Source organism: Actinoplanes subglobosus (genome assembly GCF_042650585.1).
Lineage (GTDB): Bacteria > Actinomycetota > Actinomycetes > Mycobacteriales > Micromonosporaceae > Actinoplanes > Actinoplanes subglobosus.
The window spans coordinates 115,166-171,486 of the sequence record NZ_JBHSBL010000028.1 but is presented as its reverse complement, the minus strand read 5'-3'; the positions used below and the strand labels follow the sequence as shown (position 1 = coordinate 171,486).

At 71.8% G+C, this 56,321-nt stretch carries 53 protein-coding genes (2 of these 53 running past the window's edge); 23 read left to right on the top strand and 30 right to left on the bottom strand.

All coding sequences use genetic code 11. The features are described 5' to 3' along the window. Positions 1-780, bottom strand: partial view of an ROK family transcriptional regulator gene (locus ACFO0C_RS41280; protein ID WP_378072284.1) — the 5' portion only. It extends 396 nt beyond the left edge of the window; the window shows 780 of its 1,176 coding nt (coding positions 1-780); the start codon lies at positions 778-780; its stop codon lies beyond the left edge, outside the window. A 164-nt stretch (positions 781-944) separates the two neighbouring features. Between ACFO0C_RS41280 and ACFO0C_RS41275 the strand changes: the two genes are divergently transcribed. The 3 genes from ACFO0C_RS41275 to ACFO0C_RS41265 all read left to right on the top strand — a co-directional run bounded on the left by ACFO0C_RS41275 (position 945) and on the right by ACFO0C_RS41265 (position 3,217). Beyond that, entirely contained in the window at positions 945-2,135 is a 1,191-nt protein-coding gene (locus ACFO0C_RS41275) for a chitosanase (RefSeq protein ID WP_378072283.1), read from the top strand. 108 nt (positions 2,136-2,243) lie between these two features. Then, the gene (locus tag ACFO0C_RS41270; protein WP_378072282.1) at positions 2,244-3,011 is read left to right on the top strand and encodes an NPP1 family protein; all 768 of its coding nucleotides are present in this window, start codon (positions 2,244-2,246) and stop codon (positions 3,009-3,011) included. A gap of 80 nt (positions 3,012-3,091) precedes the next feature. After that, on the top strand, positions 3,092-3,217 hold the full coding sequence (locus ACFO0C_RS41265) for a hypothetical protein (RefSeq protein WP_378072281.1): 126 nt from the start codon (positions 3,092-3,094) through the stop codon (positions 3,215-3,217). Positions 3,218-3,283: 66 nt separating this feature from the next. On the opposite strand, the gene ACFO0C_RS41260 is transcribed toward ACFO0C_RS41265, so the two are convergent. The 3 genes from ACFO0C_RS41260 to pdhA are packed head-to-tail and all read right to left on the bottom strand — an operon-like array spanning position 3,284 to position 6,779. Further along, entirely contained in the window at positions 3,284-4,720 is a 1,437-nt protein-coding gene (locus ACFO0C_RS41260; RefSeq protein WP_378072280.1) for a dihydrolipoamide acetyltransferase family protein, read from the bottom strand. Then, entirely contained in the window at positions 4,705-5,691 is a 987-nt protein-coding gene (locus ACFO0C_RS41255) for an alpha-ketoacid dehydrogenase subunit beta (protein ID WP_378072278.1), read from the bottom strand. The genes ACFO0C_RS41260 and ACFO0C_RS41255 overlap by 16 nt, the downstream gene beginning before the upstream one ends. Next, positions 5,688-6,779 (bottom strand): pyruvate dehydrogenase (acetyl-transferring) E1 component subunit alpha, encoded by a 1,092-nt coding sequence (gene pdhA / locus ACFO0C_RS41250; RefSeq protein WP_378072277.1) that lies wholly within the window; start codon positions 6,777-6,779, stop codon positions 5,688-5,690. The genes ACFO0C_RS41255 and pdhA overlap by 4 nt, the downstream gene beginning before the upstream one ends. 139 nt (positions 6,780-6,918) lie before the next feature. Between pdhA and ACFO0C_RS41245 the strand changes: the two genes are divergently transcribed. Further along, on the top strand, positions 6,919-7,347 hold the full coding sequence (locus ACFO0C_RS41245; protein ID WP_378072276.1) for an Lrp/AsnC family transcriptional regulator: 429 nt from the start codon (positions 6,919-6,921) through the stop codon (positions 7,345-7,347). A 74-nt stretch (positions 7,348-7,421) separates the two neighbouring features. Here the strand turns inward: ACFO0C_RS41245 and ACFO0C_RS41240 are convergent, their stop codons facing one another. The 3 genes from ACFO0C_RS41240 to ACFO0C_RS41230 all read right to left on the bottom strand — a co-directional run bounded on the left by ACFO0C_RS41240 (position 7,422) and on the right by ACFO0C_RS41230 (position 9,999). Beyond that, positions 7,422-8,843 carry a dienelactone hydrolase family protein gene (locus ACFO0C_RS41240; protein ID WP_378072275.1) on the bottom strand — a complete coding sequence of 474 codons (1,422 nt, stop codon included), beginning with the start codon at positions 8,841-8,843 and terminating at the stop codon, positions 7,422-7,424. Between the two features lie 28 nt (positions 8,844-8,871). Then, positions 8,872-9,390, bottom strand: a complete 519-nt coding sequence (locus ACFO0C_RS41235) for a TrmH family RNA methyltransferase (protein WP_378072274.1) — start codon at positions 9,388-9,390, stop codon at positions 8,872-8,874. A 105-nt stretch (positions 9,391-9,495) separates the two neighbouring features. Then, the gene (locus tag ACFO0C_RS41230) at positions 9,496-9,999 is read right to left on the bottom strand and encodes a GNAT family N-acetyltransferase (protein WP_378072273.1); all 504 of its coding nucleotides are present in this window, start codon (positions 9,997-9,999) and stop codon (positions 9,496-9,498) included. Positions 10,000-10,163: 164 nt separating this feature from the next. Between ACFO0C_RS41230 and ACFO0C_RS41225 the strand changes: the two genes are divergently transcribed. Further along, the gene (locus ACFO0C_RS41225; RefSeq protein WP_378072272.1) at positions 10,164-10,595 is read left to right on the top strand and encodes a nitroreductase/quinone reductase family protein; all 432 of its coding nucleotides are present in this window, start codon (positions 10,164-10,166) and stop codon (positions 10,593-10,595) included. A gap of 297 nt (positions 10,596-10,892) precedes the next feature. After that, positions 10,893-11,261: a hypothetical protein gene (locus tag ACFO0C_RS41220; protein ID WP_378072271.1), complete on the top strand. Its 369-nt coding sequence runs from the start codon at positions 10,893-10,895 to the stop codon at positions 11,259-11,261. A gap of 40 nt (positions 11,262-11,301) precedes the next feature. Here ACFO0C_RS41220 and ACFO0C_RS41215 read toward each other — a convergent pair whose 3' ends face one another. The 3 genes from ACFO0C_RS41215 to ACFO0C_RS41205 form a co-directional block, all read right to left on the bottom strand. Beyond that, the gene (locus tag ACFO0C_RS41215) at positions 11,302-12,018 is read right to left on the bottom strand and encodes a hypothetical protein (RefSeq protein WP_378072270.1); all 717 of its coding nucleotides are present in this window, start codon (positions 12,016-12,018) and stop codon (positions 11,302-11,304) included. 22 nt (positions 12,019-12,040) lie between these two features. Next, positions 12,041-12,409 (bottom strand): hypothetical protein, encoded by a 369-nt coding sequence (locus ACFO0C_RS41210; protein ID WP_378072269.1) that lies wholly within the window; start codon positions 12,407-12,409, stop codon positions 12,041-12,043. Positions 12,410-12,543: 134 nt separating this feature from the next. Next, the gene (locus ACFO0C_RS41205) at positions 12,544-13,374 is read right to left on the bottom strand and encodes a DUF1028 domain-containing protein (RefSeq protein WP_378072268.1); all 831 of its coding nucleotides are present in this window, start codon (positions 13,372-13,374) and stop codon (positions 12,544-12,546) included. A 123-nt stretch (positions 13,375-13,497) separates the two neighbouring features. Between ACFO0C_RS41205 and ACFO0C_RS41200 the strand changes: the two genes are divergently transcribed. Next, positions 13,498-15,630: a GDSL-type esterase/lipase family protein gene (locus ACFO0C_RS41200; protein WP_378072266.1), complete on the top strand. Its 2,133-nt coding sequence runs from the start codon at positions 13,498-13,500 to the stop codon at positions 15,628-15,630. Positions 15,631-15,641: 11 nt separating this feature from the next. Beyond that, positions 15,642-16,412, top strand: a complete 771-nt coding sequence (locus ACFO0C_RS41195; RefSeq protein WP_378072265.1) for an endonuclease I family protein — start codon at positions 15,642-15,644, stop codon at positions 16,410-16,412. 304 nt (positions 16,413-16,716) lie between these two features. Here the strand turns inward: ACFO0C_RS41195 and ACFO0C_RS41190 are convergent, their stop codons facing one another. The 9 genes from ACFO0C_RS41190 to ACFO0C_RS41150 all read right to left on the bottom strand — a co-directional run bounded on the left by ACFO0C_RS41190 (position 16,717) and on the right by ACFO0C_RS41150 (position 27,274). Further along, positions 16,717-16,944: a hypothetical protein gene (locus tag ACFO0C_RS41190; protein WP_378072264.1), complete on the bottom strand. Its 228-nt coding sequence runs from the start codon at positions 16,942-16,944 to the stop codon at positions 16,717-16,719. 160 nt (positions 16,945-17,104) lie between these two features. Further along, entirely contained in the window at positions 17,105-19,837 is a 2,733-nt protein-coding gene (locus ACFO0C_RS41185) for a helix-turn-helix transcriptional regulator (protein ID WP_378072263.1), read from the bottom strand. Positions 19,838-19,925: 88 nt separating this feature from the next. After that, on the bottom strand, positions 19,926-20,483 hold the full coding sequence (locus tag ACFO0C_RS41180; protein ID WP_378072262.1) for a hypothetical protein: 558 nt from the start codon (positions 20,481-20,483) through the stop codon (positions 19,926-19,928). Positions 20,484-20,493: 10 nt separating this feature from the next. Further along, positions 20,494-21,696, bottom strand: coding sequence for an ABC transporter permease (locus tag ACFO0C_RS41175; RefSeq protein ID WP_378072260.1), 1,203 nt, complete (start codon positions 21,694-21,696; stop codon positions 20,494-20,496). Next, positions 21,693-22,472, bottom strand: a complete 780-nt coding sequence (locus ACFO0C_RS41170) for an ABC transporter ATP-binding protein (protein ID WP_378072259.1) — start codon at positions 22,470-22,472, stop codon at positions 21,693-21,695. Before ACFO0C_RS41170 ends, ACFO0C_RS41175 begins: the two co-directional genes overlap by 4 nt. Further along, on the bottom strand, positions 22,469-23,680 hold the full coding sequence (locus ACFO0C_RS41165; RefSeq protein WP_378072258.1) for an efflux RND transporter periplasmic adaptor subunit: 1,212 nt from the start codon (positions 23,678-23,680) through the stop codon (positions 22,469-22,471). The genes ACFO0C_RS41170 and ACFO0C_RS41165 overlap by 4 nt, the downstream gene beginning before the upstream one ends. Before the next feature lie 65 nt (positions 23,681-23,745). Next, positions 23,746-25,191 carry a sensor histidine kinase gene (locus ACFO0C_RS41160; RefSeq protein WP_378072257.1) on the bottom strand — a complete coding sequence of 482 codons (1,446 nt, stop codon included), beginning with the start codon at positions 25,189-25,191 and terminating at the stop codon, positions 23,746-23,748. 38 nt (positions 25,192-25,229) lie between these two features. Then, positions 25,230-25,952: a response regulator transcription factor gene (locus ACFO0C_RS41155; RefSeq protein ID WP_378072256.1), complete on the bottom strand. Its 723-nt coding sequence runs from the start codon at positions 25,950-25,952 to the stop codon at positions 25,230-25,232. 83 nt (positions 25,953-26,035) lie between these two features. Next, a complete protein-coding gene (locus ACFO0C_RS41150; RefSeq protein WP_378072255.1) occupies positions 26,036-27,274 on the bottom strand; it encodes an efflux RND transporter periplasmic adaptor subunit in 1,239 nt (412 codons plus the stop codon). A gap of 174 nt (positions 27,275-27,448) precedes the next feature. Here ACFO0C_RS41150 and ACFO0C_RS41145 point away from each other — a divergent pair, with 174 nt between their 5' ends. Continuing rightward, positions 27,449-28,087 carry a hypothetical protein gene (locus ACFO0C_RS41145; protein WP_378072254.1) on the top strand — a complete coding sequence of 213 codons (639 nt, stop codon included), beginning with the start codon at positions 27,449-27,451 and terminating at the stop codon, positions 28,085-28,087. Positions 28,088-28,193: 106 nt separating this feature from the next. Here ACFO0C_RS41145 and ACFO0C_RS41140 read toward each other — a convergent pair whose 3' ends face one another. Beyond that, positions 28,194-28,715, bottom strand: a complete 522-nt coding sequence (locus ACFO0C_RS41140) for a hypothetical protein (RefSeq protein ID WP_378072253.1) — start codon at positions 28,713-28,715, stop codon at positions 28,194-28,196. A gap of 47 nt (positions 28,716-28,762) precedes the next feature. Beyond that, the gene (locus ACFO0C_RS41135) at positions 28,763-29,764 is read right to left on the bottom strand and encodes a LacI family DNA-binding transcriptional regulator (RefSeq protein WP_378072252.1); all 1,002 of its coding nucleotides are present in this window, start codon (positions 29,762-29,764) and stop codon (positions 28,763-28,765) included. Between the two features lie 74 nt (positions 29,765-29,838). Between ACFO0C_RS41135 and ACFO0C_RS41130 the strand changes: the two genes are divergently transcribed. Further along, positions 29,839-31,062, top strand: coding sequence for an MFS transporter (locus ACFO0C_RS41130; RefSeq protein ID WP_378072251.1), 1,224 nt, complete (start codon positions 29,839-29,841; stop codon positions 31,060-31,062). Between the two features lie 173 nt (positions 31,063-31,235). Further along, a complete protein-coding gene (locus ACFO0C_RS41125; protein ID WP_378072250.1) occupies positions 31,236-32,486 on the top strand; it encodes an MFS transporter in 1,251 nt (416 codons plus the stop codon). 384 nt (positions 32,487-32,870) lie between these two features. Here the strand turns inward: ACFO0C_RS41125 and ACFO0C_RS41120 are convergent, their stop codons facing one another. Together ACFO0C_RS41120 and ACFO0C_RS41115 are read right to left on the bottom strand one after the other, a co-directional pair. Further along, positions 32,871-33,434: an O-methyltransferase gene (locus ACFO0C_RS41120; RefSeq protein ID WP_378072249.1), complete on the bottom strand. Its 564-nt coding sequence runs from the start codon at positions 33,432-33,434 to the stop codon at positions 32,871-32,873. Positions 33,435-33,477: 43 nt separating this feature from the next. Beyond that, complete coding sequence (locus tag ACFO0C_RS41115; protein WP_378072248.1) at positions 33,478-34,242, bottom strand: SDR family NAD(P)-dependent oxidoreductase; 765 nt, start codon at positions 34,240-34,242, stop codon at positions 33,478-33,480. 55 nt (positions 34,243-34,297) lie between these two features. Between ACFO0C_RS41115 and ACFO0C_RS41110 the strand changes: the two genes are divergently transcribed. Further along, positions 34,298-34,666, top strand: a complete 369-nt coding sequence (locus tag ACFO0C_RS41110) for a MerR family transcriptional regulator (protein ID WP_378072246.1) — start codon at positions 34,298-34,300, stop codon at positions 34,664-34,666. 19 nt (positions 34,667-34,685) lie between these two features. On the opposite strand, the gene ACFO0C_RS41105 is transcribed toward ACFO0C_RS41110, so the two are convergent. Beyond that, positions 34,686-35,888: a hypothetical protein gene (locus tag ACFO0C_RS41105; protein ID WP_378072245.1), complete on the bottom strand. Its 1,203-nt coding sequence runs from the start codon at positions 35,886-35,888 to the stop codon at positions 34,686-34,688. A 110-nt stretch (positions 35,889-35,998) separates the two neighbouring features. Beyond that, on the bottom strand, positions 35,999-36,865 hold the full coding sequence (locus ACFO0C_RS41100; protein ID WP_378072244.1) for an alpha/beta hydrolase family protein: 867 nt from the start codon (positions 36,863-36,865) through the stop codon (positions 35,999-36,001). Between the two features lie 199 nt (positions 36,866-37,064). Between ACFO0C_RS41100 and ACFO0C_RS41095 the strand changes: the two genes are divergently transcribed. Continuing rightward, entirely contained in the window at positions 37,065-39,764 is a 2,700-nt protein-coding gene (locus ACFO0C_RS41095) for a LuxR C-terminal-related transcriptional regulator (protein ID WP_378072243.1), read from the top strand. 19 nt (positions 39,765-39,783) lie between these two features. Here ACFO0C_RS41095 and ACFO0C_RS41090 read toward each other — a convergent pair whose 3' ends face one another. The 3 genes from ACFO0C_RS41090 to ACFO0C_RS41080 form a co-directional block, all read right to left on the bottom strand. Next, positions 39,784-40,188: a hypothetical protein gene (locus ACFO0C_RS41090; protein WP_378072242.1), complete on the bottom strand. Its 405-nt coding sequence runs from the start codon at positions 40,186-40,188 to the stop codon at positions 39,784-39,786. Positions 40,189-40,306: 118 nt separating this feature from the next. After that, entirely contained in the window at positions 40,307-40,621 is a 315-nt protein-coding gene (locus tag ACFO0C_RS41085; RefSeq protein WP_378072241.1) for a hypothetical protein, read from the bottom strand. 89 nt (positions 40,622-40,710) lie between these two features. Further along, positions 40,711-42,591 (bottom strand): CASTOR/POLLUX-related putative ion channel, encoded by a 1,881-nt coding sequence (locus tag ACFO0C_RS41080; RefSeq protein ID WP_378072240.1) that lies wholly within the window; start codon positions 42,589-42,591, stop codon positions 40,711-40,713. 164 nt (positions 42,592-42,755) lie between these two features. Here ACFO0C_RS41080 and ACFO0C_RS41075 point away from each other — a divergent pair, with 164 nt between their 5' ends. The 4 genes from ACFO0C_RS41075 (at position 42,756) to ACFO0C_RS41060 (ending at position 45,517) form a co-directional block, all read left to right on the top strand. Continuing rightward, complete coding sequence (locus ACFO0C_RS41075) at positions 42,756-43,616, top strand: universal stress protein (RefSeq protein WP_378072239.1); 861 nt, start codon at positions 42,756-42,758, stop codon at positions 43,614-43,616. Between the two features lie 51 nt (positions 43,617-43,667). Then, on the top strand, positions 43,668-44,120 hold the full coding sequence (locus ACFO0C_RS41070) for a universal stress protein (RefSeq protein ID WP_378072238.1): 453 nt from the start codon (positions 43,668-43,670) through the stop codon (positions 44,118-44,120). A gap of 188 nt (positions 44,121-44,308) precedes the next feature. Then, positions 44,309-44,893 (top strand): hypothetical protein, encoded by a 585-nt coding sequence (locus tag ACFO0C_RS41065; RefSeq protein WP_378072237.1) that lies wholly within the window; start codon positions 44,309-44,311, stop codon positions 44,891-44,893. Between the two features lie 102 nt (positions 44,894-44,995). After that, entirely contained in the window at positions 44,996-45,517 is a 522-nt protein-coding gene (locus ACFO0C_RS41060) for a nucleoside deaminase (RefSeq protein WP_378072236.1), read from the top strand. Here ACFO0C_RS41060 and ACFO0C_RS41055 read toward each other — a convergent pair. Beyond that, positions 45,498-47,426 (bottom strand): glycosyltransferase family 2 protein, encoded by a 1,929-nt coding sequence (locus tag ACFO0C_RS41055; protein ID WP_378072235.1) that lies wholly within the window; start codon positions 47,424-47,426, stop codon positions 45,498-45,500. The genes ACFO0C_RS41060 and ACFO0C_RS41055 overlap by 20 nt on opposite strands. Positions 47,427-47,690: 264 nt before the next feature. Here ACFO0C_RS41055 and ACFO0C_RS41050 point away from each other — a divergent pair, with 264 nt between their 5' ends. The 4 genes from ACFO0C_RS41050 (at position 47,691) to ACFO0C_RS41035 (ending at position 52,055) form a co-directional block, all read left to right on the top strand. After that, entirely contained in the window at positions 47,691-49,109 is a 1,419-nt protein-coding gene (locus tag ACFO0C_RS41050; RefSeq protein ID WP_378072234.1) for an SDR family NAD(P)-dependent oxidoreductase, read from the top strand. Between the two features lie 14 nt (positions 49,110-49,123). Continuing rightward, positions 49,124-51,085 carry a hypothetical protein gene (locus ACFO0C_RS41045; RefSeq protein ID WP_378072233.1) on the top strand — a complete coding sequence of 654 codons (1,962 nt, stop codon included), beginning with the start codon at positions 49,124-49,126 and terminating at the stop codon, positions 51,083-51,085. Between the two features lie 80 nt (positions 51,086-51,165). Continuing rightward, positions 51,166-51,447, top strand: a complete 282-nt coding sequence (locus ACFO0C_RS41040) for a hypothetical protein (protein WP_378072231.1) — start codon at positions 51,166-51,168, stop codon at positions 51,445-51,447. Beyond that, positions 51,447-52,055: an eCIS core domain-containing protein gene (locus ACFO0C_RS41035; RefSeq protein WP_378072230.1), complete on the top strand. Its 609-nt coding sequence runs from the start codon at positions 51,447-51,449 to the stop codon at positions 52,053-52,055. The genes ACFO0C_RS41040 and ACFO0C_RS41035 overlap by 1 nt, the downstream gene beginning before the upstream one ends. 5 nt (positions 52,056-52,060) lie before the next feature. Here ACFO0C_RS41035 and ACFO0C_RS41030 read toward each other — a convergent pair whose 3' ends face one another. After that, entirely contained in the window at positions 52,061-52,654 is a 594-nt protein-coding gene (locus ACFO0C_RS41030) for a DUF1707 SHOCT-like domain-containing protein (protein WP_378072229.1), read from the bottom strand. Positions 52,655-52,831: 177 nt separating this feature from the next. Between ACFO0C_RS41030 and ACFO0C_RS41025 the strand changes: the two genes are divergently transcribed. Further along, positions 52,832-55,318, top strand: a complete 2,487-nt coding sequence (locus ACFO0C_RS41025; protein ID WP_378072228.1) for a DEAD/DEAH box helicase — start codon at positions 52,832-52,834, stop codon at positions 55,316-55,318. Then, positions 55,305-56,321, top strand: partial view of an AAA domain-containing protein gene (locus ACFO0C_RS41020; RefSeq protein ID WP_378072227.1) — the start only. It continues 2,412 nt past the right edge of the window; the window shows 1,017 of its 3,429 coding nt (coding positions 1-1,017); the start codon lies at positions 55,305-55,307; its stop codon lies beyond the right edge, outside the window. The genes ACFO0C_RS41025 and ACFO0C_RS41020 overlap by 14 nt, the downstream gene beginning before the upstream one ends.

Below are 56,321 nucleotides of genomic sequence, written 5' to 3'. Positions count from 1 at the left end.
GCGGTGCGGGGAGTCGGGTGAGTAGAGCGGCACGTATCCGATCTCGCCCGCTCCCCCACGGGTGCCGCGCAGCAGCGTGCCGTTGATGTCGATGGCCAGACCGAGGCCGTCCTGGCCGATCCAGAGCAGAGCGAAGTTCTCCGCGTCCTGCCCCGCACCACGCCGCCGCTCGGCCACCGCGGCCAGGTTGACGTCGTTGTCCACGCCGACGTCGGTGCCGAGCTCGGCGGCGATCGCGGACCGCAGGCCGGGCCGGTCGAAGCCGGGCACGTCGACCAGGCGGATCGTGTCGGTGCGCGGGTCGTAAGAGCCGGGCACGCCGAGCTGCACGTGCCGGATCAGTCCCGCCTCGACGTCCGCCTGCACGCACAGCCGGCCGGCCACATCGGAAACCACGGCCACCGGGTCGGCGCCGAGGAAGTCGACGCGCGCCTCGAACCGGGCCCGCACCGTCCCGGTCAGGTCACAGAGCGCGGCCACCACCGACGGGGTGCCGCTGGTCCCGACGTCACGCACCGAGATCGCGACGGCGTAGGCCGCGTCCGGGTTGGCCGCGTAGACCTCGGCATTCGGCCCCGGCCGGCCGCTGGCGTGCCCGACGACATCGACCAGCCCGGCCTCGGTCAGTCGGCGCAGCACCTCGGAGATCGTCGGCGTGGAGAGCGCGGTCAGCTTGCGGAGGTCGGCCCGGGTGAGATTGCCCGGCTCCAGCAGGAGCTCCAGGGCGGCACTCTCGTTCATGGCGCGCAGCAGTTTGGACGAGCCGGCCAGCCGCGCCATCCGGGCCTCCGTAATAGGCAAAGTGTTTAACAGTTGGCTCATCCTGTGCCACCGGGGCGCCCGCGTCAAGCCCATCAGCAAACATTGATAAAGCTACTTAACAGTCGTAGAGTCCGTCCCCAACGCGCGCGCCACCCCATCATTCCCCCTCTCACAGGAGCGCCATGATTCGCGTCAGGACAATCGCCTACGCAACATCAGGCCTGGTCATCGCCGGCACGGCACTGATCGTCGGACTACTTCCGGCCAGCGCCGCCACCGTCGGCCCGATCAAGGGCCTCGGCGGCAAGTGCATCGACGTCGCCGGCGCGGCGACCGCCAACGGCACCGCGATCCAGCTCTACGACTGCAACAACAGCGCCGCGCAGCAGTGGACCGTCGGCAACAGCGACGGGACGATCCGGGCGCTGGGCAAATGCCTCGACGTCACCGCGGCGTCGACCGCCAACGGCGCCAGGATCCAGCTGTACGACTGCAACGCCACCGGCGCCCAGAGGTGGACCGCCACCAACGGAACGCTCGTGAACACCGGGTCGGGCAAGTGTCTCGACGTCACCGGCAACACCAGCACCAACGGCACCCGGCTGCAGATCTGGACGTGCTCCGCCACGGCCAACCAGACCTGGACCCTGCCCGGCGGTGCCACCACCCCGGCCGGGAAGAACCTCGACGATCCGGCGAAGAAGGACGTCGCCATGCAGATCGTCTCCGCGGCCGAGAACTCGTCACTGAACTGGCGGGCCCAGTTCTCCTACATCGAGGACATCGGCGACGGCCGCGGTTACACCGCCGGGATCATCGGCTTCTGCTCGGGCACCGGCGACATGCTGGAACTCGTCGAGGCCTACACCGCCACCAAACCGTCGAACGTGCTGGCCAAGTACCTGCCGGCGCTGCGCGCCGTCAACGGCACCTCGTCGCACGCGGGCCTCGACCCCAACTTCACCCGCGACTGGAAGACCGCGGCATCCGACTCGGTGTTCCAGGCCGCACAGGAGTCCGAGCGCGACCGGGTCTACTTCAACCCGTCGGTCCGGGACGGCAAATCCGACGGGGTACGGGCACTCGGGCAGTTCGCCTACTACGACGCGTCGGTGGTGCACGGCTACGAGGGCATGCGGTCCATCCGTACCCGCGCTCTGAAGAAGGCGAAGCCGCCCGCGCAGGGCGGTGACGAGCGCGCCTGGCTCAACGCGTTCCTGGACGAGCGGGTCGTCGAGATGAAGAAGGAGGCGGCCCACGAGGACGTCACCCGGATCGACACCGCACAACGGGTGTTCCTGAACAACGGCAACTTCGACCTGAACACGCCGCTGGACTTCAGCGTCTACGGCGACCCGTTCCACATCGGCTGAGGCCGGCCCGGGGCCCCGCTCCGGCGGGGCCCCATCTATTGACTGCCGTCGACCCCAACGGTAAAGATCCCATCCCATCCCATCGTGCGACCCAACGAAGGGCCCCCTATGCGTCGCCTCGCCCGAGCCGGAACCGCCACCGGCTTCGCCGTGCTGCTCCTCGCGGCCACCGCCACCCCGGCATTCGCCGACCCGCCCGCCAACCTCCCGCAGAACGCCGGCGGGTACGAGCAGTCGTTCTCCCCCGCGTTCGACTACGACGGCGACGGCTGCTACGCCACCGCCGCCATCGGCCCCGACGGCACCCTCGCACCCGGACTGAAGACCACCGGCGCGGTCAACGGCAGCTGCCGCGACCAGTGGGACCTGGACAACTCCCAGACGTACGCCCGGTCGAAATGCAACAACGGCTGGTGCGCGATCGTCTACGCCAGCTACTTCGAGAAGGACCAGGCCGTCGCCGGCAGCGGACTCGGCGGCCACCGGCACGACTGGGAACACGTCATCTCGTGGGTCAACCAGGCGACGAACCAGGTCGACTACGTCAGCACCACCCAGCACAGCTCGCAGAAGACGTACGCCCGCTCGCAGGTCCGCTTCGACGGCACCCACCCGAAGGTCGTCTACCACAAGGACGGCCTGTCCACACACTTCTTCCGCCTCGCCAACAGCAACGACGAGCCGCCGGAGAACCACTACCACAACTGGCGCTACCCGCCCCTGGTCGACTGGAACGGCTACCCGAGCACCGCGCTGCGCGACCGCTTGATGGCCGCCGACTTCGGCTCGGCCACCATCAAGATCAAGGACGGCTCGTTCGAGTATCTCCTGAACGCCGCCAAGCCGTCCGGCATCAGCTTCGATCCCTACGCCTGATCCCCCGGGTCCCGCCTCCACCGGATGCGGGACCCCGCACCTCACGGTGAGAGCGTTCTCTCGTTGCGACGGCTTCCCAGTTGGCGTTCGCCAAGATGATCGCCGGCGCGATCATGGTCGCCTTCGCCGCCGTCTGGTTTGTGGTCAGGACTCCGGCCCAGGCCCTCTACCGCTGCACCCGCCGCCTGCTGGGCTACCACTCCTGACCCCTGACCAGCCGATCCTGCCCGATCGGCCACCGAGAGCGGCGGCCGATCGGGCAGGATCCGGCGCTACAGGCGGGCCAGCGCCGACGGCGGGTCCTCGATGGCATCGGCCACCGAGCGCATGAACCCGGCCGCCGTCCCGCCGTCACAGATCCGATGATCGAAGACGAAGGACAACTGCGCGATCTTGCGTACGGCCAGAGCGCCACCGACCACCCACGGCCGATCGATGATCCGCCCGATCCCGAGCATGGCCACCTGCGGATGGTTGATGATCGCCGCACTGCCGTCGACCCGGAACGCGCCGTAGTTGTTCAGCGTGAACGTTCCCGCCGACAGCTCCGCCGGAGTGGACTCACCGCGCAGTGCCCGTCCCGTCACCGCACGGATCGCGGCGTCGAGGGTCGTGGTCGTCATCGTCTGCGCGTCCGTGACGGCCGGAACGACCAAGCCGCGGGGACTCTGCACGGCGATGCCGAGGTTGATCCGGTCGAGTTCGACGATCTCCTGCCGTTCGGTGTCGAGCCGCGCGTTGAAAACCGGATACTCCCGCAGCCCCGCCACCACGAACCGCGCCACATAGGCCATCAGCCCCGGCGACCCGGGTTTGGCCCGGCCGCGTTCGCGCAGCTCCCACAGGGCGGTCGCGTCGACGTCCACCCACACCGTGGCCTCGGGGATCTCGGCCCGGCTGCGGCTGAGAACCGTCGCCACCTGCTTCCGGAACCCGCTGAGCGGAACACGCCGCTCACCGGCGAAGGCGGCATCGACGGGGGCGGCGGGAGGTGCGGTCCGGGACGCGGCCTCGACGTCCTGACGGGTGATCACGCCGCCCGGGCCGGTGCCGGACAGCGCGGTCAGATCGACGCCGCTGTCCCGGGCGAGCCGCCGGACCAGGGGCGACGACACCTTCGGCACGGCACGCGAGGCCGGTGGCGTAGCGACCGTGACGGGCCGGGCCGCCGCCTCAGGTGCGGCCGACCGCACCGACGAGGCCGATGAGGCAGGTGCGGAGGGCGGGGTGGGGGCGGCCGGCGGGAGCGGGGTCGCCGGCGGGGTGGGGGCGGACGGGCGGGTCGGGGGTTCGGGGGCGGAAGGGCGCTGGTTCCGGGGGCGGCGGTGTCGCGTCGTCGTGGCCGGGCCGGGCGTTGTGCCGTACCCGATGAGGACGTTTCCGGAACCTGCCCGCTCCTCCTCCCGGTAGGTCTCGGCCGCGGTGACCGACGTCTGCGCCGGGGTCTCGGCCGCGCCCTGCGCGGCGACCGTGATCAGCGGCGAGCCGACGTCGAGGGTGGTGCCCTCGGCGGCGTGCCGGGTCGCGACCCGGCCGGCGTGCGGCGACGGCACCTCGACCACCGCCTTGGCCGTCTCCACCTCGACGACCGGCTGGTCCACGGCGATGATGTCGCCCTCGTCGACGAGCCAGCGCACGATCTCCGCCTCGGTCAGTCCTTCGCCGAGGTCGGGCAGGAGGAAGGTCCGGGCGGTCACGCGTACTCCCATTGCAGCTCGTCGACGGCGTCGAGGATGCGGTCGACCGACGGGAGGTGGACGTGTTCGAGTTTCGGCGGCGGGTAGGGGATGTCGAATCCGGTGACCCGGCGGATCGGGGCGTGCAGCGAGTGGAAGCAGCGTTCGGTGACCCGGGCCACCACCTCGGACGACACGCTGGCGAACCCGGCGGCCTCGGCGACGACGACGGCGCGGCCGGTGGAGCGGACGGCGGCGCAGACCGTCTCGTCGTCGAACGGCACGATCGAGCGCAGGTCGACGACCTGCAGGCTACGGCCTTCCTGGGCGGCGGCCTCGGCGGCCTCCAGGGCGACCGGTACGGCCGGGCCGTATGCGATGAGGGTGGCGTCGGTGCCGGGCCGCCGGACGACGGCCTTGCCGATCGGTGCGACCGGTGCGGTGAGGTCGGCTTCGGACCGGGAGAAGTAGAGCTTCTTCGGTTCGAGGAAGACGACCGGGTCGGGTGACTCGATCGCTTCGCGGAGCAGCCCGTACGCGTCGGCCGGGTCGGACGGCGCGATGACGTGCAGGCCGGGGGTGTGCGCGTAGTAGGCCTCGGACGAGTCGCAGTGATGCTCGACCCCACCGATGCCGCCCGCGTAGGGGACCCGGATGACCAGCGGCACCCCGACCCGGCCGCGGGTGCGGTTGCGCATCTTCGCCGCGTGGCTGACCAGCTGCTCGAACGCCGGGTAGGCGAACGCGTCGAACTGCATCTCGACGACCGGGCGCATGCCGTTCATCGCCATCCCGATCGCCATGCCGAGGATCCCGGACTCGGCGAGCGGGGTGTCGAAACAGCGCTGGTCACCGAACTCGGCGGTCAGGCCGTCGGTGACCCGGAAGACGCCGCCGAGCGGGCCGACGTCCTCACCGAAGACGACGACGGTGCTGTCGGCGCGCATGGCGTCGCGCATCGCCCGGTTGAGGGCGGTGGCCATGGTGAGCTTCTCGGCGGTCATCGGTCCTCCTCACGGGACAGTTCGTCGGCGACCAGGGCCTGCTGTTCGCGCAGCTGGGGGGTGGGTTCGGCGTAGACGTAGGCGAACAGGTCGCGGTAGTCGGAGACCGTCTCCTCGTTCAGTCCGGCGCGCATCCGCTCGGCCATCTGTTCGGCGCGGTCGGCGTACTCCCGCGCATGATGATCGTCGAGAAGCCCGTGCCCCCGCAGATAGGTCTCCAGCCGGATGATCGGGTCGCGGGCCAGCCACGGGGTGACCTCGTCGGCGTCGCGGTAACGGCCCGGATCGTCGGCGTTGGTGTGCGCCTGCACCCGGTAGGTGTGCGCCTCGACCAGCTGCGGGCCCTCGCCGGCACGTGCCCGGGCCACCGCCGCGCCGAGCACCCTGAGCAGGGCGGCCACGTCGTTGCCGTCGACACGTTCGCCGGGCACGCCGTACCCCACGCCCTTGTGCGCCAGCGACGGCGCCGCCGTCTGGCGGGCCAGCGGCACCGAGATCGCATATTCGTTGTTCTGGATGAAGAAGACGACGGGGGTACGGAACACCGCAGCGAAGTTGAGCGCCTCGTGGAAGTCGCCCTCGCTGGTCGCGCCGTCACCGCAGACCGCCATCACGACGGCCGTCTCGCCCCGCAGCCGTGCGGCGTGCGCCACCCCGACCGCGTGCAGCAGATGCGTGGCCAGCGGCGTCGCCTGTGGCGCGACCCGGGTGGCGTGCGGGTCGTAGCCGCTGTGCCAGTCGCCGCGCAGCAGGGTGAGCGCCTGCACCGGGTCGACACCGCGGGCCACGATCGCCGCGCTGTCCCGGTAGGTGGGGAACAGCCAGTCGCCGTCGCCGAGCACCTGGACGCAGGCGACCTGGCATGCCTCCTGCCCGTGCGAGGAGGGGTAGACGGCCAGTCTGCCCTGGCGGACCAGGGCGTTCGCCTGGTCGTTGAAGCGCCGGGCGGAGATCAGGGCAGCGTACGCGCGGACCAGTGCCTGAGGGTCGGGCAGATCGTGGCCGACGTGCGGAACGGGGTGGCCGTCCGGGTCGATGAGCGTCACCGGCTCCGTGGACGGCAGCAGGAGAGCTGCGTCACGTGTCATGCACGGATTCTGGCGAGCTTGCCAAACGATCACCATAGGTGCGGAAAAGACGAGATATTGTTTCGCGTCAGCCCCGTTGCGAGGGCCGATCGTCCAAACGTGGAGGGCCGCAGGCCCGGCCGGGAAGACAGGTGGCCAGGTGCTCGACGACACCGATCGGCGGATCCTCGCCGAGCTCGGACGGGACGGGCGGATGTCCATGCGGACCCTCGCCGAGACCCTGCACATCTCCCGGGCCAACGCGTATGCCCGGGTTGCCCGGTTGCAGCAGACCGGGGTGATCCGGGGCTTCCACGCGGACGTCGACCCGGTCGCGGCCGGGCTGACCACTGCCGCCTACGTGACCCTCAACCTCCAGCAGGCGAACTGGCGTGAGGTCCTCGCACGCCTGCGGGCCCTGCCGGGGGTGGTGCACATCGGGCTGGTCGGCGGCGACTTCGACGTGATCCTGCTGGTCCGGGTGGCCGACAACACCGAGCTGCGGCACCTGGTCCTCGACGAGATCCAGGGCATGGCGGGCGTGGTCAGCACCCGCACCCTGCTGCTCTTCGAGGAGTCCAGCCCCTAGGCCGCGTTTCGGAAGTCGGCCACGCCGAAGCCCCGGCCGAATTCCGAAACGCGGCCTGGACGGCCCAGCGCCCGTCAGCCGACGACCGGCAGGGTCACCGCCAGCGGCCACGACACCACGGCCGCGCCGGTCAGGGCGATCAGCCACGCGGGCACGGCGAACCGGTTGAGGAGCACGCTCCACAACACCTGCCACAGCAGCAGGCCGATCAGCGGGACCAGCACCAGCACCACGAACCCGTGGGTCAGACCGGTGACCGCCGCACCGGCCAGGCCGGCCACGAACACCGCCGCGATCGCCGGCAGCGTCCGCGGGTCACCGCCGGCGATCCGCTCGGCACCGAAGGCGAACAGCGCGAACGCGGCCCAGACGATCAACAGCAGCCACCAGCGGTCACCGACGGGCAGGGCGTGGGTCAACCCGAGATGCACGGGTACGGCGACCGCGACCACCGCGTACGGAATGGTGAGGAGCATGCGCGGACGGAAGGCCGGGCGCTCCCCGCGGGGTGCGAAGGCGAGCAGCCCCGCTCCGATGACGGTCGCGTAGGCGGCCACATATCCGGCGATCGCCAGTGGCAGCCGGGTCGTGGGGAGCAGCCAGGCGGCCACCGCCCCCGCCGCCGTGGCGGCCGCCGCCACCGCCACGGTCCGGAGGCGGAACCGTCCGGCCGGCTTGACCGGGGTGCCACCGACCAGGACGAGGAGCGGGTGGAGCCCGAGGACGAAGGCCAGCACCAGCACGGCTGCCCCGGCGAGGCGCCGCCCGGGGAACGGGAGGGCGTCACCGGTGAGCGGGCCGCCGAACGCCTGATCCAGCCAGTCCACCGTGGCCCGGTGCGTCTCCGGCGCGTACAGCACGGTGATGTGCTCGACGCCGGGGACGACCCGGACCGCGCGGTCGGCGCGCTGCGCGGCGACCTCGGTGGCCACCGACCGGAAGCCGGGGAACTCCAGCGCGCCCACCACGGTGAGCAGGCGCGCCGGGCGCTCGGCGGACGCGACGACCGCGCTGGGCAGGGAGATCGCCACCGTCGCGGTCACATCCGGGTGCGCGGCGGCGTACCGCGTGACGGCGCCGGCCCCCATCGAGTGCCCGACCAGCGCGATCCGGGCCGGGTCGACGCCGGGCAGCGACCGCAGGTGGGCGACCGCCACGCCGAGATCCTGCTGGAGCGCCTCGGTGGACGCGTCGGTGCCCGCGACCTGGTCCGGCAACGGTCGCCGGTTGGCCCCGTGGCCGGAGAGGTCGAGCAGCACGACGACGTAGCCACGGGCGGCCAGCGTGTCACCGAACGGCGCCATCAGTCTCGCCGACCCGGAGAACCCGTGCGCCACGACCACACCGGGCCGGGCACCGTCCCCGGACGGGTGCACCACGTCGAGCGGCACCCCGGCCGTGGTGACGTGCTCCCGGCGCGCACCGTGGCCGGCGCCGCCGATCAGCCAGGCCCCACCGGCCACCAGGACCAGCAGGAGCAGCAGCGTTCGTCTCAAGGGGATCCCTTCGGCTGATGAATCGGGGTCACAACAGGCCGGCCAGCTTGTAGAGCACCAGGGAACCGGCGACGGCCACGTTGAGGCTCGACCCGGTGCCGGCCATCGGGATCTCCACAGCGCCGTCCAGCAGGTCGAGGGCCTCCGGTGGGATGCCGGTCGCCTCGTGCCCGAGCACCATGACGGTCCGCCGCCGGGCCGCGGGCAGGTCGGCGAGCCGGACCGCCTCGTCGGCCAGCTCCACCCCGAGGATCGCCGACCCGGCCTTCCGCTCGGCGGCGAGCCAGTGCAGCGGACTGCCGACACGATGGACGCAGGTGGGCTCGCGCAGCGTGTTGCCGCGGGCCAGAGCCGCGTCCACCCAGCTGAACGACGGCACCGCGAGGCAAGCCCCGACGGCGTCACAGGTGCGCAGCAACGTACCGAGATTGGCGTCGTGCATCGGCCACAGCGGCGCCGCGACGAGATGCCCCCAGCAACGGTGGCGGCGTGGCCGCCGGGCCGACCGGATCTCCCGCGGGGTCCGGACCCGGATCGACGGCTTCACCACAGGGAATCGGAGACGCTCCGGAGAACGAGGATCATGAGAAACGTGCTTCGCGGCGCACGCGGGCCATCGACGAAAGCGTGATCTGAGTCCGAAGAGTACCGCTCAGGTGAGGTCGCCGGCCAGGAGGTCCATCAACAGGCCGTCGTGCCAGGTGCCGTCCGGGCCCCGCTCGTAGGCGCGCATCACCCCGACCGGCCGGAAACCGACCTTGGCGTAACAGCGGATCGCGGCCTCGTTGTCGGCCGCCGGATCGATCACCAGGCGATGGTGCCCGAGATCGTCGATCAGGTGCCGGGCGACGGCCCGCACCGCGTCGGCCCCCAGACCACGGCCGTGGACCCGCGGGTCGAGGAAGATGTCGATGCCCGCGTGCCGGTAGTCGGGGTCGGCCTCCTCGCTGTACTGGACGGCGCCGACGACCCGCCCCTCGAACACGATCGCGAACACCCGCGTGTCCGGGTCGGCGAGGCTCTCCGCGACGTCGGCGGCCAGGTCGTCGCCGCCGCCCCACCGCCCGTGGACCTCGGGTGTCGACCGGATCGCGGCGAGCGGCGCGACGTCGCCCTCCGTCGCGGGCCGCAACTGGACCAGGCTTCCGTTCCGCATGCCGGAAACCTATCGGCCCGTTTCGTCGGGGACCTCACCGCGGCACCGGAGGAGGCGGCGGGCGGGAAACGGAGTCGAGAGGATGGGTGGCCGGATGCTCGAATGCAGCCGCCGCGGCCGCGAGCGGACCCGGCGATGACGGATCGGCCTCATATCATGGCTCCGTGCCGTCAGACTTCGTCCTCAAGTCCATGAACGCCGCGCACCGCGCCCTGCTCCGGTTCACCGGCGGGCGCATCGGCTATCAGGCCATCGGGATGCCCGTCCTGGAGCTGATCACCATCGGTCGTCGCTCCGGCGCCCCTCGTGCGGTGATGCTCACTTCGCCGATCCGTGACGGCGACGCCTATGTCGTGGTGGCCTCCCGCGGCGGCGACGACCGGCATCCGGCCTGGTTCCTCAATCTGCGGGACGAGCCGCGGGTGGAGGTCGCCGTTCAGGGTGGACCGCGCCGTCCGATGCTCGCCGCCGTCGCGTCGCCGGAGGAGCGAGCCCGCCTGTGGCCGGTGATCACCGCCGGTTTCCGCAACTACGCGGGCTATCAGGAACGGACCGAGCGCGAGATTCCGCTGGTCCTGCTCCACCCGACTTCTTGACGGCCGGGCCGGCACACCTCGGCGCGGTACTGGAGGGCCTAGCCGGCAACCCCGCGCTGCCGCCCGCGCGCGGCCCCGGGCCGGCTGATCGCCGATCCGGGGCCGCCATTTCCGCCTGCGGCTGGCCGAATCCGATCATGACCCGGTGGACCTGCTGCCGGTGTCCGTGATGGAACAACTCCTCTCGATGTGATCTGCGCCACTACCCGTACCCTTTGCGGTGATCTTGTTGATTGATGTTGATCCCCATCGGTCCCCGTCGAGCTAGGGTGTGCCGTTCGTTACGGGGAGGAAGCCATGAATCTGCTTTTCAGCATCATCAAGAACCGGTGGGCCGCACTGATCGTCGGTCTCATCCTGATCCCGCTCGGGCTCGTCAACGCGAACTCGACGGAGCAGGTCACCTGCGGCAGCCAGGTGATGCACGAGGGTGACATCTGCGAGACGACCCGCCGCGGTTCCACGACGGAGCGCTCCTTCGAGGAGCAGAAGCAGAACGACGTGACCGGCGGTTACATCCTCGCCGGCATCGGCGGCGTGCTGCTCCTGGCCGGCGTGACCCAGTTCGTCGTGCGCGCCCGTCGCCGTTCGTCGGCCGCCGCCGAGAGCGACGCCACCGGGACCACCGCCACCGACAACGCCGCGGCGCCCACCACCACGGCCTGACACCGGCGATCCGGGCAGGTGCACCGCGCCTGCCCGGACGTCAGCGGTCGGAGACGCCGATCTGCGCCATGGTGGTGCCGTCGGACTCCCGGCCGAGCAACTCGTGGTAGCGCTCGGGATCCGCCTCGGCGATGGCCCGGGCGCGCGCCACGAGGTGGTGCAGGTTCGGCGGGAAGTAGTCCTCCACCAGCAGGAACCCGCGTGACAACCACTCGCGCGTCGGCGGATGCCCGTGCTCCACGAAGGCGGCCAGGCACGCGTTGCGGTAGTCGGCCCGCAGGTCGGCCACGTCGTCGTCGGCGGCCCGGCTCTCCGGGGTGGGCCGCTCCTCACGAAAGTCCTCGAACGAGCGGTACCGCAGACTCACCTGCGACCAATACCACGCCCGGACGGCACAGACCTTCTTGTGTGCGGGCTCGTGCTCGACGACCGAGATCAGGTACCGCTGGACGGCACGCCGCCCGACCACCGCCATCACCGGGTGCAGCAACTGCTTGTTGGCGGACACGTCCTCGTCGCAGGCGACCGCGGCGAGCACCCGCGGGGCGCAGGCGGCAGCGGTGTCAGGATGCTCCCTCAGGACCTCGCCGAGATGCATGCGCCTGCGCTCACGACGGTGATAGGCCCGGAAAGCCTGGTCACTGCGATAGGGCTCGGGCGGCTCCTCGGGTCGCCAGCCCGGATCGACCTCGGCGAGCAACTCGTCGAGCCGCTGATCGAACTCCGACACGAGATCACCGTCGGACCAACTCTCCATGATGTAAGCATGCCTCGCGTTCTCAACCGGTGACGCGGCCCTCGGCGGTGTCGACCACATAGCAGGCGCAGTGCAGGATCTCCAGCAGCGCGGCCCGGACCTGCCGGATCGCCTCCTCGTCCACATCCAGTGACAGCCGGCAGTCGCGGTGGAACCCGAACAGCTCGACGGCCCGCGAACCCAGCTCGAGCGACAGCTCCGTCCCGATCAGCGTCCACGCACCGGGCCCCGGCGCCACCCGCCCCGCACCGTCGACGAGCTCGTCGACCCAGCCCTCGAACCGCGCCCGGATCTGCATGACACGGACCCCCTCGTTGTCGAGGGTCAGTGTGAGATCGTCTTCGGTCTCCCGAACATCGATCCGGTCGACGCGCAGTCTCGTGCTCTCCACGCCCCGGACCGTACAGCGCCCCACCACCCCTCGCACACAAGCCGGCCTGAGCCGTTGCTTCAGCCGGGTACCACCGCGGCCAGAGGCCGAGGCCTGGCGCCGGAAGGACGCAGGGAAAGGCGCTGCGGAGCCGGTCAGGCGTTACGGAGCTGATCCAGGACCAGCGGGTCGATCGCGCCGGCGACGATGCGTTCCTCCAGGTTCTCGATGCCGGCCCAGTCGGCCAGGGCCTCGTCGAGGTCGGTGGCGGTGTGACCGATCTTGGTCAGCCTCGTGCGGACCTCGCCGGCGATCGCGCCGGTGAGCGGGATCAACGTGGCCGGGTCGGGGCGTTCGAAGTAGAGCGTGTGCAGCTCCAGCAGGCGGGCCAGTTCGGTCACCGGGTCCGGGTGGTCGTCGACCCGCAGGTCGGCGAGGACGTCGCTGGTGCCGCCGTATCCCATACCCTTCGCCACGACGAGCAGCGCCGCGCTCTGCCGGCCGCGACGGTCGCCGCCCGCCAGGTCACCGGCGCGCAGCGCGTCGAGCAGCCGGTACGGGAACCGCGGCTGCCCGGCACCGCCCAGCCAGGCGGTCTCCATGTCGGCGACCACCTGTGGCCCGGTAAGCATGTTGCCCTGGATCGCGTAGCCGTCGCCGGCCACGCCGCCCGCCCAGGGGTGGCACTGGTCGCCGGTGAAGGTGGCGCCCGGGCCCTCCACGCCGACCACGCCGACCTGCCGTTGCCCGACGGTTCCCTCGTCGCCGGCGATCAGTGCCCGCACGGTGCCGGTCGCGGACACCCCGGTGCCGAGCAGGGTCAGCGCCTGCGGGCGGTAGGCGAGGTTCGCGTACGACTGGGTGGCGATCGCGCCGACGTCGGCGAGGGCTGCCGGCACGGCCGCGCCGGCGCCGAGGAACTTGCTGGCCACAGCGACGCCGAGGGTGGTGCCGTCGGCGGACCGGGCAACGATCGAGAAGGTCATGGCGAGACGGTAGCGGTTCGCCGCTTCCCGCCGTCGGTGTATTCGCTGAGCAATTTCATCCTTTTGTCGGGTTTAGATGCGAATGTCAGCCAGAAGAGCCTGTCGGCGAAGCGGAGACTGGACATGACGCTCGTGGATGACCCGTACGGACCGGTCCGGCGGACGGTGGCGTTCGTAGCCTCGATGATCCTGCTGCTCGGATCGGCACGATCGGGCGCCTCCGAGATAACCATGTGGGTGGCGTTCGGGGTCTTCGTCAGCATCGCGACGATCTGGATCCGCGGGCAGTACGCCGACAGCCTCGACGGCCGGCAATGGGTGGTCCCGTGGCGGGCCGGAGTGGCACTCGCCGTCATGGCCCTCGCCGTTCTCCTGGTGCCGGCCGCGGAGTGGTTCGGCACCGGGTTCTGCGGGGTCGGCGCGCTCGTCGTCCTCTACCTGCTGGCCGGGTCGTTCCTCACCCATCTGCGGCAGAGCCCGTCGGTGCCGGTGTGGCGCCTGCGGGTGCGGACCGGCCGCTTCGGTGTCGGGCTGACCGCCGCCGGGGTCGCGCTCGTCACCGCGGGCGTGCTGCTGCTCGCGTCGGGCCTGCCGATTCTCGTCGGCGCGGTGCTCCTCGGGCTGGGTGTCCTGCTGTTCCTGCCGGTCGGGCTGGCGCTCGCCGCCGAAGGGGCACTGCGGTCGCTGTGCAGGCGCGACCGGGCCGCCGCGCTGCTGTGGGGGCTGGGCGTGGGCGGAGCCGCCGTGTTCGCCCTGGCCACCTGGTTCGCCGTCGACGTGAGCGCCTCCCCGTGGCTGACCCCGATCCTGGTGGTCCTCGGGCTCGTCGTGGTCGCACTGGTGTCGACGACCCAGGCCGACATCGTCGTGGTGCTGGCGGTGGTCGCGCTGATGGGGGTGACTCCCCCGCAGGCGCCGAGGTCGCCGGAGACGAACCCGGCCGGGCACCGGAACGTGCTGGTGGCGCTGGGCGACTCCTACCTCTCGGGTGAGGGCGCCCAGGTCTACTACCAGGGCACCGACGACGGCGGCGAGAACGAGTGCCGCCGGTCCCCGACCGCCTGGCCGGTCATGACGGTGCCGGACCACTTCGACGCGATCCAGTTCCTGGCCTGCTCCGGAGCCCGGACCCGGCACATCATGACCAGAACCCCCGAGGACCCCGGCGCTCCCGAGGAGCGGGTCCGCAGCGGGATGGATCCGGGGCCGGAGCCGCAGTACCGGTCGGAGCGGTACACCCAGCTCGACGCCTACCGGGCCGCGCAGGCGAACCCGGAGACCAGCTTCCGGCCGATGATGGTGGTGCTGAGCATCGGCGGCAACGACGCGGGCTTCTCCTCGATCGGCGAGATGTGTGTGGCGCCCGGCGAATGCCAGCACAAGGACCACCTGTGGCGGGAGACGATGCCCCAGCTGCGCCGGCAACTCCGCGTGACCTATCTCGAGGTGGCCCGGACGTTCCGGAACGTCCCGGTGGTGGTGGTCCCCTACCCCGATCCGATCAGGGTGCGGCCCGGTGGCTGCTCCGACGTGGCGCTCTCCGAGAAGGAACAGGCGTTCATCCACGACTACGTCGTCCGGACGTTGAATCCGGCGATCGCGGACACCGCCCGGGAGTACGGCTTCCACTACCTGACGGAGATGCAGGACGCGCTGGTCCGCGAGGGCCTGGAGCTGTGCTCCGGGACGGGCGGTCAGCCGGGCATCAACTTCATCGACCTGCGGTCGGTGCACGGCTTCGCCCACCACCGGTTCAACCCGGCGAAGTGGCTGCACGGGAGCCTGCACCCGAACGAGCGCGGGCACGCCGCGATGCTGCGGGTCTTCGAGCGGTGGCGGGACAGCCGCCCGCCGTATCTCAGCGCCCGGCTGCCGATCCCGCCGGCCGCCGGCGTCGAGCGCGGACGGGCGCTGCACGAGCTGAACCAGGCGAGCGACGGCCAGGTCGAGGAGGTGGCGGAGAAGCACAGCCCGCCGTGCGATCTGCTCGCGGCCACCGAGGACGGCTGTCGTCAGCAGGCGCAGACGTGGGCGTACAAGAGGATCGGGAGCCGGCTGGTGGACGACCTCCTCTTCCTGCTGATCACGGCGGTCGTGGGTGGCGCGTGGTGTGTCGGGGTGGCGTTCTTCGGATACCGGCGCCGGGTCTGGGCGCGTAGGAGTGGTCAGCCTCCCGTTAGAGGGACGAAACCGGCGTTTCCGACAGCCCGGAGCGGCGCTGGTTCCTACGCTCGGCGCGCAGATACCCCCAGCTGAACGGAGTGATGGTGCCCCCACCGACCACGCGAGTGATGGCCGTACTCGCCGGGCTCTTCGCCCTTGCCCTGCCGCACGCCGCGGCGCCGGCCGAGGCCGCCCCACCGGCCGGCTACTACGACGCCGCCGCCGGGTTGTCCGGCGAGCGGCTGAAGGACGCCCTGCACGGCATCATCTCCACCGGAACCGCGTCGATCACCTACAAACAGGCGTGGAACGCGCTCAAGGTGACCGACGAGGACCCGGCGAGGCCCGGCAGCGTGATCCTGCTCTACTCGGGGATCAGCCGGTCCAAGGACCAGAACGGCGGCGACCCGGGCGACTGGAACCGTGAGCACGTCTGGCCGCAGTCGCACGGCCCCTTCGACACCGGGACGACGCCCGGCACCGACCTGCACCACCTGCGTCCCGAGGACGTGACCGTGAACAGGATCCGGGGCAACAAGGACTTCGACAACGGCGGCTCGCCGGTACCCGAAGCGCCGGGCAACCGGAGCGACAAGGATTCCTGGGAGCCGAGGGACGCGGTCAAGGGCGACGTGGCCCGCATGGTCTTCTACATGGCGGTGCGGTACGAAGGCGGGACGGATCTGGAGGTCGACGAGTCCGGCACCCACAGCGGCAACCCACGGCTGGGCCGCCTGTCCGTGCTGCTGGCGTGGCACCGGCAGGACCCGGTGGACGCGTTCGAGCGGCGCCGCAACGACATCATCTTCGAGCGGTACCAGCACAACCGGAACCCGTTCATCGACCACCCGGAGTGGGTCGCCGCGATCTTCTGAGGGACCCGCCGGCGGCCCGATTGTCCGGGTGTGGAGATCGGGACGTCCGGCGGACCTGCCGGCCGGGCACGCGGAAGCCTTCTGAGCTGCGCGGAGAGACGGCCGGATTGCCGAGCGGTGGTGGCCGCTGAACGTGAAGAGACTACGCGTTCGCAAGATCACCGCAATCGGCAGGGCTCTTCAGTGATGCGGAACACCACGAAATCACGCTGACCGGACGCGGAAACCCCCGGTGCACGAACCGCACACCGGGGGTTTCCGAAGCGGCCGGGCCCGGGGACGGTCCGGGCCGGCCGAGCCGGGGTCAGACGATGTGCACGGCGGCGCCGTAGCGGCGTGCGGCGTCCTGACGACTGAGGATGGCGTCGATCTCGGCGGTCTCGTCGGCACTGTGGCGGCCGAGCACCATGTCGAGCTCACTGCGCTCCGCGGCGGTGCGGAAGGCCGCGAGCTCGTCGCTCAGGCGGCGGTGGGCGCGGCGTTCGGCAAGACGGTGGGAAAGTGCGGTACGGGCGTTGCGGATGAACTTCACGGCGAGCTCCTCGACGGATAGTGACGGGGACTCTGACGTGTTCCACCATCTCCGACCAATGCGTCATCCCCAAATCCACCAGGTAAAACTCCCGTGCGGAAAGTGATCGCCACCACCGGAATCCGGTAACGCGCATCACTGTGCGTTGTGGATCCGCTGGTCAGGACGGGGTGGTGATCTCCCCCACCGGAATGACGGGAAGAGCCGACAGCAACTGCGTCCGGGAGCGGACCCCGAGCTTGCGGTAGACACGGGTCAGGGTGGCCTCGACCGTCTTCACGCTCAGGTACAGGCGGGTGGCGATCTCCCGGTTGCTCGCGCCGTCCCGGACCATCCCGGCTATCCGCAGCTCGGTCGAGGTCAGGCCCTGGTCGGGGGTGCCCTCGGTCCGGGCCAGCGCCCGCTCGGCGTCCAGCAGCCACGGGCGGGCCTCGGCCGTGCGGAACAGTGTCGCGGCCTCGCCGATCGCCTGCCGCGCGGCCGCGTAACGCCTTCGCCGCCGCTCGGCACCGGCCGCCACCAGCAGGGCGTGCGCCTGCTCCACCGGCTGGCGCAGCACCTCGAAGTGCCGGGCCGCCGCGTTGGCCAGATCGGCGGCGGTGTCGGCCTGACCGGACTCGGAGTTGACGATCGCCGCCGCCCGGTGCAGATAACCGCTGAGCGCCGGGGTGCTGCCGAGACGCTCGGCGGCGGCCTTGGCCAGGGCCAGGGTGGTGGCGGCCTCGCCGTGCTCGCCGAGCGCGGCCAGCGCGGCGGCCAGGTCGGCCCGCCAGCGCACGATCATCGGGTCGGAACTGCCGGCCTCGGCCTCCTGGTCACGCAACTGCCGCAGGGTTGCGACACCGGCGCGGGTGTCGCCGGCGCGGACCTGGGCCTGGCCGAGAGCGTGCAGGAGACGGCGCAGATAGAGGCTGTCACCCTCCTGCTGGGACGAGCGGATGCCCCGCCGGGCGAACCCGGCGGCCGCCTCCAAGGAGCCGCCGGCCAGTTCGGCGACCGCCGCGGTGTACCAGGTGGGGCCGGGACTCAGACCCGCCTCCTGTGCGGCGCGGACGGCTCGGTGGGCGTACCGCAGAGCCTCCTGGCACCGGCCCGCCCTGGTGGCCACCTCGGAGAGGCTGCGCAGCACCTCGACCCTCGCCTCGCCGACCCGGTCGTGCTCGGCGACCGCGAGCAACCGCAGCAGTTCGGCGCGGGCCTCGTCGAGCCGGTCGTCGAAGAGCGCGAAACGGGCGGCCATGTAGTGCGGGCCGTAATGCAGCCAGTCCGGCGCGGGCGCGGCCGGCAGCGCCATCGCCCGATCCAGGGTGTCCTGCCAGCGGTCCTCGCCCTGCACCCGCAGGATCTGCGCCTGCATGGTCAGGGCCATCGCCTCGATCGTCAGGTCGCCGCTGAGACGGGCGGCCTCCTCGGCGCGCCGGGCCTCGTCGGCGCCGCCGTCCAGGTCGCCGACCAGGAAAGCCGCCCAGGTCAGGCGCAGCCGCACCGGGGCGGCCAGCACCGGGTCGTCACCGGCCTCGGCGAGCGCGGCGGCGAAGGTCTCGCCCATCTCGGCGAGCGCCTGCCCGGCCAGGTCGAGCAGCACCAGCCGGGCGCGGACCCGGTGCCCGGCGGGCGCGTCGGCCGCCAGGACGGCCTCGGCGGCCCGGCCGGCGAGAGCGGGCGAACCACCGGTGATGGCCGTCCGCGCGGCGGTGACCAGCCAGTCGAGACGGTCGGCGGAACGCTCCGGCGGGCAGCGGTCGGCGGCGAGAAGATACAGCTCGGCGGCGGTGCGTTCGGCGCCGCGCTCCGCGCAGCGGCGGGCCGCGGCGGCCAGGTCGGCGGCGACGTCCGCGTCCGGGCGGGAGGTCCGCAGGGCCTGCTGCCGAAGAGCCTCCACCGGGTCGTACGCCGCGGCGGCGAGCCCGGCATGGACCCGGCTCCGGTCGGCCGCCGGAGTCTCCTCGGCGAGCACCTGGGCCAGCATCGGCGGCGTGAACCGGATCCGCTCACCGGACACCTCGACCACCCCGGCGGAGACGGCGGCCCGCAGCTCACGGGCGGCGTCGTCGCGGCCGGCGCGCAGCATCAGCCCCAGCGTCGGCTCGGTGGCCAGGGCCGCGGTGAGCAGCGTCTCCAGCGTGTCGGCGGGAAGCACGGCGAGCCGCTCGCGGGCCATCTCGCGAACGGTCTCGGGCAGCGGAGCGGGCCGCCAGGAGGGCCCGCGGGCGACGGCCCCGCCGAGCGCGAGGGCGAGGAACGGGTTGCCGGCGCTGGCGCGGTGCAGCTGACTGGCGGTACGGCAGGGCAGCCCGTGCGACTCCAGGAGTGCGGTCAGGTCGTCCGGTGACAGCGGCGGCACCGCCATCTCGACCGCCGGTGCCGGGCAGAGCCGGACGGCGCGGGACGGGCCCGGGCGGCGCTCCGCGGCCAGCATCCGGACGCGGGCGCCCGGTCGTCGCCGCATCGCGAACCCGATCAGGTCGGCCGACTCGGGGTCGAGCCACTGGGCGTCGTCCAGGACGATCAGGACCGGCCCGGTACGGGCACAGTGGGCCAGCAACTCGGGCAGGACGAGCCGCCGGGCCAGGGCCGGCACGCCGGTCCGTGACGGGCGGCCCTGGCGCAGCGCGGCCAGCGAGTGCCGTGGCGCGGGGGCCAGCGCGGCGACCGCCTCCGCCGGGATCTGGCGCAGCAGGTCGGCGACCCCGGCATAGGCCAGGACGCGTTCACCCCGGGCCGGGCGCAGGCGCAGGACCAGTTCCCCGCGTGCGGTGGCCTGGTCGGCGACGGCGTCGAGCAGTGCGGTGCGGCCGATGCCGGGTGGACCCTGCAACGCGACCCCGCCGCCGGCGGCGAGCCGGGCGTCGATGGCCGTGAGCAGGGCCTCCCGGCCGTGCAGAGAGGGCACTGAGCTCTCACCCCCTAGATCTGAAGGGGTCAGCCTAGGAACAGAGACGCACACCCATCAATAAGTTCGCGGGTATGTCACATCCGAGTCATTTCGTGGCGGTCACCGCGGAGGCGGTCACCGACCCGTCGTCGGCGGTCGTGCCCTCGACGGTGATCGATTGACCGGCCTTGACGTCGGCAAGCTTGCCCTTGGTGGCGGTGTTGACGGTGGTCGATCCGTCGGTCTTGACGGTGACGACCGTGCCGTCCTCGGTCTCCACGTAGATGGTCTTGCCGTTGACCAGCTTGACCTTCCCGCTGGTGCCCGCGGCGGCCGTCGTGGTCGCCGTCGAGCCCTGGCCACCGAAACCGCCGGGGGCGCCGCTGGCGCTGAGTCCACCCGGGAAGTTGCCCCCGCCGCCACTGCCGCGCATGCCGCCGCCGGGGAATCCGCTGGCCGCGCTCGTGGTGGTGGCTCCCCACTGCTTCTGCGCCTGCACGCCGCCGAGGAAACCGCCCATCAGCAGCGCGGCGACCCCGAGCCCGACGGTCCCCCTGTTCCACCACTTCTTCGGCGCGGCCGCCGCCAGCTCGGCGGAGAGGCCGTCCCGGTCCGGTTCCTCGATCCTGGTGATGATCGCGGTCTCGTCGTTCATCGTCGTCATAGGTGGTTCCTCACTCGTAGCGCAGCGCGTCGATGGGCCGCAGGCGGGCGGCGCGGGCGGCGGGCAGGCCGCCGAAGAACAGGCCGATCGCGATGGACACGCCGACGGCGTACCCGATCGAGCTGGGCACGATCACCGGCTTCACTCCGACGATCTCGAACTGGCTCCCGATCAGGGCGGCGGCCACTCCCAGGGCGCCGCCCAGCACACTCAACAGACTCGCCTCGATCAGGAACTGGGTCAGGATGACCCGGCGGGGCGCGCCGAGGGCCTTGCGGATGCCGATCTCCCGGGTCCGCTCGGTCACCGTGACGAGCATGATGTTGGTGATGCCGATGCCGCCGACCAGCAGACTGATCGCGGCCACCGCCCCGAGCAGGGTGGTGAACGTGTCGGCGGTCTCGGTCTGCGTCTCCAGCAGCGAGGACGCGTTCTGGATCCGGTACGGCGTGCTGCTCGACGACGAGTCGACGTCCAGCTTCTGGTTGAGGATCGTGGACACCTCGGCCTGGGCGGCGTCGACCTTGTCCGGGTCGGCGGCCTCCACGATGATCGAGGTGAGCGCGCCGTAACCGGTGAGGACCTGCTGCACCGCGGTCAGCGGGGCGACCGCGGTGTCGTTGGCGTCGTTGAAGCCGGTGGAGCTCTTCTCCTCCAGCACCCCGACGATGGTGAACAGCGCACCACCGACGGTGACCTGTTTGTCGATCGGGTCGACACCGGGGAAGAGTTCTTCGGCGACGGTCTGTCCGATCACCACGACCCGCCGGCCCTGGTCGACGTCGTCCTCGCTGAAGGCCGAGCCCCGGCCCACCGGCGTGGTGGACGCGGTGAACCAGCTGGGCGTGGTGCCGACGAAGGTGGCCACCGAGTGGTCGTTCCCCTCGTAGGTCATCGTCGCCGACGAGGAGCTGACCACAGGCGACACCGACTTCACGTCCGGCGCCAGCTCCTTGTCGATCAGGGCGTCGGCCATGTCCTTGGTGAGCGCGGTGCTCGACGAACCGCCGCGGCCGGTGCTCATCACCGTGATGGTGTTGGTGCCGAGCGCCTCGATCCGGTCACTGATCGCCTTCGCCGAGCCGTTGCCGACCGCGACGAGCAGGATGACCGCGGCGACACCGATCAGGATGCCGAGCATGGTCAGAGCGGAGCGCAGCTTGTTCGCCGACAGGCCACGCAGGGAGAAGCGGACTACCTCGAAGAAGTTCACTGGGAGTGTCGCCCTCCCGAGTAGACCGCGGCGCGGCCGGCCGGCTGCTGGTAGGAGTGGTGGGGGCCGACCGGGGGCAGGTGGATCGGCGACTGGCGCACGTCGGTGACGATCGAACCGTCGACCAGGCGGATCAGCCGCTTCGCCCGGGCGCCGACCTCGTCCTCGTGGGTGATGATCACGATGGTGCGGCCGGCCGTGCTGAGGTCGTCGAAGACCTGGAGGACGTCGTCGGTGGACTTGGAGTCCAGGTTGCCGGTCGGCTCGTCGGCCAGCAGCAGGGCCGGCTCGGTGACCAGGGCCCGGGCCACCGCGACACGCTGCTGCTGACCGCCGGAGAGCTGGTTGGGCTCGTGGCCGCCACGGTCGGCCAGACCGACGATGTCCAGGGCCTCCATGGCGCGCCGGCGGCGCTCCTTCGGTTTGACCCCGGCGTACGCCAGAGGCAGTTCCACGTTGGCCACGGCGGTCGTCCGCGGAATGAGGTTGAACGACTGGAAGATGAACCCGATGAGCCGGTTCCGGGCGAGCGCGAGCTGCCCGTCGGAGAGCTTGCTGACGTCCACGCCGTCGAGCAGGTACTGCCCGGAGGTGGGGATGTCCAACGCGCCGAGGATGTTCATCAGGGTCGACTTGCCGGAACCGGACGAGCCCATGATGGCCACGTAGTCGCCGCGTTCCACGGTGGCCGAGACCCCGCGCAGCGCGTGCACCGTCGCCTCGCCCTGGCCGTAGATCTTCTTGAGGTCGGTGACCTGGATGACCGGCTTGCTCATCGGGTCCTCCCGCCGCCGCCGGGGGCCGCGCCGCCGCCACCGGTGAAGCCACCGCCGCCGAACCCGGTTCCTCCGCCGGGGAACCCACCGCCGCCCATCTGGCTGCCGGTGCCCGTACTCGTGGACGTGGTCTTGACGACGACCTGCTCGCCCGCGGTGAGCCCGGAGGTGACCTCGGTGGCGCTGTCGCCCTCCAGGCCGATCTCCACCGACCGGTTCTCCTGGACGCCGTTGGCGACCACGGTGACCGTGTGCCGGTTGCCGACCGTGGTGATCGCGGCCGCGTTGACCAGGACCACGTTCTCCTTGGAGCCGGTGGTGACCGAGACCGACACGGTCTGGCCGACCTTGGCGCCGGTGGGCACCTTGTCCAGGGAGAGGGTGACGCCGTAGGTGACCACGCTGTTGGAGGTGGTCGCGGACGGGTCGATGGCGGCGACCTTGGCGCTCTGCGAGGTGCCGCTCAGCGCGTTCCAGGTGACGGTGGCGACCTGGCCGTCCTTGAGGCTGGTGGCGTCCGCCTCGGCGAAACTGGCCGACACCTGCATCTTGGTGAGGTCGGCGATCTCGACGAAGCCGCTGCTGCTGCTCGTGCTGCTGCTCGACGACCCGCCACCGGACGAGGAACCGCCGCCGGTGGAACCGGAACTCGACGAGCTGCTTCCGGAGGCCGAGCCGCCGAGGGTGCCGTTGACCGCCGTCACGGTGCCGGCCATCGGGGCGGTCAGCGTGGTGCCCTCGACCGCGGCCTCGGCCTCATCGACGGCGAGGTCGGCCTCGGTGACCTGGTTCTCCGCGTCGGAGGTGTCCGAGCCGGCGTCCTCGGCGCGGTCCAGGGCGTCCTGGGCGGCGTCGAGGTCGGCCTCGGCGGCGTCCAGCGCCCGCTGCGAGGCGGCCGGGTCGACCTTGGCCAGCACCTGGCCCTTCTTGACCTTGTCACCGACCTTGACGCTGATCGAGGTGACGGTGCCGCTGGTCTCGAATGTGGCGCTGGCGGTGCTGGCGCTCTCCAAGGTGCCGTCGGCGGTCGCGGTCTTGGTGACCGTGCCCTGCTGGACGGTGACCGTTCGCTCGGAGGCCGTCGCGGCCGTCGCCCCGTCGTCGGTTCCGGAAAATGTCTCGTACACCGTATAGGCCCCGGCGACGAGCACGACGCCGATCACGGCGTTGACCACCAACGACGGGTGGCGGCTCAGACGTACCTTCATGGCGCACACTCTGGAGCCACGGCCTATGAGGAGCTTCGGCGAAACCTGGGAGCCACCTCAAAACATCACGCGGAGTCACGGACAGCAGGCAGTGCCACACGGAACGTGGCTCCACCGCCCGGTGTCGCGCGCAACTCCACCCGTCCGGCGTGCTGCCGCACGATGGCCGCGACGATCGCCAGGCCCAGCCCGGAACCCCCGCCCCTGGCCCGTGACCGGCTCGAATCGGCGCGGTAGAGCCGCTCGAAGATGCGGGGCGCGTGCTCGGCCGGCACTCCGGGACCGTTGTCGCACACCTCCAGCACCGCGTCGTCGCCGTCGACACCCACCCGGACGGTCACCGTCGTGCCCGCCGGAGTGTGGCTCAGCGCGTTGGCGACCAGGTTGGTGACCACCTGTCGCAGTCCGTGATCGTCACCGAGCACCGTCGCCGGCTCGAACGTGTCCTCCTCGTCGCTGAGCCCGGCGAGCAGCACCTGACGGTCCGGAACACGTACGTGCGCGTCCCGGATCGTGTCGGCCGCGATCTCCAGCAGGTCGATGCGCCGCAGGTCGAGGGTGCGCTGCTGGTCCATCCGGGCCAGCCGCAGCAGGTCCTCGACGAGCACCGCCATCCGCGCCGACTCGGCCTCGATGCGGCCCATCGTCTCGTCCAGCTGCGGGCCGGGCGGGGCGCCGCCGCGGCGGTAGAGCTCGGCCCAACCGCGGATCGAGGTGAGCGGGGTGCGCAGCTCGTGCGAGGCGTCCGCGACGAACTGGCGCAGCCGCTGCTCCGAGGCGGTCCGCGCGTCGACCTCTCCCTCGATGCGGGTCAGCATCGCGTTCAGGGCCAGGCCCAGACGACCCGGCTCGGTGTGCGGATCGGTGCCGGGCACCCGGCCGGACAGGTTGCCGCCGGAGATGTCGGCGGCCACCGCCTCCATCTCGGTGAGCGGCCGCAACCCGATCCGCACGACGAACGCGGCACCGAACGCCAGGGCGGTCAGCACCAGCATGAGGACACCGGCGTCGATCAGCATCAGCTGCTGGGTGGTCTGCTCGACCTCGTCCAGCGACGTGCCGATCACCGCGAACGAGCCGCTGTCGCCGCGCTCGACGGCGATCATCCGCCAGTCGGCGCCGTCGACGGTCGCCACGGTGTACGGGGTCCGGGTGCCCGCGTGGGCGGCGATCTCCTCCATCGAGGGCACCGGCGGGCGTACGTCGCTGGTCGTGTCGCTGCGGTCGGTGTCCAGCGTCCCGTCCGCGCCCACGAAGTAGAGGACCTGGTCGGGACCGATGCCCCGGCTGCGGCCGCCACGCGGGACGAAGCCGCCACCCGGGCTCGGGGAGAACTCCGACATCGGGCGGCTTATCCCGATCAGCTGCTCGTCGATGCGGTCCTCCAGATACTTCTGGATGAGGAGCACACCGACGACGTTGGCGACGATCAGGGCGACGCCGGAGAGCACGCCGACGACCAGTGCCAGCCTGGACTTGAGAGTCCAGAACCGCCACGGGATCAATCCCATCCGACCGCCCCGCCCACCACCTGACGACGGAACAAGGATCAGTCTTCTGCCCGGGGCAGCCTCAGGGCGTACCCCACTCCCCGCACCGTGTGGATCAGCGGCGGATCGGTCCGGTCGATCTTTCGGCGCAGGTAGTAGACGTAGGACTCCACGATGCGACCGTCGCCCCCGAAGTCGTACTTCCACACCCGGTCCAGGATCTGCGCCTTGCTGACCACCCGGCCGGCGTTGATCATCAGGTACCGCAGCAGGTTGAACTCGGTCGGGGACAGCTCGATCAGCCGGCCCGCCCGGCGCACCTCGTGAGCGTCCTCGTCCAGTTCCAGGTCCGCGTACCGCAGCACCCCGGTGTCCTCTTGCGGCTCCTCCGGCTGGCTGCGGCGCAGGATCGCGCGTATCCGTAGCACGACCTCCTCGAGACTGAACGGCTTGGTGACGTAGTCGTCCGCGCCGGCTGACAGCCCCAGGATGCGGTCCTCCACCGCGTCACGGGCGGTGAGGAACAGGACCGGAACCCGGTGACCGGCGGCTCGCAACCGCCGGGCCACCTCGATCCCGTCGACATCCGGGAGCATCACGTCCAGGACGATCAGATCCGGCTCGAAATCCTGCACCGCCACGAGAGCGCCGTGCCCCGTCTCGGCGACCCGGACCTCGAAGGCGACCAGCCGTAACGTCGCGCTGAGCAGCGCGGAGATGTTCGGCTCGTCGTCGACGACCAGGACCCGGAAGGGCCGGGCCGCGGCGTCACTGAGAGTCATGGGACCACGGGTTTCGGAGAGCACCGTAAAGAACTATCAGCGCTTTCTTTGAATGAGCTATGAAAGGGTGGAGAGAACGCTGCTCACCAGGACTTCGCCACGGAGTCACCCTCGGTGATCCCGGAGACGATCTCGGTGTACTGGTCGCCTCGCAACCCTAGCTTGACCTGGACTTCGGCGCCGTTCTTGAGAACCGTGCCGCTGTCCCCGGAGACATCGTGCACCGCGGTGCTGGGCACCCGCAGGACCTCCTCCTTACTGCCGGTCGTCACCCGTACGTTGGCGCTCTGCCCGACGAGCAGCTCGTCCGGGGCGTCGTTGAACGACAGGACCACACCGAACCGGGTCAGCGTCCCGTCGCTGGTACCGACCGGGTCGACCTGCACCACGGTCGCGTCGAACGTCTCACCCGGCCGGTCGGCGAGGGTGATCACCGCCTTCTGGGTGACCTCCAGATGGTCGGCGTCGGCCTCCGGGAAGTCGGCGCTGATCTGCATGTCGTAGATGTCGGCCAGCGTGATGAAGGTGGAGCCGGACCGGGCCGTGCTGCCCACCTTGCCGCTCACCGAGATTATCTTCCCGGCGATCGGCGCCTTGATGGTGGCACCCGCCAGGTTCTCCTCGGCCTCCTCCAGGGCCACCTCGGCCGCGTTGACCCGTTGCTGGGCGCTGAGGATGGCGTCCCCGCCGGAGCTGCCGCCCCGGGTCGTGCCGCCGCCGGTCGAGCCTCCGCTCCCACTGGCGGAACAGGTCTTGGTGGCGGTCGCCCGCGGCTTGCTGGTCGTCCTGGACGGCGTCGGGGAGGCCGGCACCGTGGCCGACGGAGAGGCCGACGCCGACGCCGACGGGGACGCCGAGGCCGAGGCGCTGGGCGAGGCCGTCGTGTAGGCGGCGGCCACGTTGCACCCGGACGTCGACGTCGAGGTGGTGGAGGACGCCGACTCCGCCTCCTCCAGCGCGTCGTAGGCGTCCGACAGCGTCGACGAGGCGTCGTCGACCTTCTCCGCCGCGTCCGCGTCGTCGACGGTCGCGAGCACCTGTCCCGCGGTCACCGTGTTACCGGCCCGGACCTTGACGCTCTCCACCTCGGCCGACACCGCGAACGACAGGCTGCGCGTCTGCGCCGCCTGCAACGTGCCGGTGGTGGCGACCTCGGTGGTCACCGTCCCCTTGTCGGCGGTGACGATCTCGGCCGCCTCGGACTCCTCCTGCGCCGCGCCGGCCGTCAGCGCACGCACCACGCCGAAGGCGATCAACGCGAGCACGACGACCGCCACGGCGAGCCAGATCAAACGCCGGCGACCGGCCAGTGCAACACCCATGGTCGCCGAGTGTGACGAGCGGTCCTCGCCGCGGGCTCGGTCCTACCTGGGAGTTCGCTCGGAGCACCGGAAGCCGTTCTTAGGTAACTCCTAGCATCGTCCGACCTTGCGCACAGGTGCGGCCGCTTTCCTTCACACGTCCCCGCACCAGTCATCGATATAAGGAGAACCACCGTGCCGGTGATCAGTTCGAAGGCGCCTCGCCGCGCCGTTGCCGTCTTCGCGGTCTCGGTCGCCATGCTCTTCACGGCGGCGTGCGGCTCGGACGAGGCGACCACCGACAACAGCGGCACCACCGGCCAGAACGGCGGAGGCAACAGCGCGTTCGCGGCCTACACCGAGTGTCTCAGCAAGAACGGCGTCACCATCACGATGCCGTCCGGTGGTCCCGGTGGCGGCATGGGCAACGGCGGCGCCCGCCCGTCCGGCGCTCCCGGCGGGGTCCGGCCGTCCGGCGCCCCCGACGGGGTCTTCCCGTCCGGCCAGCCCCGCCCGGACGGCAGCGGCGGCCCGCGCGGTGGCGGCGGCTTCCCCGGCGGTGGCGGTTTCAGCAAGCCCGAGGGTGTCGACGACGCGACCTGGACGAAGGCCCAGGAGGCCTGCGCGTCGCTGCGCCCGAGCATGGGCGCCGGTCGCGGCAACGGCGGCAACGGCAACGGTGGTGGCGGCCGCGGCGCGAACGCCGCCTACGAGAACTGCCTGAAGGAGAACGGCGTCACCGACACCGCGAACCCGGACACCTCCGACGCGACCGTCAAGAAGGCCGTCGAGACCTGCTCGGTCCTCAAGCCCACCGCCACGGCGGCCTCCTGACGGTCACCGTCTCCGTGCCGGCATCGCGGTCCCCCCGCCGATGCGATGCCGGCACGGACGTCCCCGCACGGCCCGTGCCTCCCGCACCGGAGGGCGCGGGCCGCGGTCATCGCCGCCTCGGTGGCCGCGCCGTGTCCAGCACGTCCTGGACCAGCTCGCGATCGGTACCGGCGGCATAGACCGCCAGGTCGCCCGCGAACACGTACCCCGCCCAGGTCTTGTCCTCGTTCTGCCGCACACCGGGCCCGTGCGCCGGGTCGAACGTCGCCGCCGAGTAGAAGACCACGCCGGTCGTCATCCGGCACGGTGGCGAGCCGGGCGGCGCCCACTGCACGAACGTGAACTCACACCCCGTGGTGTCCGGCCGCAGCCAGTCGGCCGGGACGTCCACCTGCACGCCGCTGTGATCGACGGTCTTCCAGCCGTCCCGCGGCTTCGGCACCTCGGAGGTCGCGATCATCGGGGCGACGGACGCGCCGGCCACGGAGGCGCTGGTCACGGGGGTGCCGGTGACGGGGGTGCCGGACGGGGTGTCACCGGCCGGCGTGCACCCGGCGACGGCGAGAACGACGAACGTCGCGGCGGAGGAGACGAGCCGGGCACGACGCGAACCGGTCAGGGTAGTCATGGTGCTCTGACGACCACGGCCAGGACCGAGTTCCGGAGGGGATCGGGTCAGCGTGACGGGGCGCCGGTCGTGGTCCGGACCACCAGTCTCGGCGGGATGATCACGGCCCGGGGGCCGGACGGGGTGCCCTCGATGCGCTCGACCGCCCGCTCGATGGCCCGCGCCGCAAGACCGTCGATGTCCTGGCCGATCGTCGTCAGGTCGATGTGGGCCAGGCGGCTGAGACTGGTGTCGTCGTAACCGACCACACTGACGTCGCCGGGCACGCTCAGGCCGTTGCGGCGCAACACGTCGAGCAGGCCGGTCGCGCTCAGGTCGTTGAAGACGGTCACCGCCGTCGGCGGATCCACCAGCAGTCTCTCCGCGGCACGGGCGCCGTCCTCCTCCGCCGCGCCACCGGGGATCACCCGGATGAACTCGGCCAGGCCGTGCCGGCGCATCGCCTCCTGATAGCCGGCCCGCCGCTCGGCCGACCCGTGCACCGTGCCGCCGTCGACGTGCGCGATCCGCCGGTGCCCCAGCGACACCAGGTGGTCGACGGCCTGGTGCGAGCCGAGCGCGTCGTCGTTGTGGACCACGTCGACGTCGCGGCGGCGGGCGCTGCGCATCATCGCCACCACCGGCAGGCGGGACGCGATCGACGCGAGCTCGGCGGAACGCATGTTGCCGCCGAACAGGACGATCGCCTCGCAGCGGTCCTGCAGCAGATCGCCGACGGCCGTACGCTCCCCGCGTCTCGGTGTCACCGCGCTGAGGGTGAGCTGATAGCCGGCCGCTCCCGCCGCGTCGTAGAGCCCGGTGAGCAGGTCGTGGTGGAACGGGTGGCGCACGTCGAAGACCACGCCGAGCAGGCGGCTGCGGCCGCTGCGCAGCAGACGGGCCCGGCTGTCGGGCCGATAGCCGAGCTCCTCCGCGACCTTGAGCACCCGCTCGCGGGTGGCCTCCCCGGCGCCCGGCGCGCCCCGCATCACGATCGACACGCACGCCACCGACACCCCGGCCTCGGCCGCGACGTCGGCGAGCGTGATCCGCCGCTCCCCTGAACGCATGCCGCGATGGTACGGGGTGTGACGACTAGAACGTTCTACCGACATGGCAACTAGAACGTTCTAGGATCCCGGGCGTGGACACCCTGACCCGCGGCCGCCGATGGGCCGCCCTGCTCGCACTCTCCCTCGGCGGCTTCGGGCTCGGCCTCACCGAGTTCTCCGCCATGGGCCTGCTGCCGGAGATGGCCCGCGACCTGCTGCCCGCCGACTACGCCGCCTCGCCCTCCGCCGCCGTCGCCAAAGCCGGGTGGATGATCACGATCTACGCGCTCGGGGTCGTCGCCGGGGCGCCCACCATCGCCGCCCTCACCGCACGGGTGCCCCGCAAGCGACTCGTGCTCGGGCTGCTGGCCCTGTTCGTCGTGGGCACGGTGCTGTCGGTCGCGGCGCCCACGTTCGAACTGGTCCTGGCCGGGCGGTTCGTCGGCGCACTGGCACACGGCGCATACTTCGGCGCGGCGGCGATCCTGGCCGGCCGTATCCTCGGGCCCGGCAACCAGGGCAAGGGCTTCGCGATCGTCCTCGGCGGGCTGACCGCGTCCAATCTGCTCGGCGTTCCGCTCGTCACCAGCCTCGGACAGAGCCACGGATGGCGTACGGCGTACGTCCTCGTTGCTGTGATCTTCGCCCTCAGCCTCCTGGCCGTGCTCGCGACCGTGCCCACCGTCGCCGCGGCCCCCGGCGGCTCGCCGCGCGCCGAACTCCGCGCCTTCCGCTCGCCGCGCGTGTGGCTGGCGTCCGCCGTCGTCGCGGTCGGCACCGCCGGGTTCTTCGCCGTCAACAGCTACATCGCGCCGCTGACCACCGAGGTCGCCGGACTGTCCGACGGCGCGGTGCCGTGGGTGATGGCGCTGATGGGGCTCGGCATGACCGTCGGCATCGCGGTCGGTGGCGCCGCCGCCGACCGCGACATCCGGCGTACCCTCCTGTACGGGTTCGTCGCCGTACTCGCCGCCGTCATCGTGTTCGGGGCTGCCGCCGGCCATCCGGCCGCCCTGTTCCCGGCCGCGTTCCTGGTCGGCGCGACCAGCGCTTTCATCGGGCCGGCGCTGCAGTCGCACCTGATCGAGTCGGCGCCCGGGACGCAACTGATGGGCGCGGCCGTCAACCAGTCCGCCGCCAACGTGGCCAACAGCCTGGGCGCGGCCCTCGGCGGAGCCGCCATCGCCGCCGGGTGGGGCTACCTGTCGTCGGTCTGGATCGGTGCCGTCCTCGCCGCGGCCGGCCTGCTGCTCGCGCTCCGTAGCCTGCGGCCGGCCCCGATTCCGGCCGAGGTGGCCACGCCGGTGCCCGCCTGAAACCGCCGTCGCCCCTTCCCGCCTCCACCCTTCCCACCTCCGCCGCCCCTTCCCGCCTCCGCCCTTCCCGCCGCCTCCTTCTTCCCGCCGCCGCTTCCGGCCGCGAACGTTTCCGGCTGTGATTGCTAGAACGTTCTATTCCCAAGGGAACTAGAACGTTCTAGGGTCGCGGGGTGGACACACTGAACGCCGGGCGCCGCTGGGCGGCACTGATCGCGCTCTCGCTGGGCGGGTTCGGGCTCGGGCTCACCGAGTTCGTCGCCATGGGGCTGCTTCCCGACATGGCCCGTGACCTGTTGCCCGAGGCGTATGCGGCGTCGGTTCCGGATGCACTCGCGCAGACCGGGTGGATGATCACGATCTACGCGCTCGGGGTCGTCGCGGGAGCGCCGACCATCGCGGTGCTGACCACACGTGTGCCCCGGCGGCGGCTCGTCGTCGGGCTCCTCGTGCTCTTCGTCGTGGCCACGGCCGCCTCGGCGCTCGCGCCCACGTTCGAACTGGTGCTGGCGGCCCGGTTCGTCGCCGCGCTCGGGCACGGGGCCTACTTCGGGGCGGCGGGACTCCTCGCGGCCGCGATCCTCGGGCCCGGGAACCACGGCAAGGGCGTGTCGATCGTCATCGGCGGGCTCACCGCGGCGAACCTGGTCGGGGTCCCCCTGATCACGGTGCTCGGACAGTCCCGCGGGTGGGAGGCCGCCTATCTCGCGGTGGCGGGCGTGTTCGCGTTCAGTCTGGTGGCGGTGCTCACGACCGTACCGTCGATCGCCGCGCCGACCGGCGGATCACCTCGCGCCGAACTGCAAGCCTTCCGCTCGCCCCAGGTCTGGCTCGTCGCCCTCGCCGTCGCCGTCGGCACCAGCGGATTCTTCGCGGTGAACAGCTACGTCGCGCCGATCACCACACACGTCGCGGGCCTCGACGAGTCGACGATCCCGTGGATCCTGGCCGCGATGGGGCTCGGCATGACCGTCGGGATCGCCCTCGGTGGCATCGCCGCCGACCGGGACCTGCGGCGGAGTGTGCTGTTCGGGTTCGCCGGGCTGATCGGGTCGGTGGCGTTCTTCGCCGTGGCGGCCGGGCATCCGGCGGGCCTCGTCATCGGCGCGTTCCTGGTCGGGGCGGCGAGCCTGTTCATCGTGCCGGCGCTGCAGTCACGGCTGATCGCCGTGGCGCCGGGGGCACAGCTGATGGGTGCGGCGGTCAACCAGTCGTCGCTCAACATCGCCAACAGCATCGGGGCAGCCCTCGGCGGGGTGGTCATCGCCGCCGGCTGGGGGTATCTGGCTTCGGCGTGGCTCGGCATCGCGCTGTCGTTCGCGGGGCTGCTGCTGGCGCTGGTCAGTTTCCGTCTCGACCGGGTGGCCGCTCCGATGTCGGCGGCCTCGCCGGACTCCTCGGCCGAGGAACCCGCCCTCGTCTGAGCCGGCACATCGCCGGGCCGGGTTCCCGGCGTAGCGTCGGACCATGTGGTCTTCACCACCGCACCGGAGTGGCTTGCTGCCCCGGCCCGCCCATCGTGAACTGCTGACCGGGCTGCACAGGAACGGCGTCGTCCGGATGGCCGGGCCGCTCGCCGACGACACCGGGGCGCTGATCTCGCTCGATGCCGCCGACCGGCCGGAGATGACATCGGCCGCGACCGTCGCCACCCACCCGCCGGTTTCCGCGGCCCTTGACAGCGCAATGCCCGCGGCCGGTTTCCGGCAGGCGCGCCGAGACGGGCAAGGTCGGCCGGGGCCCGGAGCCCGCACCCGGCGCAGCGAGTGGTCGCGGGGCGGGCGCGTGGCGTCGGATTTGCGGGGGCGTCAGCGGCGGCGCGTGGCCAGGGTTATCGCTGTGCCGGCTGGGATGTGGACGGTGAGCAGGCGGGGGTCGGTGGCCAGGGTGTCCTCGACCTGCCGGACCGCTGCCCGATGGGCGGGATCGGTGTAGCGGGACAGGTCCATGTCGTCGACCACCAGGACTCCGCCGGGCGCCAGGGCGTCGAGGGTCAGAGCGAGGTCGGTCCATTTGCCGGCCACCGCGTCGGCGAAGATCAGGTCGAAGTGGCCGAGGTGCGGGAGCAGTGCTGCGGCATCGCCTTCGATGATCTCGGCCCAGGCCGGCCAGGTGCTCTCGCGGAAAGCGGCGACCAGGCCCGGGTCGAGTTCGACGGTGGTCAGGGTGGCGTCGGTGCGGCCGGTCAGGCCGCTGGCCAGCCAGGCGGTGCCGGTTCCGGTCCCGGTGCCGAGTTCGAGGATGCGGCCGCCCTCGGGAACGCCGGCGGCGAGAACCGCGAGAAGCGGGCCGACGGGGTCCTCACAGGACATGCCGAAGCCCAGTCGTGCGGCTCGCCGCTGGGCCTGTGCCACCAGTTCCGGGACGCTCATCGGGCCGATGGTTCCCGGGGCACGGTCCGGCGGGCAACCGATTTCAGTTCCGCGACGCGGCCATCCGGGCGAAGAACCGGCCGATGAGCCGGGACGCCGTCCGGGTGGGCAGGACCCGGCTGAACACGAAGGCCTGGGCCGCGTTGAGACGGCCGTCCACGACCGCCGGCGCGCGGCCGTCCAACGCCGCCATCACCGTGTCGGCGACCTGCTCGGGCTGTCGTTTCCCCCGGACGTGACCGGGATTCATCGGGGTCTCGACCGCTCCGGGACTCACCGCGACCACCCGGACCCCGGTGCCTTCCGTCTCCACCGCGACAGCCCGGGTGAACGACAGCACGAAGGCTTTCGAGGCCGCATATGCGGCATTCCACGGCGCCGGGGAGTACGCCGCGGTGCTCGCGATGTTGACGATGGCGCCGTCGCCGCGCGCGAGCATCCCGGGCAGGAACCGGGCGGTCGTCTCGGCCACGGCCGCGGCGTTCAGGTCGACCATCGCGCGGATCCGGCCGGGGCCGGTGGCCGCGGCCGTCCCGACATGGGCGACTCCGGCGTTGTTGACCAGCACGTCGACCTCGATCCCGGTGAGCCGTTCGACCAGGTCGGCGGGGGCGTCCGGCCGGGACAGGTCGAGTGGCACGGTCAGCACGTCGACGCCGTGGGCGGCCCGGAGGCGGTGGGCTACGTCGTTCAGGCGGTCGGCGTCCCGTGCGACCAGGATGAGGTTGGTTCCCCGGGCGGCAAGCCGTTCGGCGATCGCCGCTCCGATGCCGGTGCCGGCACCGGTGATGAGCCCGTGTTTCGTCATGCCGGCAACGCTAAACTTTCACGTTGACGTCAATGTCAAGCCGAGGAGCGGTGCGGTGCGGATCGGGGAGCTCGCGAAGGCGGCCGGGGTCAGTACCCGGGCGTTGCGTTACTACGAGGAGCAGGGTCTGCTGCCGGCTGAGCGGCGCGGCAACGGCTACCGGGAGTACGGCGAGGAGGCGGTCCGTCTCGTCGCCTTCATCCAGGATCTGTACAGCGCGGGTCTGCCGTCGGAGGTGGTCCGGGAGATCCTGCCGTGCGCCGGGACGGCCGGGCCGACCGGTGACTGCGGTGCACTGCAGGCCCGGGTGCGGGAGGTCCGGGACCGGCTGGCCCGGCAGGAGCGGCAGATAACCGACCGCCGCGAGATGCTCGACCGCTACCTCTCCGGCGTCGAGACCCCGGCCGGTTTCCCGGTCGCCTGAGGACGCCGGCCGGAAGCGATCAGCGGACGCCGAGGTCGGCCAGGAGGCGGCTGATCACCCGGGGCGGCAGGGCGGGGTTGGCGGCGGCCGCCTCCGCGGTGGCCGGGGATTCGAGGAGTGCCAGCAGGCGGGCCTGCGGGAGGCGAGCGTCGGCCGCCGCCGCGGAACGGACCGGGCCGGACGGGTCGTGGCTCAGCTGTTCGATCACGGCCGGTGGCGTGGCCGGGTCCAGCATCACCAGGGCACGCGCCTCGGGAGCCGGGTCGTCGGCGAGGCGGGCCAGGTCCGTACGCGGAAAGGCCGGATGCCGCAGCAGGTCGTCGTCACCGGTCGCCAGGTAGGTCTGCAGGACCAGTTCGCCGGGCGCGTGCGCCTGATGAGCGCAGAGCAGCGCACGGACCACGGGGTCGGGATCGGCGGTGAGGGCGGCCAGCAGGTCGGCGGGCAGGTCCGGATGGCAGGCGGCGCCGCGGCGCAGGGCGGGATGTGCCGACCGCGCGCACCGGTCCAGTTCGGCCGGCCCGGCGGCGAGCACCCACTCCAGTGGCGGCGCGGCGTCGGCGGGGTAGTCGATGGCGGCGCGCTGGGCCTCGGTGAGTCCGGGGCGGGTGGAGACGGCCAGCCGGACCCGCGGTGACGGGTCGGCGGCCAGGGCGGCGACCCATTCGGAGGGAAGTGCGGGGTCGGCGGCGGCGCGTTCACGGTCCCAGTCGGAACCGCCGGAGGCGAACCGGACGGCCTGGTCACGGCCGAGGGACGGTGGCTCGTACGGCTTGCGGTCGAGCAGGGCACGGGCCGCGTCGGCGATGCCGGGATGCTGGTCGCGGGCGAGCAGTGCCACGATGTCGCGCGGGGTTCCGGGCAGGTAGACCAGCAGGTCGCGGACCAGGGGTTCGGGGTGCCCGGCGAGACGGCGGTACACCCAGTCGGGCAGTGGGCCGGCCCAGCGGCTCGGCGGGCCTTCGAGAACGGCCTGCAGGACCCGGATGTTGAGGTCACCGACGAGCCGGGCGCGCTGGTCGCCGGTGGCTCCGGGACTCTGGGCGAGCGACTCCCGTACCTCCGGATCGGGGTGTGCGGCGAGGGTGTCGAAAGCCGCGTCGGTCCAGGAGGCCCGGGCGGTCAGGTCCCACCGGCTGACCCGGTCGTCGCCGGCGAGCCGCAGCAGGGCGGACGGCGGGAGGGCCGGGTTGCGGGCCAGGCCGCGCAGGGGGTGGGACACGAGGAGGAACGATACGGCTCTTCGTTCGCGGTATCCACGCGCTGTCGCGGTAGTGACCGAAATGGATAAGGCCGGGCCGGCAGGTGCGCCGGCCCGGCCCCGTCCGGCTGTCAGCTCAGCGGGCAGGTGCTGCGGTAGTCCGAGATCGCGGTGCTACTCGGGCCGGGGCAGATGAACTGGTCGTACCGCGTGTCGTTGTCGACGAACCGCTTCAGCCAGGCGACCGCCTGCACCGCGGTCGGGGTGTTGGTGGACTGCGGGAAGAAGTGGCTGGCGTTGTCGAGCTCCAGGTACGACTTCTCGGCCGACGCCGGGATGCTGTTGTAGAACGGGATCGAGTGCGAGGAGACGGCCGCGACGGTGTCGCTCTCCCCACCGATGATCAGGGTCGGCACCTGCAGCTCGCTCCAGGTCTTGTCCGCGTTCCACGGGGCCAGCGGGACGGCGGCCTGCAGGGACGGCCGGTCGCTGGCCGCTTCGAGGCTGCCGCCGCCACCCATCGAGTGCCCGGCCACCGCGAGCCGGCTGGCGTCGATGCGGGTCCGCACCGAGCTGCGCTGGGTCAGGTAGTCGAGCGCGGCCAGCAGCTGCGTGCCACGGGAGGCCGGCTGGTCGAGGGTGCTGTTGGTCTCGATGCCGATGACCACGAAACCGTGCGAGGCGAGCCGCGGGCCGAGCCAGGAGATGCTCGACCAGTAGGCGGTGAATCCGGGCGAGATGGCGATGGCGCCGAACGTGCCGTCGCCGGTGGTGGTCGGGTAGTAGATCTCGCCGCCGCCGAAGCCGCTGACGGACAGGCTGGACACCGAGGTCTGGCTGACCGCGTACGGTCCGCGGGACGCCTGGAGGGCGGAGAGCGTGGGGGCGGGGCCGCGCTCGTAGGGGTTCGCGGCAGCGTGCGCGGCGACGGCGGTGCCGGTGGTGAGGGTGATCGCGGTGGCGGCTACGGCCAGCGCGCGGAGGACTCGGGATGTCACGTCGACTTTCTCCTAACCTGGGGGACTGACCTGGGCGGCCAACCGGGGGAACGCATCGACGGACGTCAGTCTTGGCGGGTCGACAACAAGCGCGCATCGGCGAAATCACCAGCGTTGTGTCATCGCACGGCAACATCCCGGAAATTTCATTTGCCGTAACGGTGTTCCGTTCGGCCCGCGGGCACGGCACACTCGCCGCATGATTGATGCACCGGCAGTGCAGAAACTTGGGCTCGCCGGGCGCTCGGACGCCCTGGCCGAGATCGGCCGCCTCACCTCGGCGGCCACGACCGGGCGCGGCGGCGTCCTGATCATCTCGGCCGGGCCCGGCGAGGGCCGGACCGCGCTGCTGCACGCCGCGGCCGGGCTCCACAGCGGTACGGTCCTGACCGCCTCCGGGTACGCCGACGAGCGCGATCTGCCGTACGCGGGCCTGCGGATGCTCCTGCGGGACCGGCTCGACGCCCCGTCACCCGAGGGCGCGCTGGCGGTTCTGCGCGGCGCCGCCCGGGTCCGCCCGGTGCTGTGCCTCATCGACGACGCACACCTGCTCGACCCGGACTCGTGGCGGGCCGTCGTGTTCGCCGCCCGCCGCGCCGGGACCGAGCGGATCGCGATCGTCGCCGCCTTCCCCGCCGGCGCCGAGCCGCCCGGGTTCGCCGTGCACCGGCTGGCGCCGCTCGGCCCGGCCGCCGCCCGCCGGGTCCTCGCCGCACATGCGCCCGACCTGGCCGATGACGTCGCCGGCACGCTCGCCGAGATCGCGGCCGGGCATCCGGGCGCGCTGATCGACCTGGTCCGCGGACTGACCCCGGAGCAGCGCCGCGGGTACGCTCCCCCGCCCGAGTCGCTGCCGCCGGACAGCCTGCTGCGCCGCCGCCTCGCGGCCGAGCTGCGCACACTCCCGGCGCGCACCCGTGAGCTGCTGCTGTTCGCGGCCGCGGCCCCGGACGCCTCTCCGGACACCCTGCTGGCGGCGGCCGGCAAAAGCGACAGAGGACGAGAAAGCGGCGCCGGAAGGTGCGTGGCCGAAGGAGGCGCGGCCAAGGAAGGCGCGGACGGCGGCATGGCCTGGACGCTCACGGACTTCACCGAGGCGGAGCGACGGGGCCTGATCACGGTCACGGCCGCGGGTGTCCGCTTTCGAGGGCCCTTGGTACGCGGTGTCGCGTACGCCGAAATGCCTGTCGCCCGCCGGCGGATCGCCCACGCCGCGCTGGCCGCCGTCCTGGAGGAGCGCGGCGCCCGCCTGCCCGCACTGCTGCATCGCGCCGCCGCGACCACCGGCCCCGACGCGGCGCTCGCGAAGGACCTGGAGGCCGCCGCGAGGTCGGCCGATCCGATCGTCGCCGCGGACGCCCGCCGGTACGCCGCGGGCCTGTGCCCGACCCCCGCGGAGAAGGCGGCCCTGTTGCTGGAGGCGGCCCGTTCGGCCTGGCTGGCCGGGCGCCCGCACCAGGCCGGGCAGCTGATCCGCCGGATCCCCGCCGCGGGCGGCAGCGCCCGGGTCCGTGCCCGCGGCCTGACCGCCGAGATGAGCCTGCCGGAGGGCCGTCCGGGTGCCCGTGACGTGCTGCTGGACGTCGCCGCCGAGCTCGCCGAGTCCGATCCCGGTGCCGCGCTGGAAGCCTTGGCGCTGGCCGGTGAGGCGGCGTGCCGGTCCGGTGAGCAGATCCGGTACGCGGCTCTGGCCCGCCGGGTCGCGGCCGGGCAGCGTGGTGACGAGCCGCCGCCGGTGGCGCTGGCGTTCCACCATGTCGCCGGGCTGGCGTGCATCGCCGACGGTGACGAGCCGGCGGCGTTCATCCGGCTGGGGCAGGCAGTCGCGCTCGCCGACCGGGTCGCCGAACCGGGTCCGCTGCTGCGGGCCGCGACCGCCGGCATCCTGATCGGGGACGCCCGCCGGGCCGCCGCGCTGGCCGGCCGGGCCGCGGTCCTGGCCCGGGAGGCGGGCGCGTCGGTGCTGGTGCCGCAGGCCCTGGAACTGGCGGCGCTGGCCGGGATGGCGTCCGGTGACTACGCGGCCGCGAACGAGGCCGCGATGGACGGCGCGGCGGTGGCGCGGGGCACCGGCCAGCCGGTTCTGGCCGGCGCGCATCTCGCGGTACTGGCGGTGCTCGCGGCGCTGGTCGGCGACCGGGACACCGCCCTCGAACGGATCGCGTCGGTCGGTGACGGCCCGTCCCGGCCACTGTGCGAGTGGGCGCTGGCGCTGCTCGACATGGTCGACGGGCGGTTCCCGGCCGCCGCCGAACGCCTGCTCGCGGTGGTGTCGGCGCCGCCGGGCCCGGGTTCGGCGCTGCTGCGGGTGGCGGTCGTGCCGCATCTGCTGGAGACCGCGGCGCAGGCCGGGGTGCGGGAGGCGGTCGAGCCGGTGGCGGTGGCCTTCGACCGCTGGGCCGGGCGCACCGGGCAGCCCGGCTGGCTGGCCTTGCGGGACCGCTGCCGGGCGCTGCGCGCCGACGACGCGGAGATCGCGGCGGGTCATTTCGAGACTGCGCTGGGGCACGAGGGCGAGGCGGGTTTTCCGCGGGCACACACCGAGCTGTTGTACGGCCGATCGCTGCGCCGCCGCCGCCGGAACGTGGAGGCCCGCACCCACCTGCGGCGGGCCGCCGAGACGTTCCAGCTGATCGACGCCGCCCCGTGGGCCGAGCAGAGCGTCCGTGAGTTGCGCGCCGCCGGGGAGCGGGTGGAGACTCCACCGCCGGCCGGGCCCGCCCTCACCGCCCAGCAGGAACGCATCGCCTCGCTGGTGGCCGGGGGCGCCACCAACCGTGAGGTGGCGCAGGAGCTGCATCTGAGCCCGCGGACGGTTGATCATCACCTGCGCAACGTCTTCGCCCGCCTGGGTGTACGGTCCCGCACCGAGATGGCCCGGCTGCTGTCCCGGGCCTGACCGCGAAGCCGGGCCGGCCTCAGGTCTGCGGCAGGTCCAGCGTCTCCCACCGCTCGGCCAGCTGGCGGCGGCGGCAGGCGACCAGGTGGCCGGCCAGGATGCCGGGGTGACCGCCACGCACACACACGTCGGCGCCCGCGGTCAGCACCCCGGAGACCAGCTCGGCGGGGGCCCAGTCGTCGATCAGGGCGATCACCCGGGTGGCCTGCGGCAGCACGGCGCGGGCCAGCCGGACGTCGTGCACCGTCGCCCCGCTGAGGACCACGAGGTCGCCGGGCTGGACGTCGTCGAGGCCGGCTCCCGTCCGCATCCGCCAGCCGATCGGCAGGTGCTGGGGCAGTGCCGCGACCCGGCTGAGCTGTCCGATGACGGCGACGGTCGGCTGCGCGGCGGGGGCGATGTCGTGTTCGATCTGTACAAGCATGGTGGTCTCTCCTAGCGCGGTTCCCTCGTGTGACCTCCACGATTCGCCCCGCGCCTGTGCGTCACCATGTGCGCATCCTGTGTGTTCGTTGTCAGCGTCGGCCGCCTGACCAGGTCTTTCAGGGGTGAGCGTCCCACCGGACGATCATCGGGTGGCGTTCCTCGTCGCGGGCGGCGACCTGCTCCTGCGCGCGCAGGTACTGCGAGCGGGTGATCTCGCCGGCGATCAACTGCCGGGCGAGCACACCTTCCAGGGTGCTCGGGACGGCCGGTTCGCCGGAAGTCACCGGCTCGGCCCGCCCGGTGAGGGCCCGTCCGGTTCCGGGCCGATCGGTTCCGGGTCGATCGGTTCCGGACCGCTCGTCGCGCGACGGCCAGAAGGCCAGCGCGGCAGCGGCGATCAGACCCAGTGTCGCCACCAGCAGGACCACCATCCGGCACCACCACCCTTCCTGTGACATCTTCGTCACTGACCGCCGCGATCGGCAGGCAAAGCCCGAAAGATCCTGATCCGCCCGCCGCGTCAGTCCTCGGCGAGCACGATGATCTTGTCGTTCGGCGCGAAGGACCGCTTCTCCGCCTTGTCCGGGTTGACGGTCACGCCGTACGCCCGCGCCTTGTCGTGTGATTGAGCGGCCAGGCTGTAGCCGATCGCCGTCTCGCCGCGCCGCCGTGCCGCCTCCAGCACCGTGTAGAAGTCGACCGTCGTGCCGGCGGTCACGTACTGCCCCGCCTCCCGCAGGTAGATCTCGCTGCCCGCGCTGGAGAACAGGTTCTGGAACACGTCGGACAGCTGGGCGTTCTCCGAGATCTGGGACAGCATGAGGCTGATCAGCTTGTCGCTGACGATGAAGTCGTCGGCCCGGGCCACCTCGGCCAGCTCCCGGTTGCGGTCGTCGAGCATCTCGCTGACCACGTTGAGCCGGACCCCGGCGTCGTCGGCCAGGTCGCGCAGGTGCAGCAGGGTGATCAGCGACTTCGCGTCGGCCCGCTGCGGTTCCAGGTTGTCCTTGTCGGCGAGCACGATGATGTGCTGGAACTCCTGGACCTTCAATTCCGCCAGGACGGTACGGCTGGTGACGTCCCCGACCGCGACGGTGACCGTCATGTTCTCGAACGACCGCAGGACCGGCACGTCGGCGTCGGCCACCACCGTGACCGACGAGCCGGGCTCCATGTACTCGTCGAGTTCGGTCAGCATCGTGTGCAGGCTCTTGTTGTAGCCCAGCACCAGGGCCCGCTCCGGCTGCGCACTCTGCGGCCGGGCCACTCCCACGGCACTCGGGTCGGGCGCGCCGGGGGCGCTGATCGCCACCGTGCTGTCGTCCTCGGCGATGACGATGAGCTGGTCGCCGTCGCGGTACACCCGGTCCGCGGGCGGGTTCAGCAGTACCTCACCACCGGAGATGAAGCCGATCACCGACGAGCGCCGGAACGCGAGCTGGGCGTCGAAGTAGGTCTTGCCCACCAGCGAGGGCTGCTCGGTGAAGTAGATCTCGTCACCGTCGAAGTCGAGCAGCTCGGTGTAGACGACGCTCAGGCCGCTCTGCCGGCTGGTCTGCACGGTGATCCGGCTGATCAGGTCGTCGGTCAGCACCCATTTCGCCTCGTCCCGGCCGACCAGCCGTGCGGCCTCCAGGTTTCCGGGCTGCTGGATCTCGCCGACGATGTGGTACGGGCCGGTCTTGCGGCGCGGGTTGTTGGTGAGCGCGAGCGCCGTCTTGATCACCACGGAGTCGGGGTCGACACCGTCCTCGGGCGCCACGATGATCACGCTGCGGGCGCTGTGCGGGTTGCCGACCTCGAGGTCGGTCAGGTCCATCGGGTTGCCGCTCCGCACGATGATCTTGGTCTTGCCCCGCCGGGAGACCTTGGCGCGCAGCTCGTCCTCCATCTCCACCTTGTCGCCGTCGGCCAGGATCACGATCGCCGACCGGGAGCGCGACTCGTTGGCGATGCAGATCTCGCTCACGATCGGGACGACCTTGGAGCTCCAGCCCAGGATCAGGGTGTGGTCGCTCTCCAGCACCTTCGAGCGGCCCTTGCGCAGTTCCTCGACCCGCGCGTCGAAGGCACTGGAGATGATGCTGATCAGGCTGGCGACCAGGATCACGCCGCCGATCGTCACGACCAGCATCGCCGCCCGGTAGCCGGTGCCCTGGTCGCCGCCCATGGTGCCGCTGTCCAGCGTGCGCATCAGGCTGTTCCACATCGCCTCGCCGAACGAGTAGTGCTCCTCCCCCGGCGGGTAGAAGTACGTACCGGCGTAGGCCACGACGAGCGACACGACGGCGATGAAGGCCAGGCTGGCCAGCGCGAGCAGTCCGACGAGGGCGATGAGCCCGCGTGACATGACGCCGTCGAACCAGTAACGGAGCCGTTCGCCGGCAGTGGTCTTTTCCATGGCCCCTCGAAGGTGAACGCGGCGGGCGAGGCACGGGTGTGCCACCCATGCTCTTCGGTCAGCGCCGGTCAACCCTTAAGTCCCCCGGGCCGGGGACCAACCGCCCTGTCCCGGGCCCCATCGACAGGCGTGGAATCGAGGTGGAAGCGGACCGAGGAGGAGCCATGCGGACCGAAACCATCGTCGTCGCCACCGACGGCACCGAATCCAGCAGGGCGGCCGTCCGGTGGGCGGCCCGGGAGGCCGGCCGGCGCGGAGCCACCCTGCGGGTCACCCACGTCCTCGACTGGGAGTGGGCCGAGACCCGGTACGAGTTCGGCACCGGCCGGTTCAGTGAGGCCCGCAAGGCCGCCGAGGGCGTCGCCCGCGGCGGTGTCGCGCTCGCCCACGAGATCGTCCCCGAACTGTCCGCCGAGATCGACGTGCTGGTCGGCAACCCGGCGGCCCGGCTGCTGGCCGAGGCCGGCAACGCCGACCTGCTGGTGATCGGCAGCCGGGGCCGTGGCGGATTCGCCAGCCTGCTGCTGGGCTCGGTCAGCCAGCGTGTCGCCGTCCACGCGACCTGCCCGGTCGTCGTGGTCCGTGGCCGCGGCGACGTCACCGAGGGGCCGGTCGCCGTCGGGTTCGACGAGTCCCCCACCGCCGAACGGGTCCTGGAGACCGCGTTCACCCACGCGGCGGCCCGCGGCACGGGCCTCGCCGTGATCCGCAGCTATCTGCCGGCGCTGCCGGTCTACACCGCCGGGTTCACCGCCGTCGACGTCTCCACCCCGGAGCAGGACGCCCTCGAGCGGCAGCGCTTCGAGGAGCAGCTCGCCCCGTGGCGGGAGAAGTACCCGGACGTCGCCGTCGAGGCCCTGCTCTCGCACGACAGTGCCGCCGCCGTCCTGTCCGGTGTCTCGCACGGCGCGCAGCTCGTCGTCGTCGGCACCCACGGGCACGGCACCCTGGCCGGGACGCTGCTCGGCTCGACCGGCCTGCAGCTGCTGCACCACGCCGACTGCCCGATCCTGCTCGACCGCTGACCGCCTGAGCAGGAAAAACCGCATATAGTGGGATTCTGAGGAGGCAGTGAGATGAGCACCGGTCATCTGATCGTGGTGGGCGTCGACGGCTCCGAAGGCGGCCGTCGCGCCCTGGACTGGGCGGTCACCGAGGCGGCCGCCCGTGGCGGGGCCGTGCGGGCGGTGATGGCCTGGTCGTGGAACGGGCTGGACTACGGGCCGATCGCGGCCGTCAACCCCGTCGAGGAGAGTGCGCTCGCCACCCAGGTGGTGACCGCCGAGATCGAGGCGCTGACCGAGCGGCGCGGTTCCCACCTGCCGGTCACCGGCGAGGCGATCGAGGGCGGCCCGGCCGACGTGCTGACCGACGCCGCCCGTACGGCGGATCTGCTCGTGCTGGGCAGTCACGGGCACAGCCGGGTCCGGCACACCGTGCTCGGTTCGGTCAGTGAGGCCTGCATCCGCAAGGCCACCTGCCCGGTCGTGGTCATCCCCGCCCCGGTCCGCGAGCACGCCACCGTCTGACCCGTACCGCCTTGAGGGACGCGCCTTCCGGCACGTCCCTCATTCGTCGTGGGCGCGCACGCCGTGCGGGCCGTTGGTCCCGAAACGGGCAGGACCTACGCGGGATCAGGAGGGGGTCTTCGGCACGGGCGTCGATGTCCGCCGCGGAGCAGAGTCATGGGTGAAGACATCGTCTGGAGGAGGACCAGATGGCCACCACCGCTCGCCACCACATCGCCCAGCTCGAACAGGTCGAGGCTCCCGGCTCGATGATCACCCACACTGCCGCCCGGGTGCTGGCGGCGCTGCGGATCACCACCGGGTTCGTCTTTCTCTGGGCCTTTCTCGACAAGACCTTCGGATTCGGGTACGCGACTCCGGCCGCCAAAGCCTGGATCAACGGCGGATCGCCGACCAAAGGATTCCTCAGCGGCGTCGCGGTCGGACCGTTCGAGAGCTTCTTCCACAGCATCGCCGGAGCCGTCTGGGCGGACTGGCTGTTCATGCTGGGCCTGCTCGGAGTCGGCGTCGCGCTGATCCTCGGCATCGGCCTGCGGATCGCCGCCGTCGCCGCCGGCCTGATGATGGCCTTCATGTGGGCCGCCGAATGGCCGCTCGCCCAGGAGACCAGCGCCGGCGAGGCCACCCGGTCGACCAACCCGCTCGTCGACTACCACGTCGTCTACGGCCTCACCGCGGTCGTGGTCGCACTGACCTACGCGGGACACACCTGGGGCCTGGGCCGCTGGTGGGCGAAGCTCCCGCTGGTCCAGAAGAACCGCTGGCTCATCTGACCCCCACCGGACGAACCCCCACCCCACCAGCCCCCACCCCACGAGCCCGGCCGGGCACACCGGCCGGGCTTTCGCGTGCACCCGCCGGGGCACAATGGCGCGATGACTCCGGAGGAACTGGTCGGGCTGGCCCTGGAAGCCGCCGAGGAGGGCCTTCGGGCCGGTGAGATGCCGATCGGCGCGGTGGTCGTCATGGGTGACGAGGTCATCGGGCGGGGCCACACGTCGGAGCGGACCCGGGGGCGGCGGCTGGTGCACGCCGATCTGCTGGCCATGATCGAGGCCGACGAGCGGCTCGGCTGGTCGCGCCGGGAGCGGCCGCTGCTGCTCGGGATCACCATGGAGCCGTGCCTGATGTGCTTCGGCACCGCCCTGTCACTGGGGGTCTCCGAGATCTTCTTCGGCCTGGACGCCCCGGACGACGGTGCGGCGGGCGTCCCGGAGGTGTGGCAGCCCGGTGCCCAGGACGGCATCTTCTTCCCGCTGCCCCGGCTGACCGGTGGTCTCCTGCGTGCCGAGTGCCAGGACCAGTTCCGCCGCTATGCGGCCACGGTCACGAAACCCCACCTGCGCCGCTACGCCGAGGCGATGGCCGGGCTGCCGCCTACCGCAGTGCCGTCCTGATCCCGCGCAGCACCCGGCGCACCAGCGGCGCCCGCCGGCCGGGCCGGGTGACGGCCGGCCGGGTGGTGTCGTCGGCGGACTGCACGACCATGGCTCCCCACTCGTTGACGCGCAGGGTCAGCCGCAGGTCGGTGGGGGCCCGGTCGCCGGCGTCCGCGCCCAGCGTGACCGCGATCCGGTAACGCCCCGGCGGGATCTTGATCCCGGTGAGCACGGCGGTGAGCACGCACCCGCCGGCCGTGGGTTCGACGGTGGCGTCGACGTCGTACGGGGCCCGGGCCGCCGCCCTGGTCAGCCGGAGCAGCCCGGTGGTGGCCGTGTCGACGTGGGCGGGCAGCGACACGGTGATCCGGCCGGGCGCCGCCGTCACCTGCTCGGGACGGGTGCCGAGCAGGTCGTACCGGAGGCGACCGGTGCTCTGCCGGACGTCGATCGACAGGTTCTGGTGCGGGTCGGTCCAGTAGGGCAGGACGCTCTGCCCGTCGACGACGCCGAGCCGGCGGCCCGCTTCGGCGTCGGGGCCGCGCAGTGCCCCGAGGCGTGTCTCCCGGTTCCAGCCGCTGAGCCGGTACCGGAGGAAGACGTCCCAGATGCCGCCGGTGATCCGGGTGCCCGCGGCGGCCGTACGCGGATCGATGTGTGCCTCGGCTCGCAGCCGCAACCGGACCGCCGACGGGTCCGCCGTGCCGACCTCCTCCCGCTCGAAGGTCACCGGCTGGTGGAACTCGGCGGCGGTGGCGCGTTCCCGGACGACCAGGTCGACCTTCGCCTCCTCGAACCGGACGGCGACACCGTCCGGGACCGGGGGCGCCAGGCTGATGCCGGTCTCGTCCCGGCGGAACGTCAGCGGCCCGGCGTCCGAGGCGTACTCGACGGTGAAACCGGCCCGGAGCACACCGTCCTCCCAGCTCAGCCGCCGCAGGTCGCCGACCGGCCGGAGGCCCGCCTCCCAGGTGGCGAGTTCTTCGAGGTCGCCGAGCCGGCCGTCGGCCAGCAGCGCGGCGACGACCCGCTGGATCGGGGGGAGCCCGGCGGCCACCCCCGGCCCGAACCGTTCGATGACGGCCCGCATCTCGGTGAACATCTCCCGCCGGTACTCCGGGTCCATCGCCAGCAGCCGGCGTCCGCGCAGCCGTTCGACGATCTCGTTGCGCAGCCAGCGGCGGTGGAGACGGTCACGCAGCGGGCCCGGCTCGGTCCAGGTGTCCACCACGTCGAGGGCCTCACGCAGGTTGCCGAAGTAGCCCACCGGTTCGATGGGCCGGAAGCCGGCGTTCCCGGCATCGTCGCGTTTGACGTGGTAATAGCAGACGTAGTCGCTGAGCACGGCGATGTTGCCGGCCCGGAGGTAGGCCTCGGCGACGAAGACGTGGTCCTCCAGACGGCGGCGGCCCTCGCGGAAACGCAGGCCGATCCGGTCGAGGAACGCGCGGCGGACCATCTTGTGCGGGGTCAGGCTGTCGATCAGCGGCGCGTCGCGGACCGTGGCACGGGGCCGGTTCTCCCGGAAGAGTTCCAGCGGCACCGGCCGGCCCTTGCCGGCCATCTTGCCGACGACCACGTCGGCGTCGTGGGCGACACCGTAGGCGTACATCCGCTCCAGGGCCTCGGGGCCGAGGTAGTCGTCGTTGTCGACGAACATCACGTACTCGCCGGTGGTGGCGTCGATGCCGACGTTGCGGGGACGGCCGGACCAGCCGGAGGCCTCCTGATGGATCACCCGGACGTTCGCGTGCTCCCCGGCGAGCCGGTCGAGCCGGGCCGGGGTCCCGTCGGTGGATCCGTCGTCGACGAAACAGATCTCGTACTCGTCGGCCGGCAGACTCTGACCGATGAGTGAATTGATGCAATCGTCGATGTACGGCCCCGGATTGTAAACGGGGACGACCACGCTGACTTTCGATGACACAGGCGTATTCCATTCCGCCGCCGTTTCCCGGACGCCCACCATAACCACACCAGCGGCGGTCGGCGCCGCGCTCACAGGACACTCATTCACGCTGCACAGCCTGCACATAGGCGGCTTCGGAAACGGCTGATCACATTGCCGTCACACAGGTCCGAGAAAGGCATTTCACAAGATCATGAGCGCGTTGTTTTCTAGCCGCGCGTGCTGTTAACGTCGCCCGGCATCCGAGCCATCCGGTGTCAAGCGAAAGAAAGTGCAATGGCGATGAATAATGTGTTGCCGGCGGTCGCGATCGTGCTCGCGGGCGGTGTCGGTGAGCGCCTCGGGCTGCAGATGCCCAAGCAGCTCGTGAAGATCGCCGGACGCCCGGTGATCGAGCACACCCTCGCGGCGTTCGAGAAGTCGCCCGTCATCGACAGCGTGCTGGTCCTGATGACGCCGGACCACGTCGGCGAGGTCGAGGCGATCGTCGCGCGGGGCGGCTTCACCAAGGTCACCGGTGTGATCGCGGGCGGCCGGACCCGCAGCGAGACGACCCGCCGGGCGATCGAGGCGATGGGCGGCGCCGAGTGCAAGATGATCGTGCATGACGCGGTCCGGCCGCTGGTGTCGCAGCGGATCATCGCCGACTGCGTGAGTGCCCTCGACCGGTACGAGGCGATCGACGTGGCCACCCCCTCGGCGGACACCATCATCGCGGTCGACGAGGTCGACGGCGAGGAGATCATCACCGACATCCCGCCGCGGAGCCGGCTGCGCCGCGGCCAGACGCCGCAGGGCTTCCTGCTCTCCACCCTGCGCAAGGCCTACGAGCTCGCGGCGGCCGACCCGGACTTCACCGCCACCGACGACTGCGGCGTGGTCCGGCGCTACCTGCCGGACCTGCCGATCTACGTGATCCCCGGCGACGAGAACAACCTGAAGATCACCCACCCGATCGACATCCACCTGGCGGACAAGCTGTTCCAGCTCAACTCCAACCCGCCGGCGGTCGAGACCTCCGGCGAGGTACGGGCCAGGCTGCTCGGCGGCCGCACGGTCGTCGTCTTCGGCGGCAGTTACGGCATCGGCAAGGCCACCGGTGACCTGGCCGCGGCAGCCGGCGCGACGGTCCTGTCGTTCAGCCGCTCGACCACCGGCACCCACGTGGAGAACCCCGAGGACGTCGCCGAGGCGCTACGCCGGGCTCACGCCCGTACCGGCCGGATCGACTACGTGGTCAACACCGCCGGGGTGCTGCGGATCGGCAAACTGGCCGACGCCCCGGACACCGTCATCGAGGAGGCGCTGCGGGTCAACTATCTGGCGCCGGTCTACATCGCCCGGGCGGCGGCGGACTACCTGGCCGAGACCCGTGGGTCGCTGCTGCTCTACACGTCCAGTTCGTACACCCGGGGCCGGGCCGGTTACAGCCTCTACTCCTCGACCAAGGCGGCCACCGTCAACCTGACCCAGGCGCTGGCCGACGAGTGGTCCGAACGCGGCATCCGGGTCAACTGCATCAACCCGGAGCGCACCGGGACCCCGATGCGGCGGCAGGCGTTCGGCGAGGAGCCGGCCGCGTCGATGCTGACCGCGGAGGAGGTGGCCGGCACCTCGGTGGACGTCATGATCTCCGACTGGACCGGCCACATCGTGGACGTACGCCGCGCGGCACCCTCCGCCACCCCGTCGGCCGCGTGAGGAAGCAGACACCCGTGAAGCTCCTCTGGCCCGTCCTGTTCGCCGTCTCCTACGTCACGCTGTACGCCGCCGCGTTCCTGAACCTGCCACTGCTGTTCCTGATCGCGCTGGCCGCCGTGGTGGTCGCCGAACGCTGGGGTGTCAAGCGGACGGCGCTGGCGGCCCTGATGCGCCGCGCCCAGCTCAGCTCGGTGACCCGGTCACTGATCCGGGACGCCGCGATCCTGGTGATGATCGCCCGCGGCGCCGAGCACGGTGCCGTCCCGGCGGCGGTGACGACGATCGGCATGCTCGTCCTGTACTGGCTGCGGGCCGTGGTCAACGTGGTCCTGCGCCGGGTGGCCGACCTGCGGCAGCTGCCCCACCCGACCCGCAACCTGGACCTCTCCCGCCTGGGCATCCCGGACGCGCCACCGGCCTGGCTGACCGTCCGGGCGCCGGCCTGGCTGCTGCACCTGGGTCTGCCGGTGGGCGTCGGTGTCGCGGTCGACGCGCTGGCCGGCACGGACCGGGCGGTCGTGGCCGGTTTCGTGGTGGCGGTGCTGTCCCTGGCGTCGGTGCTGACCGCCGCGATGGTCCAGTCCCGGCGCAACCGGGTGCTGGCCGACAGCGACGCGCTGCGGGCCGAGGCGCTCGAACGGTTGCGGGAGTACCGGCCGGAGGTGCTGCTCTACTTCAGTCTCAACGAGGCCAGCGGCACCACGTACCAGGTGGACTCGTGGCTGACCGTGCTGGCCGGGCTGCGGCACCGGCCGGCGATCCTGGTCCGCGAGCGCAAGCACGTCACCCGGATCGCGCCGACCCGTCTGCCGATCATCTGCGTACCCCGCGGGCCCGACGTGATGGACCTGGACCTGCCCGATCTCAAGGCCGTCCTCTACGTCGGCAACACCGGCAACAACATCCAGATGCTGCGCACCAACGGGATCCGGCACATCTTCGTCGGCCACGGCGACAGCGACAAGGTGGCCAGCACCAACCCGTTCAGCCGGGTCTACGACGAGGTGTGGGTCGCCGGCCGGGCCGGGCGCGACCGTTACCGGCGGGCCGGTGGGGCGGTCGCCGACTCGTCGATCGTGGAGGTCGGCCGGCCCCAGCTCGCGGTCGTCGAGCCGCCACGCCAGGACCGGCGGATCTTCACCGTCCTCTACGCGCCGACCTGGGAGGGCTGGAGCGACGACCTGGCCCTCAGCTCCGTCCCGCGGACCGGCGTCGCCATCGTCAAGACCCTGCTGGCGCTCTCGCCGGACGTGCGGATCATCTACAAGCCCCACCCGCTCACCGGTTACCAGGACCCGGTCACCGCACGGGTGAACCAGCGGATCATCGGCCTGCTCGACGAGGCGAACCGGCGCCGTGCCGCCGACCCGGCCTGGGCCGCGGCCATCGCCGCCGACGCCGGGACGCGCACGGCGGCCACCGCCCGGCTGGCCGAACTCGACCGGATCATCGCCGGCCTGAGCGGGCCGGGCTCCGGTGACGACGCGCAGGCGGCCCGGGACGACGGCACCCCCGATCCGGACCGGCACGCGCGGCTGCTGGACGCGCAGCGGGAATGGCAGCAGGCGACCTGGCAGGCCGGTGGCTGGTGGGCGCACCGCACGGTGACCGGGGCACGGCCTGACCTCTACTCGTGCTTCAACCAGGCCGACATGATGATCGCCGACATCTCCGCGGTCGTCTCCGACTTCGTCGCCAGCGGAAAGCCGTACGTCGTCACGAACGTCGACGACCAGGACGAGACCGCCTTCCGGGCCGCACAGACGGTCGCCGGCGGCGCGTACCTGCTCGGGTCCCGGGCCACCGGCCTGGCCGACCTGGTGCAGGCCCTGCGGCAGTCCGCCGACCCGATGGCCGGCCCCCGCGAGGACCTGCGCCACTACCTGCTCGGCCCGGCCGCACCGGACCCGATGGACCGTTTCAACGACGCCCTGGACGCGGTGATCGCCAAGCCGTACCCCTACGCGGTGTCATAAACATATTCCCCTGCGTCATTGAACCGATCCAGGACGGCGCGGGTACACCCCGGCGTCCGTCCTGGGGAGGAGTAAGACCGATGACCGATCGACTGCACGTCGACCCGGTGTCGCTCGACGGGATCGCCGACCAGCTGCGGCGGTCCGGCGGCACCCTGCGGGCCGCCGCCGGCGGCGGGCCCGGCACGCCCGACGCCGGCACCGACACACCGATCTTCGAGGACCTGATCACCCGCCTGGTCGAGGACGCCACCGCACTCGCGGGCGGCCTCGACCAGGCCGCGGCCCGGGTTCTGCAAGCCAATCAGGCGTACGCCGACGAGGACGTCGCCAACGCGCGTGACATCTCCGGGAGCCGATGATGCCGATCGACACCCGCCTCGACGGCAACCCCGCGTCGCTCTACGCCGGCTCCCAGTACCTGCGGAGCCGGCTCGGACTCGAGGTCGACGGCAGCGCGGCCGCCCTGCGTACCGCCGGCGCCGAGGCCCGGCACGGCTGGCTCGGCTCGGCCGGCACCACCTTCGGCACCCGGATGACCACCGCGGCGGCCCGGGCCGCCGCGCTGCGTGCCGAGATCGACGCGACCGCGCTGACGTTCTCGCAGTACGCGGACATGCTCGCCGGCGCGCAGACCACGATGATCGTCGCCCGGCAGATCGCGGCGAGCGGCGGTCTCGTCGTGGCCGGGACGATGATCCTCGATCCGTTCTCCCCGGACCCGGTCACCTACCAGCAGCAGCGCCTGACCTACGCGCTCGCGCTGCAGCAGGTGTCGCAGGCCCGCACGATGATGGTCACGGCGCGGAGCATCGCCCAGGTCCGGCAGTCGGTCGCGCGGGCCCAGCCGAGGATCCAGCCGACCGACGTGGTGAGTGGCGGCGGAGTGCCGGCGAAACCGGCAGAGGCGCTGGTCGCCCACGAACTGACCCACGTCGTGCAGCAGCGCGGCGGACAGACCATTCCTTAGGCGGGTCACAGGCCCAGGTTGTCGGCGACCCACTCGCGCACGCCGCCGTCGCCGGGACGGCGTGATTTCACCTCGACACTGCTGAACCAGGCGTTCACCCGTACCCGGATGATGGGTGTGCCCGGAAGACGCGGGACCGCCGCGAGCCGCAGCTCCTCGGAACTCAGGGCGCTGGTGCCGGAGAGCTCGACCTCGACGCCCTCCGGCACGATCACCTTGAGCTCACCGAAGAGGCAGGTGCCCTCGATCTCGATCTCGTCCTCGCCGGTGATCACGTCACGCAGGTCGAGGTGGGTGCCCCCGAAGAGGGTGAAAGTGCTCAGCCGCCCGGACCTCAGCCGCCACCGGCCACGACGTTTGCGCTGGCTGAAGACGGTGACGACCCTGTCGACGGTACGGGCGGCGCCGACCACCGGAGTCGGCGCGAGCCCCTCGGTGACCCGGGCCAGCTCGACATCGGTGGACGCGGCCCACGCCGCGCCGACGCGGACGCTGAACTCCTCCAGGGTGATCCGCCCGTCGCCACACGCCTGCTGCAGCAGCTCGGACACCCGCTCGCGGTCGCCGTCGGAGATCGGCGCCGGCACTGGAAGCACCACGCCGATGACGCTACAACCCGGCGGCAACCGTCCTCGCAACCGTGACCGGGCAGAGTGCGCCCCATGCGAAAACTGGGAGCAGCCGTCGCCGTGGTCGCGTCGATCCTCGGTGTGGCCGGGAGTATCGCCGGTCCCCTGTACGCCGCGTTCGGGGCGAGCTGACACACTTGACCGATCATGACGCTGACCGATCGCCTCCCGGACTCCAACGAGCCTGACGCAGTCTTCGACGCCTTTCAATCGTGGGTGGCGGAGCAGGGCCTGACCCTGTACGCGCATCAGGAAGAGGCGCTGATCGAGATCGCGACCGGCGCGAACGTCATCCTGAACACCCCCACCGGCTCGGGCAAGAGCCTGGTCGCCACCGGTGCGCACTTCGCGGCGCTGGCCGACAACCGCACCACCTTCTACACCGCCCCGATCAAGGCGCTGGTGAGTGAGAAGTTCTTCGCCCTGTGCGCGGTCTTCGGCGCACAGAACGTGGGCATGCTGACCGGTGACGCCAGCGTCAACGCGGACGCCCCGATCATCTGCTGCACCGCGGAGATCCTGGCCAACCTGGCGTTGCGCGAGGGCGCCGACGCCGACGTCGGCCAGGTCGTGATGGACGAGTTCCACTTCTACGCCGAGCCGGACCGGGGCTGGGCGTGGCAGGTGCCGCTGATCGAGCTCCCGCAGGCCCAGTTCATCCTGATGTCGGCGACCCTCGGTGACACCACCCGGTTCAAGGACGACCTGACGAAGCGGACCGGGCGGGAGACCGCCGTCGTCGCCAACGCGGAGCGGCCGGTTCCGCTGATCTTCGAGTACGCGATGACGCCTCTCCACGAGACGATCGAGGAGCTGCTCTCCACCAGGCAGTCACCGGTCTACATCGTGCACTTCACCCAGATGGCGGCGCTGGAGCGGGCGCAGTCGCTGATGAGCATCAACATGTGCACCCGCGAGGAGAAGGACAAGATCGCCGCGGCGATCGGCAACTTCCGGTTCACCGCCGGTTTCGGGCGCACCCTGTCGCGGCTGGTCCGGCACGGCATCGGCGTGCACCACGCCGGCATGCTGCCGAAATACCGCCGGCTGGTGGAGACGCTCGCGCAGGCCGGCCTTCTCAAGGTCATCTGCGGTACGGACACTCTGGGCGTCGGTATCAACGTGCCGATCCGTACCGTGCTGTTCACCGGCCTGTCGAAGTACGACGGGGTGAAGACCCGGCTGCTCAAGGCGCGCGAGTTCCACCAGATCGCGGGCCGGGCCGGGCGGGCCGGCTACGACACCATCGGCACCGTGATCATCCAGGCGCCGGAGCACGTCATCGACAACGAGCGGGCCCTGGCCAAGGCCGGTGACGACCCGAAGAAGCGGCGCAAGGTGGTGCGCAAGAAACCGCCGGAGGGGCAGATCGGCTGGGGCCGGCCCACGTTCGACCGGCTGGTCGAGGCCGAGCCGGAGCCGTTGACGTCGTCGTTCCAGGTGTCGCACGCGATGCTGCTCAACGTGATGAACCGGGGCGGCGACCCGTACCCCGCCTTGAAGCATCTGCTGACCGAGAACCACGAGGAGCGACCCGCCCAGCGCCGGCACATCCGGCGGGCGGTCGGGATCGCGCGTGCGCTCATCGCGGGTGGCGTCATCGAACGTACCGACGAAGGTGTCTACAAGCTCGTCGAGGACCTGCAGCTGGACTTCGCGCTGAACCAGGCGCTGTCGCCGTTCGCCCTGGCCAGCCTGGAGCTGCTGGACAAGGAGGCGCCGGAGTATCCGCTGGACGTGGTCTCGGTGATCGAGTCGACCCTGGAGGACCCCCGGCAGATCGTCTCCGAGCAGCGCAAGAAAGCACGCGGCGAGGCGGTCAACGCCATGAAGGCCGAGGGCATCGAGTACGAGGAGCGCATGCAGCTCCTGGAGGACGTGACCTGGCCGCAGCCGTTGAAGGAACTGCTCGACGCGGCGTACGAGACGTACCGGCGCGGCCACCCGTGGGTCGCCGACTACGAGCTCAAGCCGAAGTCGGTGGTCCGCGACATGTACGAGCGGGCCATGACGTTCACCGAGTACGTGTCGTTCTACGGCCTGTCCCGCTCCGAGGGCCTGGTTCTGCGCTACCTCGCCGACGCCTACCGGGCACTGCGCCAGACGGTGCCCGAGGACGCCCGGACCGAGGAGCTCACCGACCTGATCGAGTGGCTCGGCGAGCTGGTCCGGCAGGTCGACTCCAGCCTCCTCGACGAGTGGTCGCGCCTGCAGAACCCGGAGGCCCCCGAGGCCGAGGTCCGCATCGACGACAAGCCGCCGGCGGTCACCCGTAACGCCCGCGCCTTCCGGGTGCTGGTCCGCAACGCCATGTTCCGGCGGGTCGAGCTGGCCGCGCTGCGCCGCTGGGACCTGCTCGGTGAGATGGACGCCGAGCACGGCTGGACGTCCGAGCGCTGGCAGAACGCCATCCAGGACTACTTCGAGGAGTACGACCGGCTGGGCACCGGCCCGGCCGCGCGCGGTCCGGCGTTCCTGCACATCGAGCAGGGTGCCACCCAGTGGACCGTCCGGCAGGTCTTCGAGGACCCCGAAGGCGACCACGACTGGGGCATCGACGCCACCGTCGACCTGGCCGAGTCGGACGAGGCGGGCACCGCCGCGATCACGGTCACCGCCGTTGGCCCTCACTGAGCGGACCGTTCTCGCCGTCCTGTCGGAGCTGGCCCCCGCCGGCGCCGACCGGATCCTGGACGTCACCCACGGCTCGCAGCCGCTGGTGTGGCTGGCCGACTCCGAGCGGGTCGCCCGCAAGGAGGGCGACCGGCTGGCGGCCGTCGACGCGCTGCACCGCGAGGAGCGGATCCTGCACCGGGGCTGGGGTTTCCTGGCCGGGCGCGCCGAGATCGACGGGCGGCCGCGCAAGATCCGGGTGCCGCTGCTCAGCCAGCCGGTCCGTCTGGAACGGGCACTCACCGGCTACCGGGTGACGCCGGCCGGGGACACGTCGGTGACGCCGCTGATCGCCGACCGGGAACTGGCGGCGTCCCTGGAGAACGCGCCCGGCCTCGGCGTTCCCGGCTGGCTGGAGGTGACCGGTGCGCGCGCGTGGCTGACCGCGGCGGCCGAGGCGACAGGCTTGGAGTTCGACGCGGTCACCGAGCCGGGTCGCCGCCTTCCCAGCGACCGGCTGGTGCTGGTGGTGGGGGCGGCGCTGTATGTGGTCCGCGACGTCTTCGGCAGCTCACCCCGCGACAGTCTGCGCAGCTGGGCGGGCCGTGACTTGTCCCTGACGGCCCTGGCCGCGGTCTACGGAACCAGCCCCGCTTCCGGCCCTGGCCCCGACTCCGGCCCCGACTCCGGCCCCGGCTCCTTTCCCGGCTCCGGCTCCTTTTCCAGCTCCGGCTCCTTTCCCGGCTCCGGCTCCTTTCCCGGCCCCGGCTCCTTTCCCGGCCCCGGCTCCTTTTCCAGCTCCGGCTCCTTTCCCGGCCCCGGCTCCTTTTCCAGCTCCGGCTCCTTTTCCAGCTCCGGGTCCGGCTCAGGTCCCGGTTCCTTTTCCAGCTCCGGTTCCGGCTCCGGTCCGTCGTCCTCCCCGCCGCCCGCGGACGATGCCGAGGTCGTTTCGCCGCTGCCGCTGAGCGAGGCCCAGGCCCAGGTGGTGACCCGGTCCCGGACCGCGCCGGTGACCGTCGTCTCC

Bases quoted from the DNA above. Each gene is read 5' to 3' on its own strand.
- ACFO0C_RS41275 (WP_378072283.1), top strand. From the start codon at position 945: ATGATTCGCGTCAGGACAATCGCCTACGCAACATCAGGCCTGGTCATC.
- ACFO0C_RS41270 (WP_378072282.1), top strand. From the start codon at position 2,244: ATGCGTCGCCTCGCCCGAGCCGGAACCGCCACCGGCTTCGCCGTGCTG.
- ACFO0C_RS41260 (WP_378072280.1), bottom strand. From the start codon at position 4,720: ATGGGAGTACGCGTGACCGCCCGGACCTTCCTCCTGCCCGACCTCGGC.
- ACFO0C_RS41255 (WP_378072278.1), bottom strand. From the start codon at position 5,691: ATGACCGCCGAGAAGCTCACCATGGCCACCGCCCTCAACCGGGCGATG.
- pdhA (WP_378072277.1), bottom strand. From the start codon at position 6,779: ATGACACGTGACGCAGCTCTCCTGCTGCCGTCCACGGAGCCGGTGACG.
- ACFO0C_RS41230 (WP_378072273.1), bottom strand. From the start codon at position 9,999: ATGCGGAACGGAAGCCTGGTCCAGTTGCGGCCCGCGACGGAGGGCGAC.
- ACFO0C_RS41220 (WP_378072271.1), top strand. From the start codon at position 10,893: ATGAATCTGCTTTTCAGCATCATCAAGAACCGGTGGGCCGCACTGATC.
- ACFO0C_RS41215 (WP_378072270.1), bottom strand. From the start codon at position 12,018: ATGGAGAGTTGGTCCGACGGTGATCTCGTGTCGGAGTTCGATCAGCGG.
- ACFO0C_RS41205 (WP_378072268.1), bottom strand. From the start codon at position 13,374: ATGACCTTCTCGATCGTTGCCCGGTCCGCCGACGGCACCACCCTCGGC.
- ACFO0C_RS41200 (WP_378072266.1), top strand. From the start codon at position 13,498: ATGACGCTCGTGGATGACCCGTACGGACCGGTCCGGCGGACGGTGGCG.
- ACFO0C_RS41180 (WP_378072262.1), bottom strand. From the start codon at position 20,483: ATGACGACGATGAACGACGAGACCGCGATCATCACCAGGATCGAGGAA.
- ACFO0C_RS41170 (WP_378072259.1), bottom strand. From the start codon at position 22,472: ATGAGCAAGCCGGTCATCCAGGTCACCGACCTCAAGAAGATCTACGGC.
- ACFO0C_RS41165 (WP_378072258.1), bottom strand. From the start codon at position 23,680: ATGAAGGTACGTCTGAGCCGCCACCCGTCGTTGGTGGTCAACGCCGTG.
- ACFO0C_RS41160 (WP_378072257.1), bottom strand. From the start codon at position 25,191: ATGGGATTGATCCCGTGGCGGTTCTGGACTCTCAAGTCCAGGCTGGCA.
- ACFO0C_RS41155 (WP_378072256.1), bottom strand. From the start codon at position 25,952: ATGACTCTCAGTGACGCCGCGGCCCGGCCCTTCCGGGTCCTGGTCGTC.
- ACFO0C_RS41150 (WP_378072255.1), bottom strand. From the start codon at position 27,274: ATGGGTGTTGCACTGGCCGGTCGCCGGCGTTTGATCTGGCTCGCCGTG.
- ACFO0C_RS41140 (WP_378072253.1), bottom strand. From the start codon at position 28,715: ATGACTACCCTGACCGGTTCGCGTCGTGCCCGGCTCGTCTCCTCCGCC.
- ACFO0C_RS41135 (WP_378072252.1), bottom strand. From the start codon at position 29,764: ATGCGTTCAGGGGAGCGGCGGATCACGCTCGCCGACGTCGCGGCCGAG.
- ACFO0C_RS41120 (WP_378072249.1), bottom strand. From the start codon at position 33,434: ATGAGCGTCCCGGAACTGGTGGCACAGGCCCAGCGGCGAGCCGCACGA.
- ACFO0C_RS41115 (WP_378072248.1), bottom strand. From the start codon at position 34,242: ATGACGAAACACGGGCTCATCACCGGTGCCGGCACCGGCATCGGAGCG.
- ACFO0C_RS41095 (WP_378072243.1), top strand. From the start codon at position 37,065: ATGATTGATGCACCGGCAGTGCAGAAACTTGGGCTCGCCGGGCGCTCG.
- ACFO0C_RS41090 (WP_378072242.1), bottom strand. From the start codon at position 40,188: ATGCTTGTACAGATCGAACACGACATCGCCCCCGCCGCGCAGCCGACC.
- ACFO0C_RS41085 (WP_378072241.1), bottom strand. From the start codon at position 40,621: ATGGTGGTCCTGCTGGTGGCGACACTGGGTCTGATCGCCGCTGCCGCG.
- ACFO0C_RS41080 (WP_378072240.1), bottom strand. From the start codon at position 42,591: ATGGAAAAGACCACTGCCGGCGAACGGCTCCGTTACTGGTTCGACGGC.
- ACFO0C_RS41075 (WP_378072239.1), top strand. From the start codon at position 42,756: ATGCGGACCGAAACCATCGTCGTCGCCACCGACGGCACCGAATCCAGC.
- ACFO0C_RS41070 (WP_378072238.1), top strand. From the start codon at position 43,668: ATGAGCACCGGTCATCTGATCGTGGTGGGCGTCGACGGCTCCGAAGGC.
- ACFO0C_RS41065 (WP_378072237.1), top strand. From the start codon at position 44,309: ATGGCCACCACCGCTCGCCACCACATCGCCCAGCTCGAACAGGTCGAG.
- ACFO0C_RS41060 (WP_378072236.1), top strand. From the start codon at position 44,996: ATGACTCCGGAGGAACTGGTCGGGCTGGCCCTGGAAGCCGCCGAGGAG.
- ACFO0C_RS41050 (WP_378072234.1), top strand. From the start codon at position 47,691: ATGAATAATGTGTTGCCGGCGGTCGCGATCGTGCTCGCGGGCGGTGTC.
- ACFO0C_RS41040 (WP_378072231.1), top strand. From the start codon at position 51,166: ATGACCGATCGACTGCACGTCGACCCGGTGTCGCTCGACGGGATCGCC.
- ACFO0C_RS41035 (WP_378072230.1), top strand. From the start codon at position 51,447: ATGCCGATCGACACCCGCCTCGACGGCAACCCCGCGTCGCTCTACGCC.
- ACFO0C_RS41025 (WP_378072228.1), top strand. From the start codon at position 52,832: ATGACGCTGACCGATCGCCTCCCGGACTCCAACGAGCCTGACGCAGTC.